Origin of the sequence: Thermococcus sp. CX2 (assembly GCF_012027555.1) — an archaeon.
GTDB lineage: Archaea > Methanobacteriota_B > Thermococci > Thermococcales > Thermococcaceae > Thermococcus.
Map to the genome: position 1 here is coordinate 106,690 of NZ_SNUQ01000003.1, position 56,284 is coordinate 162,973.

The following is a 56,284-nucleotide window of genomic DNA, read 5'->3' on the forward strand; positions in this document are numbered from 1 at the left end:
AATAACGTTGGGTCAAGTCCTACTTCCTCGATTGAGACCATCTGGAGATCACCGCTGATGAGTTTCCGCAGATCCATTAAAAAAGTTACTCACCTAAGTATGACGCTGACCTCCTCGACGTTGCCTTCCCTCAGCACCCACGCTCCGTATCTTCCCCTCTCATCAACTATCAGCCACACAACCTGCCAGAGCCTCATCCCCGCCAAATCCCTCCCGCTCGGCCTTGGCGGACAATCAACGTGAGAGTGGAATATCCCAACGACCTCAAGGCCCCTCTCTTCGGCCTCGTCGATGGCTCTCACCATCTCCAAGGGCTCCAGCTCGAAGGCTGTCGGGGAGTTCAAGCGGTTGGTGATGAAACGAACCTCCTCTACAAGGATTTTATCCCCAGCCCGTTTTCCAAACAGAAGGCCGCAGACCTCAACTTCCGAACCCTTTGCCGCTTTGATAATTTGCTTTAAGTCTTCTTGTCGTATCGTTAGCATCATGTTCAAAAATAGGCCCGTTAAGCTTATAAAAGTTGAACCAGTGACAGTTCTTTGCGGTGGTAGTATGAAGTGGGCCCTCACCCTTCACGGTGGGAAGAACTCGGGTGAAAGGATCGTTTTCCACGCCGAGACCGCCGACGAGGCCAGAATGGTGGCCGTCAGGGAAATGAAAAAGAAGGACGCAAGGGTTTTTGAGCTTGAGAAACTTGAGTGATTTCTCTGGGTCTCTTTCTTCTCCATTACACCATAACTTGGCGATGACAATCGTGTTAGCCACCTCCTGGCCACCCCTTCGGGCAGGCGCGCTATAAGGGCGACGTCGTCTTCGTAATGCTCGCCCCTCGCTATGCCATAGCCTATGGCCTTCCTCGCCTCATCCTCATATTTGGAGACCGGCTTTTGGGCATGCTCAACAGCACGCTACCATGCAACTACTTCCTTGGCATTTTCTAAACCGAACAGGATGAGCACCAGTCCAGTTAGCGTCGCGGCAAAGTAGACGTTGGTGCTGACGAAGTGCATCGGGATTGCGAGTATCAAAATCAGTCCGGCGGTTCTCAGTATCGTCTGTTCAGTCATCTCGGCAAGCACATCGAGGGTCTTGTAGAGGTAGTAGAGCGAGAGCGCCTGCAGGAACAGGAAGACCACGTGAACGCCGTTGTAAACGAGCGGGCTCGTTTCAATCGGAGTTATTCCAAGCACTTTCGCCCAGCCAGATATGCCGAGGAATATCTTTGCCACGTAGAGCGGCACCGAGAGGAGGAAGGCAGCTATCGAAAGCCTAACCGCGCGGCCGAGCTCTTCCCTGCCGAGCTTTTCGAGCGCTCCCCTAAGAAGGAGCAGGCCCACTATAGTGAGGGGGTAGAGGTACATCATGAGAACCAGCGTTAGCCCATAGGCTCCCTGGAGCTTTCTTACTACTTCCATAGCATCCCCAGAAAAGATGCGCTCAAAAGGTTAAAAGGTTAGAGGCTGGGGCATCAGCCCCTCGCCTGCTTGAACTGCTCCTGGATTCTCTTGTAGTACTCTATGGTCTCCTTGCTCACGCTCGGGCCTATCTTCTCCAGTGCCTCCTCGAAGTCGGCCATTGTAACCTTGACCTTCTGCCTTATCTCGTCGGCCTTCATTCCAGGCTTGATGATGCCCTCCTGGAGCGCCTTCCTCATGGCGAGCATGGCAGCCTCCCTGACCACGGCCGCGATGTCGGCTCCAGTGTAGCCCTCCGTCCTCTTGGCGAGCTCCTCGAGGCTGACGTCCTCAGCGAGCGGCACGTTCCTGGTGTGCACCTTGAGTATCTCCAGCCTGGCCTTCTCGTCTGGCGCTGGCACGAGTATCAGCCTGTCGAACCTTCCTGGCCTGAGCAGGGCTGGGTCTATGATGTCCGGCCTGTTGGTGGCCGCTATAACCACTACGCCGCTGTTCTCGCCTATGCCGTCCATCTCAGTGAGCAGCTGGTTGATGAGCCTGTCGGTAACCCTGTTCACGTCAGTGCCGCGGCGTGGGGCTATTGCGTCGATCTCATCGATGAATATCACCGTTGGAGCTGCCTGCCTGGCCTTCCTGAATATCTCGCGGATGTTCTTCTCGCTCTCGCCGACCCACTTGCTGAGCACCTCTGGGCCCCTGATGGCGATGAAGTTGGCCTCGCTCTCAGTAGCGACGGCCTTGGCGAGGAGCGTCTTACCGGTTCCCGGCGGACCGTAGAGGAGTATTCCCTTCGGTGGGGTTATGCCCAGTCCGAGGAAGGCCTCCGGGTACTTGAGCGGCCACTCGACGGCCTCTCTGAGCTCCTGCTTGACATCTTCAAGGCCACCGATGTCGTCCCAGCGAACGTTCGGAACCTCGAGGAGCACCTCCCTAAGCGCTGACGGCTCGACCATCTTGAGGGCCTCGTAGAAGTCCCTCTTTGTGACCTTGAGCTCCTCAAGGACCTCCTTGGGTATGTGCTCTGCCTCGAAGTCTATCTTGCCCTCCTTGATGAGCCTCCTCAGCGCTGCCATAGCAGCCTCTCTCGCCAGCGCTGCCAGATCAGCTCCGACGAAGCCGTGGGTCTTCTCGGCCAGCTCCTCCAGCAGGTCGTCGATGAGCTTGACCTTGACCTCATCGTAGAGCCTCTCATCGAGCTCCCTGAGTATCTCCTTGACTTCTTCCTCGGTCTTGGCCTTCTCGACCCTCTCTATGGCCCTGTCAATTACGTCCCTGAAGCGCTCGTCGCCGCGCAGACCCTCCAGTATTTTCTTGACCTTGCTGACCCTGAACTCTGGCTCGATTGGCATTCCCCTGGTGTGTATCTGGAGTATCTCCTTCCTGCCCTGCTTGTCTGGCACACCTACCTCAAGCTCGCGGTCGAACCTTCCCGGCCTCCTCAGGGCTGGGTCAAGGGCGTCTGGCCTGTTGGTTGCACCGATGACTATGACCTTGCCGCGGCTCTTGAGGCCATCCATCAGAGTCAGGAGCTGGCTGACAACTCTCTTCTCGACTTCGCCGTGGGTCTCTTCCCTCTTAGGAGCAATTGCGTCAATCTCGTCTATGAAGATTATCGCTGGAGCGTTCTCCTCTGCCTCCTTGAATACCTCTCTGAGCCTCTCCTCGCTCTCGCCGTAGTACTTGCTCATTATCTCTGGCCCGTTGATGGCTATGAAGTGAGCGTTAGCCTCGTTGGCGACGGCCTTAGCGAGGAGCGTCTTTCCAGTTCCAGGCGGACCGTAGAGGAGCACACCCTTCGGCGGCTCGATGCCGAGCTTCTCGAATATCTCAGGGTGCTTGAGCGGGAGCTCTATCATCTCCCTGACCTTCTGGATGACGTCCTTGAGGCCACCTATGTCCTCGTAGGTGACGCCGAGTGCTGCCGTCTTGCTGACCTCCTTGACGGGCTTCTCGCTGACGGTGAAGTCGGTGAACTCGGTTATCTGGACTATACCAGCTGGAGTGGTCGCGGTGACGACAAAGGTGAGCTCCTGGCCGAGTATGCCTACCTTGATGTAGTCTCCCCTGACGACTGGCCTACCGACGAGCCTGCTGTGGAGCCACTCGACGAAGTCGTGTCCAAAGCGTATCGGCTCGGTCGGGGCAACTATGACCTTCTTGGCTTCCTTGACCTCTGCCTTTCTGACAGTAACCTCGTCGCCAAGTCCAACCCCGGCGTTCTTCCTGATGGTTCCATCCATTCTGATGATGGAAAGTCCTTCGTCCTCTGGGTAAGCTGGCCAAACGACCGCGGCGGTGTTCTTGGTTCCGATGATCTCGATGATATCACCCGGCTGGACGCCAATCTCGCGCATGGCTTTCCTGTCTATCCTAACTATCCCTCTTCCAACGTCACGCTGATATGCAGACGCGACCTTCAGCTTAACTTCTCTCTTTTCGGTCATTTTTCACCACCTCCAAACTTTTCATGACCGATGATCTTGATTTTTGCAGCTTGATTTCATCTGGGGTTGCAGGGGGCGGAGCCCCCTCAGGAGTTTAAGGAAAGGCGGGGTTGTGGGGCGAAGCCCCACTACGGGGGTTTGATGGTAGAGGAAGATAAGGGGGTGTCCCCCTTGTCTTCCCTTAAAACGAAAGCGTCACTCAATCTTAACCTCGAAGCCCTCTCCTTCCTTCTTGGTCGGGTGCTTCTTCGGAATCCTGATTTCAAGGACGCCGTTGTTGTACTTGGCCTTGGTCTTCTCTGGGATGACCTCCTCTGGGAGCCTGATGACCCTCCTGTAGCCGCTGTAGTAGCGCTCGATCTTTATGGCTCCCTCGCGCTCAAGCTCCTTCTCGCGCCTGACCTGGGCCTCGATGTAAACCGTGTCGTCAGTAACCCTGACCTTGATGTCCTCCTTTCTGACTCCTGGAAGCTCAGCGGTGATGACGAACTCGTCGCCCCTGTCGAAGATGTCAACGAAGGGCTCTCTCCAGACCTCGCTGGTAAGCTCTTCGTACGCTGGCCCCTCGCGGTGGCTCCAGAGCCTCGGCCCGCGCATGAAGTCCCTGAATATTGCGTCAATCTCCTCCTGGATTTCTCTCATTATGTCGAACGGGTCCCAGTAGGGGCGGTCCCTCCTCCAGACCACCGGCACCACCCCCTTCACCTTTTGGTTACCAGTAGTAACTAAAAAAGAGGAGTTTATAAAGTTTTGTGTCTTTTAGTGTGCATTGGTGATTAAAACTTGGCTCACCCATCTCCCTTTTCCTTGAACCTCACAATAGGCGCGTTCCAGACGAGCTTGGTTGGGATGGTGACGGTCTCTCCGTCGTCCCCGATTAGAACAATGTTCGTGGCGTTTATCTCCTTAACGACGCCCTTGTAGCCCTTCAGGTTCACATAGTCACCTATCTCGAAAGGTCTGACCGCCGAGATCCACGCCCCAGCTGCTATGTTGTTCAGCATGTCGTGCAGCCCGAAGCCCATAAGGATGCCGATGAAGGCGGTCACGCTTATCGTCAGCCCTTCGATCCGATAGCCGAGGTAGCTTAGGGCGGAGAAGATTGAGAACATGACTCCCACAACGACGACAAAGTCCTCGAGAAAGTCGAGGATGATGTCGTGCAGGTTAAACTTGGTCATCGATTTTCTTATGCCGAGCCCTACAAGCTTTGAGATCAACGATCCGGCCGCGATTATGAGGAGTGCATAAATTAGCCTCCCAAGATCCATACGACGTCCCTCTCCTTTTATTCGTCGCATACCTTTTAAGGTTAAAGTTCTAGGACGGCGTTTGGCTCAACAGCCTTCGCTGGGTAACCCAGTCCCCGCAGAATCCTCGAGAACTCCTCCGCAAATCCATAAACCGTGAAGACCTTCTCGGGCTTTACCCTCTCCACTATCCGAATCAGCTCCCAGAAATCCGCGTGGTTGCTAAGCTTTAGCCTTCCGAAGCCAGAAACCGTCAGCTCCCAGGGCGAGAGGGAGTTCTCCACTTTGGGAGAGCGGTAGGAGCGCAGAACTACATCGCCGTTGGCGTCAACGTTTCCAAACTCCACTCCAAACTTCTTGTAGACCCTCGCCACCTTTAACATCTCCCGCGACGGCCTGACCGTGTAGCCGTGGACGTCGAGTATCTTCATGACCTCTTGGGCCTTTCCCATCTGATTGACGTAGAGCGTTGGCCTTTTTCCCCTGTCCAAGGCCTCCTCCACGAAGGCGATCAGCTTTTTCTCGGCCTCCCTCGGCGAGGGAAAAGTGAACGCTGGAACGCCAAAAGTTGCCTCGATTATCAAAAAGTCAGCCCTTGGGAAGCGGCTCTTCTCAGCGGTTCTCAGCTTGAACCACTTGGTGTCGCCGGTGTAGAAAACCGTCCCCGTGTCCAGCCACAGCTTTATCCCGGCGGAGCCGAGCATGTGACCGGCTGGATAGAGCTTGGCTCTGTACTCGCCGAGGTAGAAGGTCTCTCCAAACCCTATCTCGCGGTAGAAGCCGCCCTTACGGAGGTGGCTGAGGAACTTCGTGGCTCTGGTCGCGTAAATAACCTCACCGCTAACGAAGTGGTCGGTGTGGGCGTGGCTCTGAAAGGCTATCTTGGCGGAACTGTCGAGGCCAAGGTTTCGGAGTATCATCAATTAGTTCTTCACCAAAACTCTTTTAGGAACTTCGTTTCGATGTATCTCTTGGTGTTGAGATGAGCGACGAATATGTCATTGTAACCGACAAACTCACCAAGTTCTTCGGCAAGCAGAACGTAGTCTACCATCTCGACCTGAGAGTTCCTAGGGGAGTGGTGTACGGCTTCCTCGGACCTAACGGTGCTGGAAAGACCACCACCATAAAGATGCTGACCGGTGCGCTCAAGCCGACCTACGGCGAGATAAGGATTTTCGGCCTTGAGATGCCGCGCGAGAGAGTCGAGATAATGAAGCGGGTCGGCTACATGCCCGAGGTGCCGATAGCCTACGAGGACATGACGATCTTTGAGTTCCTCATCTACATGGGGCGCCTCTCGGGGATGAAAAAAGAGGACGCCAGGGAGCAGGCAAGGGAGCTGATGCAGTACACGGGCGTGGGGAAGCTCGCCCTCAACAGAATCAGGGAGCTCTCTTCCGGCCAGAAGCAGAGGGTCAGCTTTGCCGCGGCCCTGATGGGTAGTCCGGAGCTCCTCATACTCGACGAGCCGACTGCTAACCTCGACCCGCTTGGAAGGATAGAGTTCATAGGAAAAATCCTGAATCTTGCCAGGCATGGCAAGACGATTTTCGTAAGCTCCCACATAGTCAGTGAGGTCGAGAAGATGTGCAACTACGTCGGAATCATCAACAGAGGGATGATGATAGCGCAGGGGAGGATAAGCGAGCTCGTCAGCATAGAGGAGGACGACTACGACATCGTGACATCGGACAACGAAAAGGCGATGGCTTTCCTGACCGAGAAGCCCTACATCCGCGAGGTCTGGGAAGAGGAGGGAATGATACGGGTAAAGGTCGGGCCCCGCTTTTTGGAGGAATTCTTCCTGGCCTTCCCGAAGTACCTGGTGGCGAACGGAATAAGACTCAAGCTGTTCAGGCCGCACACCAGCCCGCTTGAGAGGATACTCATGGAGAAGTTCGGCATGGGTGAGGAGGAATGACTAAGGCCATGATAGGCGTCCTGTACTCAAACGAGGTCCTTAGGCTCATCCGCTCAAGGAAGCTGAAGGTCATGCTTGCCCTCATGTTCCTGCCGGTTCTTGTGTACTTCTTCAGCCACGAGTCAATAACGGAGTACAGCACCAAGGCATTCCAGATTTCCCTGCAGGTCACCTTCTCAAACTACATGGTCAGCTTCTGGGCGAGCGTCATCGGGCAGCTCATGGTGATAATCCTGATGAGCGAGCTCCTCGCGAGCGAGATCGACAGGGGCACTATGAGGCTCCTCCTGACGAAGCCGATAAGGAAGAGTGAAATCCTGTTTGGCAAGTTCTTCGCAGGAATGACGGGACTGGCGGTGATATTCGGGGTCCCCTATCTCATCCTGCACGTCTACATGGTGCTCCTGTACAAGAGGGGGTTCGGCGGCTTTACTGCAACAATTGGCGATGTCCTCTTCGCCCTAGGCGTTACGCTGCTCGTCCTCGGCACGCTCGGGGCTTTTTCGATGTTCCTTTCGGTGATGCTCTCGCGTCCGCTGTATGCCTCGCTGGCAAGCTTTGGAGTCATCTTCGTCGCCCAGTTCATACTGCCGCAGCTGCCCTTCTTTGACGACCCGGAGAGGTTCACCCTCAACTACCAGCTCGGCGTCCTGCTGAAGAAGGGCTTCACGCTCCACACGGGCCTCGATGCCTACAAGGGCGACCCCACTACCAGCGCCTTGTTCTTCGGTGCGGTCATGCTCCTGAGCCTGATATTCGCGCTGATAGGCCTTTACAGAAGGGAGTATGGGGGATGAAAATGAGAGCTCTGAAACTGCTTATGCTCACCTTCCTGCTCACGGCGTTTGCTGGGAGTGTCCTTGCCGAGTCCGTGGAGCTGGGTTTGGATGAGGTTCTGCTCGTCGATGGGCAGGTGGTTACCTTTGACACGGTGAATCAGGGGAGTCTGGTTTTCCTCAGAATCGAGGCCGGAAATCGGACCTACTCGCCCGTTCTTAAATTCGGGGAGAACATCACGGTGGACGGGGTAACGTACACCGTCGGCAGCTTTGACAGTTATACCGGGAAGCTCAGGCTCCACATTTCGGGGAACTACTCCCGTGTTAGGGTTCTCAAAAAGCACGACTTCGATGTGGAGCTCGTTGAGGCCTTCAACACCTATGTGAAGCTGAGAATCATAAACACCGGCTTTTATAGGCTCAACGGGACGCTGCAGTTCTATTCCCAGGGAGTCCTCCTGAAGGAAGTCCCGGTTGACCTTGAAAAGGACGGCTCGACGGTTCTGAAGGTCCGCCCCCTCGGCTCCTCTTTGACCCTGAGCGTGAAGGAACTGGGGATCTCAAAGACGCTCTTTCTGGGAGAGCTTAAAGAGCAGGTCTCCATCGAGGGGATATGGAACAACGGCACAATCGTCGTCGGCCTGCTCAACCGAGGAGACCCCGTCAATGCGACGGTAAAGCTCCTCTACAGCGGGCTGACGCTGGAGTCCAAAAAGGTTGAGCTGAAGCACGGTGAGAACGAGGTTTCCTTCTCCTCGGAGGTCAATCAGGGAACCCTCGTCGTCGACTATGGTGCGATTGCACAGGAGAGCTTCTACTTCAGGCCGGCTGAGTTAGTCCTTGAGGACATCGAGAAGAACGGGAGCACGCTGAAGGTAACGCTGAAGAACACGGGTGAGGTGACCTTCAGGGGCCATGTCAGCGTCCTTCAGAACTCCGTCATAGTGGGACGGCCCCTCTCGGTGGAGGTCACGATTGAACCTGGGGAATCCGAAGAGGTGACCTTTGAAGTTCCGGAGGATTCCGCTTATCTGACCATCATGGCCACCTCCGGGGCCGGAACGTTCTCGTTCCCGGTGGAGGTAGAAGAGAAGACCGTCAGGGGGGAAGCCGTTTCGGAAAGCATCAGGGTCCCCCTGGGCGGGCATGGCACCTACATCCTGATCCTGAAGGGCTCCGGCAGGGTGGAGCTGGGCCTTGAAGGACTTCCGGAGGCAATCGGCTACGCCTTCTATAGCGGCGAGAGCGAGGTCAACACCATCAACGTCGATGGAACCTCCCAAGTAACCCTGCTCCTCACGATCCCTTCGATACCAAGGGGTTTCTCCGTAGGGGAGCCGCTCAGGTTCAACGTCACCATCTCAAGGGGTGAGGGGCAGGTTCAGAAGATACCGCTGGAGCTTGAGGTTTACGGACTTGGAGTCCTGCCGGTTTACGGGGACAACTGGCTGGCCAAGATGAACTACACCGCAAAAACCCACTTCGTTGGCATGCCCTACAGCTTCTTCGGCAGGGGGCTGACCCCGCCGATGGCCTTCGAGGAGTGGCCCGGAGAAAAGATAGCGATAGCTTACGGCCGGTACGTCCGCGAGGGGGCCGACCTGACTATCCACGTCCTCTCACCGTCGGGGGAGATCCTCCACTCGTCGGAGCAGCAGAAGGGGCGGCCGGATTACGTGGTGTTCAACGAGTCGAAGTTCATGCTGATGCTCGAGGGGGACCAGTTCAGCGGGGTTCTCCTCGTCGCCGACTACCTGCCCGGGCCCGAGAACCTTACGTTTGAGCTGGGGCAGAAGGACTTTGGAACCGGGATAAGGACGTTCATCATCAACGCAACGGGGATGAGGGGGCAGAAGCTCAGGCTCAACGTGCGCTCTGACAGAGCCGTCGAGGTGAGGGTCTATTACTTCACCCTTAACAAGGAAAAAGAGGACTTCGACCCGCTCTCATCTGACTTCAGGGGTGTCTTCAGGGGCAGGGGAACTTCAGTCGAGGGAAGCGTGAACGTGAGGTCTTACGAGGACTTCATAGCGGTCTCGATAATCGGAACCGGCAACGTCTCCGTTGGCATGGAGACCGAGAAGGTCGCCCTTCAGGTCGGCGGGCTGAGCAAGTACACGGGCTACCTTATCATCGCGGGACTGCTGGCCCTGTTGGGGGCGGTTATCTATCTGGAGGGGCGGCTTGAGTGATGGACATTTTATCCATTATCAAGCCCCACCTTTCACTATGTAAAAGCTTTTTATAGTCGCCTGTCAAAATAAGGGCAGGTGGTACGGATGACGTTCGATAAGGAGAAGCTCAAGGCCATAAAGCAGGCCGAGGGGGAGTGGGAGGAAAACGTTGTTAAGCCCCTCATCGCGAAGAGGCCTGAAAGAAAAGAGAAGTTTATGACGGACGACGGCTTTGAAATAAAGCGCGTTTACACCCCCGCTGACCTCGGCGAGGACTGGGACTACCTCGAGAAGCTCGGTTTCCCTGGTGAATACCCCTTCACGAGGGGCGTTTATGCAACCATGTATCGCGGCCGTTTCTGGACCATGAGACAGTACGCAGGTTTTGGAACGGCTGAGGAGAGCAACAAGCGCTATAAGTATCTCCTCAGCCAGGGACAGACGGGTTTGAGCGTCGCCTTTGACCTGCCGACTCAGATAGGCTACGACTCCGACCACCCGATGAGCGAGGGTGAGGTCGGAAAGGTCGGTGTTGCCATAGACTCCCTCTGGGACATGCGCATACTCTTCGATGGAATCCCTCTCGATAAGGTCTCGACCTCGATGACGATTAACTCAACCGCCGCTAACCTTCTTGCCATGTACATTCTGGTTGCAGAGGAGCAGGGCGTTAAGCCTGAACAGCTCCGCGGAACTGTTCAGAACGATATTCTGAAGGAGTACATCGCTCGCGGTACCTACATCTTCCCGCCGCAGCCGAGCATGAGGCTCACCACCGATATCATCATGTACTGCGCTGAGCACGTGCCGAAGTGGAACCCGATAAGCATAAGCGGCTACCACATAAGGGAAGCCGGAGCGAACGCCGTCCAGGAGGTCGCCTTCACCCTCGCCGACGGTATTGAGTACGTTAAGGCTGTCATCGAGCGTGGAATGGACGTCGATAAGTTCGCTGGAAGGCTGAGCTTCTTCTTCAACGCCCACAACAACTTCCTTGAGGAGATAGCCAAATTCAGAGCGGCCAGAAGGCTCTGGGCCTACATAATGAAGGAGTGGTTCAACGCCAAGAACCCGAAGTCAATGCTCCTGCGCTTCCACACCCAGACGGCCGGTTCAACCCTAACCGCCCAGCAGCCCGAGAACAACATCGTTAGGGTCGCGATTCAGGCCCTGGCAGCGGTTCTCGGAGGAACTCAGTCCCTGCACACCAACTCCTACGATGAGGCTCTGAGCCTTCCGACGGAGAAGAGCGTTAGGATAGCCCTCAGAACCCAGCAGATTATTGCCTACGAGAGCGGCGTCGTTGATACTATAGACCCGCTCGGTGGAGCCTACTACATCGAGTGGCTCACCGACCACATCTACGAGGAGGCCCTCAAGTACATCGAGAAGATTGAGAAGATGGGCGGCATGATGCGCGCCATCGAGCGCGGCTACATCCAGAAGGAGATAGCGGAGAGCGCCTACAAGTTCCAGAAGGAGGTCGAGGAGAAGAAGCGCATCATCGTTGGTGTCAACGAGTTCATCGTGGACGAGCCGCTTGACGTCGAGATACTCAAAGTCGATCCGGGCATCAGGGAGAAGCAGATAGAGCGCCTTAAGAAGCTCAGGAGCGAGCGCGACAACAAGAAGGTCGAGGAGACTCTCGACAAGCTCAGGAAAGCGGCAGAAACCGAGGACGAGAACCTCATGCCGTACATCATCGAGGCCCACAGGCACCTCGCGACCCTTGGAGAGGTTACCGACGTCCTGAGAGAGGTCTGGGGCGAGTACAGGGCCCCGCTGATATTCTGATTTCTCAACTTTTCCAAAACTTTTTTAACTCCTCAACGTTGTTAAAACTGGGGAGTGTGATGAAAAGCTCACGTGCCCTTTTGCTGGTGGTCATCATAGGCGCGCTTCTATTCCCCCCAGCTCATGCGGATCCGGCCTCTTCTGGGTACCCTATTCCTGATTACCCAGTCATGATGAGGATAAGCGTTGCCAGCAACGGAAGTCTCGCCCTGTTGGCAATCACGTTCTCCGTCTACGGCAATCCCCCGGAAGGCATGTGTCCCATAGACTCGCCGGATACGTACCTTGCCTGCCGCGAGCTCTCGTTCAGGGGCTACCTCCTCTTCGAGGTAGATGATGGCGTGAAATACATAAACGTAACCTCCGTTCTGTTGCCTCAAAACTTCACTGCATTCTCACCTGCTCCGATAGGAAGGAAGTGGTTCCTCGCGGGAATTCGGTCGGAGTATTACCCGTGCCACTTCGGGGACTGTTTCAATGCAAGCTACACCGTGATGGAGTACTTTCCTTCTGAGGGAAGGATAGGAGAGCCTGTTGCCGTCCCAAACCTGACAGCCGAGACCCTCTTTAATTTTCCACGCCTCCTTTCTTCACGGGCCACCCTTTCAAACGGCTCCCTGCTCTTCTACTTTCCCTACGCTAACGAAACCTACACCGTACCGCTCGACACCTTTAGTCCATACCTTGAACTCCTGAACTTCAGCGACTCAAAGGGCCTCGATGTGGAGGGCTTTCTGAAACTCCTCAGGGCGGTTCCGCTAAGGGACGGCTTCTTGGTTTACCTTCCAACCTATGGGCTGGTGCCGTACGCAGATGCACCACACATGGAGAGGGAATACCTCCTAATTCGGAATGAGTCCAGCCTTTACATATCCTACCTCTGGGTTGGCCACACTGGTTTTGTGACGTTCCCAAGCAACATGACCAACGTTCCCCTCACGGAAGAACTCTTTCCCCCGGTTTTCTACTACCACGACGGCGAGCTGAAGCCAATTCTGGAATTTTCGCTTGAGCATTACAACTGGTCTCCATATGGGTCAGTGGGAAAGTTCATCCGTACACACATTGCCCTAAAACTGCCCCCAGAAACAAGGGCAAAAGCCGGCGGAAAGTCCTCAATGCCTGGAGTGAATATACCTACGGAAGGAAGGGCCTATCTCTCCGTTCTCCAGTCCATGCCCCATTATTCCCCTGAAAACCTGACGTTCATTGACTTCTGCGTGAACCTCAGGGACTGCCTCCATGCTGAGCTGAGGGGTGATTCTCTCACGTACCTAAAGCTTCCGTTTCCGGGTCTCTTCCAGTATTCGAACGGCTCCTGGTTCTACCGTTCCATGTCCCGAAGAGAGTGCCTGAACCTCTGCGCCCGCTGGTGGTCCCCCCGGTACAACGGCACCTACATCTACAATCCCATCAAGAGGGAGCTGAGCTCAATGATCCCCGTGAACTCCCCAGGCTCATCGAAAGAGCGGGGATGGTACCACATTTATAGTGCAAACAAGGCAGGGGTAAGATTTCTGGATTACAATTTCACCTTCCACGACGTTCCTCTGGAAAAGCTGTCGGAATGTGTTCCAAGTGCCGAAGCGGCGAGGATGTTGAAGGGAATAGAAGTAGGAAACGGAGTTCTCCTTTACTATCCTGTTTACACCACAGGTGTAGCACTTGAGGGAAGCGAAAGCGCCGGGCTGTGGGGTGCGTACGATAGATACGTCAGAGTTTCGCTCAACGAAACCTGCATCCTCTTCTACTACTCAGAAGATACCGTAAAATTCGCCTTAAAACCCAGTACCGCCATAGTCGAAGTTCCCGTTGGGGAGTGGGAGATGAAGCTGAGCCTTCCCTATCTCGACCTGAGTAAGAGCGCCAGCGTCTCCGTAAAATATCCCGGCAACGAAAAGAGGGAAGAGAGCAAGATATGCGGGCCGGGTCTTCTGGTGGGATTGCCGCTCCTTCCACTTCTCACGAGAAAGAGACGTTAGTCAATAAGCCACTTCAGAAAACCTTAAAACCCCACGAAAAAGCTTAAAAAAGGATAGGTTAAGCAACGTTAGACATCACGATAACCTCAGGAGGGATTATGAATGGCGAGAAACAAGCCGCTTGCAAAGAAGCTCCGTCTTGCTAAGGCCGCCAAGCAGAACAGGCGTGTTCCGGTCTGGGTCATCGTTAAGACCAACAGGAAGGTCATGACACACCCGAAGAGAAGGATGTGGAGAAGGACCAAGCTTAAGGAGTGAGGTGGTGTAAATGCCGATTAAGCCGGGAGACGAGGTCATATTCACCGTTCCGATCAGGAAGGTTAAGAAGAGGGTCCCGCGCTGGAAGAGGGCCCCAAGGGCAGCTAAGTTCGTTAGGGAGTGGGTAGCGAGGCACGCCAAGGCCGAGGAGGTCATCATCGCCCCCGAGGTCAACGAGAAGATCTGGGAGCGCGGAGCGGAGAAGCCACCCAACAAGCTCCGCATCAAGGTCAAGGTCGAGGAGAAGGACGGCGTTAGGGTCGCCTTCGTGAACCTCGCCCAGTGAGTCCCTTTCCCTTTTAATTCATAAAAGAGGTGACGAGATGCACATCGAAAAGCTCGATTTTGAGAACTCTCCGTATCTCGGCGTCTACGGTGTTGCGACCGATAGGGTAGTCCTGATTAGGGAGGGCCTCGGAGAGAAGAAGCTCGAAGTGCTTAGAGAGGTCCTCAAGGTTCCGCTCATCGAGACCAGCATAATGAAGTCAAGGATTATCGGAATATTTGCCGTTGGCAACTCCAACGCCATAGTGGTTCCCTACTACGTCTGGGATTCGGAGCTTGAGCACATCCAGAACGAGCTCAAGGAGCACGGCATAGACATGATTATAGAACCCTTCCAGAGCACTCTGACTGCCTTTGGAAACCTCATCCTGGTCAACGACAGGGCCGCGTTGGTCAGTGCGAAGTTTACCAGGGAAGATGCCAAGAAGCTGGAGGACATCCTCGGCGTCGAGGTCGAGAGGGGAATTATAGGTGACTACCACGCGGTTGGCAGTGTTGGTGTCGTCACCAACAGGGGCGGCCTCGTCCATCCAGAGGCAACCGATGAAGAGCTTGAGTGGCTCCGCGACCTGTTCAAGGTTGATATATACGTCGGAACCGCCAACATGGGCGTTCCATTCGTCGGTTCATGCATGCTGGCGAACTCTCACGGTGTCGTGGTTGGACACCTCACCACTGGACCCGAGATAGTTAAGATTGAAGAGGCTTTGGGATTCCTCGACTAAGGGAGGTGTGATGAATGGACGTTAAGGTCTTCCGCGTTAAGGGTGTGTTCGAGAGGCTCGGAAAGAAGCAGCCGTTCACCAAGGAGTACAGGGCTTTAAAGCCGGAGCACGTTGCCGAGCTCGTCTACTCGGAGATAGGCAGCAAGCACAGGGTTCCCAGGTCCAAGATATGGATCGAAAGCATCGAGGAAATAAAGCCAGAAGAGGCCGAGGACCCAGTCGTCAGGAAGCTCAGCCTCGAGCTCTGATTTCCTTTTATCTCGTTTCTTCGGTCTTCCAGCCCAGAACCCTTGACTGATAGTGCCTCTTGGGAAAAATCTCCAGAGGATCTATTCCCTTCTCCCTGAGCAAATACCTGAGCTCGACTTCGTAGTCGGCCTTTTGGAGTTCCTCGCTCTCCCTGATTTCAACGATGAACAGCATCTCGGTGAGCTCTCTTATCGTCTTGTAGCCCAGACCGAGAAGCGGGCGGATGTAGGCGACGTTAAACCGATCCTCCAGCGAGCGGGTCTTGGGCAGGTCGAGGAATGGAACCCTGTCGTCCCTCCTGGTGCCGTCACTAACCCGGTCGGCAATCTCTGCCACAGCCTCCAGGGCCTTCTCATGGATGAACTGGATGGCGTTGTTTGGATGGCCGTCCCTTATACACATCTCCGCGGCCTTTTCCAGCGTATCCCTTGGCAAGTAGAGCACCTGATGCTCAAAGCCAAGCCTTTCGGCGGTTTCCTTGGCATGGCGCCAGTTGTCGAGCAGACCGAAGCTAATCGTTACAAGCTTTACGTCGTAACCCATTCTCTCCAAAATCCACGCGGCCAAGCTTGAGTCTTTTCCGCCGGAGTAGAGGTGGTAGACTTCCATGCCATCACCCCTTAGGCAACCTTTAAAAGCCAAACTTTTATAAAGCCTTCAGCCGGAGGGCGAGAGGTTGCGAGAGGTGGGAGAGATGGAGAAACGCTTACCCGGAAAAGTGAGGCGAGCCATTCGCGCTAAATATTACGATATCGAGCCCAAAGCTTGGATAGGCAAGAGAGGGTTGGATGAAGGTGTCATCAGCGAGATAAACACCCAGCTCGAGAAGGACGGTATACTCAAGGTCGAGATCCGGAAGGGCGCACTTATCAGTACCGGTATGGAGAGGAGAGAGCTTGCAGAGAAGGTGGCCGAACTCACCGACAGCGAGCTCATCGAAGTCAGGGGCAAAAGGTTTATATTGTTCAAGCCGAGAGAGGGGTGGGAAAAGTATTTAAGGAAGCTCCAGAGAAAGGAGCTTTCGAAGGAAAAGCGGGAAGAGAAGCCCGTTAAGAAAGTCAAGCTCGACATCGCTCAATTCAGGAGGAAATTCAAGAAGGGGAGGGATTGAAGGATGGCTACGGTTTATGACGTTCCCGGTGATTTGCTCGTTGAGAGGGTTGCCCAGAAGCTCAAGGAGATAGAGGCCATAAAGCCGCCCGAGTGGGCCCCGTTCGTCAAGACCGGCAGACACAAGGAGCGCCTTCCGGAGCAGGATGACTGGTGGTACTACAGGGTTGCTTCAGTCTTCAGGAAGGTATACATCGACGGGCCGGTCGGAATCGAGAGGCTCAGGACCTGGTACGGCGGCAGGAAGAACCGCGGCCACGCCCCGGAGCACTTCTACAAGGCCAGTGGAAGCATCATCAGGAAGGCCCTCCAGCAGCTCGAGCAGGCTGGCTTCATCCAGAAGGTTCCGGGCGAGGGAAGGGTCGTTACCCCACAGGGACAGAGCTTCCTCGACAAGATCGCTACCGAGCTCAAGAAGGAGCTTGAGGAGCAGATTCCGGAGCTCAAGAAGTACTGAGCTCGCCTCTTCTACTTTCCTTCCAATAGAGAACCTTTTTAACCTTCCCGCGCAGTTTGAACTGGAGGTGAGAGAATGGCCGAGGACATAGAGGAGATTAGAAAGAGGAAGCTCCTCGAACTGCAGAAGAGGTACCTTGAACAGCAGAAGGCCCAGGAGGAGGCTATAAGGCAGGAGATGGAGCTTGAGGCTCAGCTTAATGCCATAATGAGGCACATACTTACCCCCGAGGCGAGGGAGAGGCTTGGAAGGGTCAAGCTGGTAAGGCCCGAGCTGGCCCGCCAAGTGGAGCTCGTTCTCGTCCAGCTGTATCAGGCTGGACAGATACGCGAGCCAATAGACGACGCCAAGCTGAAGAGAATCCTTGCCCAGGTGGATGCAAGAACAAGAAAAGACTACAGGATTAAGTGGTGAGCTTGGAAGGTGCCCCCATGGACGTTAAGGAGATAATCAGGATACTCGACGAAAAGGGAGAGGTCAGTCTGGAAACCTGGAAGGCCGTTTCCGTTAAGAAGAATGGGGATGGGACAGTTGATATTCTTTACAAGAATCTCCATGTGGGCACTGATGACGATCCAGTCTTTCTATGGATTTATGCGAACGTTGTGGAGGATGACTGGGACGTCAGGGTCTTGGAGAGGATTACGTTCAAGCGGGAAGACTTGGCATGGCTTCTCCGCTATGTTGCCAAGAAAAAAGGCGAAGGTTTATAAACACTTTATAAAAAAGCCGCCCCAGTGGGGGTGTTGGAGTGAGCAAGCGTAGGGTCTGCCCGGTCTGCGGTTCGATGGAGTTCATCTACGACCCGGGTAGGGGCGAGGTCATTTGTAAGGTTTGCGGTTACGTTATTGAGGAAAACGTCATCGATATGGGTCCAGAGTGGCGCGCTTTTGATGCATCTCAGAGGGAGAAGAGGGCTCGCGTCGGTGCTCCCGAGAGCATTCTCCTCCACGATAAAGGCCTTTCCACTGACATAGGTGTCGACAGGAACCTCTCGGGTCTTATGCGTGAGAAGATGTACCGCCTGAGGAAGTGGCAGTCCAGGCTGAGGGTTAGCGACGCTGCCGAGCGTAACTTGGCTTTTGCCCTGAGTGAGCTCGACAGGATAGCCTCCCAGCTTAAACTTCCAAGACATGTCGAGGAGGAGGCCGCAAGACTCTACCGTGAGGCAGTGAGAAAGGGTCTCATAAGGGGCCGCTCGATTGAGAGCGTTATAGCAGCGTGTGTTTACGCCGCCTGCAGGTTGCTTAAGGTCCCCAGGACGCTCGACGAGATAGCGGACATCTCCCGCGTCGACAAGAAGGAGATAGGCAGGAGCTTCCGTTTTATAGCGAGGAACCTCAACTTGACACCTAAAAAGCTCTTTGTCAAGCCCACTGACTACGTTAACAAGTTCGCCGATGAACTGGGTCTGAGCGAGAGGGTCAGGAGGAGGGCCATAGCCATACTCGAGGAGGCCTATGATAGGGGCCTCACGAGCGGAAAGAGCCCTGCTGGACTGGTCGCGGCGGCGCTATATATCGCTGGCCTGCTAGAGGATGAGAAGAGAACCCAGAGGGAAGTGGCCGAAGTAGCCCGCGTTACGGAGGTCACCGTTAGGAACCGCTACAAGGAGCTCGTCGAGAAGCTGAACCTGAAGATTCCGGTTTGATTTATGGTAATTAAATTGGGAGGAGTCACCTCCTCCCGAACCAGCTCTCGAGCGTGGACTGCTTCCCCGCTTTTATTGCCTTTTTCAGTCTCTCTAAGCCGTTCTTAACGCGCTCCTCGCTGAAGTCGTGCTCGTCGCAGAGGAACTTTAAGATGCCCTCCTCGTCGGGCATCCTCCACTCTAACTTGAACTCGTCGGTAACAGGCGGATTGAGGAAGAACTCCTTTATTGCGTAGAGGTCAATCTCGCTTTCCTTCTGGTACGTCTTGAGCGGATCTTTGGTGCGTTTGACTATAGTCAGGGCTTTTTTGGGTCCTATGCCCTTGATTCCGCCCGGATTGTAGTCGGTTCCGACTAGGATTGCCATCTCAATCAGCTTTTCCCTGTCGATGCCAAGCTCCTTCAAGACCTCCTCAAGAACGATGAGTTCGGGCGTGACCTCCACGTAAACGTTTTTCCCGGGGAGCTTTCTCCTTCCTGTTATTGTGAGGTTCCTCACGAGCTTGGGCGCACCGAAGAGGAGAGAATCGTAGTCCTGACTAGCGGAGGCGTAGACCTTCTTCTTCGCCGCCATGTAGGCCGCTTGAGCTTCGCCTTCGCTTGGGGCCTGAACTACTGGGATGCCCATCAGTTCGAGAAGCTTCTTGGCGTCGTTTATCAACCCCTCATTGACGCGCGTTGCCCTCTGGGCGTACTTCTTGGCCTCTTCAAGGTCGCCCCTCTCAAGGGCCTCGTGCCACTTCTCCTCTGCCTCTTCTCTCGCTTCCCTTCTCTTCTCGAGCTCCTTCCTTTTGAAGTCCGGTGGCTTTCCGTCGAAGACGTAGGCAGGCTTTATCCCCGCTTCCATGAGGTTTATCGTGCGGTAGAAGAGTCCCGACAGGTGGGAGGTTATTCTGCCCTGGGAATCCATCAGCGGGGTCCCATCCCTCTGGCGAATGGTTGAGAGGAACTGGTAAATCGCGTTGAGGGCATCGATGGCTACCTTTCTCCCGTAGAGGTTCTCCAGCTCGATTTCTTTCCTTGGAAGGAGCTCACCGATCTGTACTCCCATTAGTCCTCACCTACCTTGGTGTAGAGATAGCCCAAAACGAACAGCAGGGCTGCTATGGATAATAGCTTAAACGAATCCATGTGCTCGAAATCTGACGCCACGATGAGCTTCTGAATCAGGGCCACTATACCGACCTCGAGGATGTGGGTTAGACTCACACGGTGCTGTCTGAGGTAGATTATGAGGATGCGGTAGGTCTCTATCAGGATTATGGTGACCAGAACGTTGGCTATCAGAAGCTTCGGTTCGGTCGCCCTATAGGTCAGCTTGAAGTTGAGGTATATGGAGTACACGGTGAGGTACAGTATGAAAAAGAGGAACATCATCACCACGAAGTCGAAGCTAATCTCCAGCACCTTTCTGAAGAGCTTGTGCACCTGTGTGTACTGGGCCGTCTTCTCGTTTTCAATCCTCGTCATCTTCATCAGCCTACCGTAGGTTCATCACCGCTCAGGTGAGGGGAAGGATCATCATCACTCGGAAGTTTGGGTGGCAGATTTTAAATGCTTTTTTTCTAAAGGTTGGAAACCAAGGGTTCCTTTGACGGATGCCGATTCGGTTATCGTCAAAACGTGAAGAGAAAAGTTATAACTTGTTTTACTGACGTGAAAACTGTAAATATCACCAGGGGTGAAGGAGATGAGTTTGGAGGCACTTTTCAGACCAAAAAGCATCGCCGTCATTGGGGCCTCGGAGAAGCCGGGCAAGATAGGATACGCAATTATGAAGAACCTCGTTGAGTACGGCTACGAGGGCAAAATCTACCCGGTTAACGTCAAGGGCGTTGAAATCGAGATAAATGGCAGGAAGTTCAAGTCATACAAGAGCATCCTCGATATTCCTGATGACGTCGATATGGCTGTCGTAGTTGTTCCCGCCAAGTTTGTCCCGCAGGTCGTCGAGGAGTGCGGCAAGAAGGGCGTTAAAGTTCTCCCCATCATAAGCTCTGGCTTCGGCGAGCTCGGCGAGGAGGGCAAGAAGATCGAGAGGCAGCTCGTGGAGATCGCCAACAAGTACGGCATGAGAATCCTTGGCCCGAACATCTTCGGCGTCGTCTACACTCCAGCCAAGATGAACGCCACCTTTGGCCCAACCGACGTCATGCCAGGTAACCTCGCCCTCATCAGCCAGAGCGGTGCCCTTGGAATAGCCCTCATGGGCTGGACCATCCTCGAGAAGGTCGGCCTTTCAGCGGTTGTCAGCGTTGGAAACAAGAGCGACATCGACGACGCCGACCTGCTTGAGTTCTTCAAGACCGACGACAACACCAAGGCTATACTCATCTACATGGAGGGCGTCAAGGACGGAAGGCGCTTCATGGAGGTTGCCAAGGAGGTCAGCATGGAGAAGCCGATTATCATCATCAAGGCCGGAAGGAGCGAGCGCGGTGCTAAAGCTGCAGCTTCCCACACTGGCTCGCTCGCCGGTGCCGACAAGATATACGAGGCCGCCTTCAAGCAGAGCGGTGTTCTGAGGGCCTTAACCATCGGCGAGGCCTTCGACTGGGCGAGAACGCTGAGCAACCTGCCCGAGCCAGAGGGCGAGAACCTCGTCATACTCACCAACGGCGGTGGAATTGGAGTTATGGCCACCGACGCCGCTGAGGAAGAGGGTCTGCACCTCTACGACAACCTGGAAGACCTGAAGGTCTTCGCCAACCACATGCCGCCCTTCGGTTCCTACAAGAACCCGGTTGACCTCACCGGTATGGCCGGCGCGGAGGCCTACGAGGGTGCCATAAGGGACGCCCTGGCGAACCCGAACATGCACAGCATTGCTGTGCTCTACTGCCAGACGGCCGTGCTTGACCCGAGGGATCTCGCCAAGATAGTCATCCGCGAGTACAACGAGAGCGGCAGGAAGAAGCCACTCGTCGTTGCCATCGTCGGCGGCATAGAGGCCAAGGAAGCCATAGACATGCTCAACGAGGAGGGCATTCCAGCCTACCCAGAGCCGGAGAGGGCGATAAAGGCCCTCGCTGCCCTCTACCGCTGGAGCCGCTGGAAGAAGATACAGAAGGAGGAGTGAGCCCCTTCTACCTTATATTTTTGGGTTTTGCCATCATGGCTTTCTCTGGGCCTTTTATGGATTTTAGCTTTGTCATAATGGTTCTTTGACTTAATGTTCTTGGCTTCAGGCGTGTGCCTAGGTTTTTAATATCCTTCTGTGAACATTGGATGGGGAACGCTATGCTCATCGCCTTAATAAGCGACGTTCACTCCAACTGGGAGGCTCTCCAGGCGGTGTGGGATGAGGTTAAAGATGCCGACGTAATCCTCTGCATGGGCGACCTGGTCGGCTACGGGGCCTCACCAAACGAGGTGGTGGAGTTCTTCAGGGAGCAGATGGAGCGGAGAAAAATCCTCTGCGTCCGTGGAAACCACGACAACGCGATAGCCTTTGGCACCGAGTGGGGCTTCAACCCCTACGCGAGACAGGCCGTCAGGTGGCACCAGCGCGTCATGAGCACCGAGAACCTCGAGTTCTTGAGGAAACTGCCCGTAAGGCAACTGTTCATCGACGAGGTCGGGAGGAGCTGCCTCTTAATCCACGGCTCGCCGAGGGCACCGCTTGATGAGTACCTCTTTCCCTGGCTTCCCGATAGCGAGTTTAGGGCCGTTCTGAGCTACGTTAAGCAGGACGACCTTCTCGTCGGCCACACGCACGTTCCAATGCTCAAGGAGATGGCCGGCAGGAGGATAATCAATCCCGGCAGCGTCGGCCAGCCGAGGGACGGCGACTGGAGGGCGAGCTACGCCATCATAGACGCTGATACCCAAAAAATTGAGTTCCATCGTGTAGAATATGACGTTCAGGAAGCGGCCAGGAAGATAATCGAAGCTGATCTTCCGAGGTTTTTGGCGGAAAGGCTCTACGATGGGTATTAAAAGGGAGGAGAATCACTCCTCGGTTGCTTCGGTCTCATTTACTGGGCCGATCCTCCTGAGCTTGGACTTGACGGCGAGCTTGCTGGAGTCTATGATAATAACCTCGCCGATGCTCTTGACGGCGCTTATCGGAATGAGCAGAAGCCCCTCGTGATCCGTAACAAACTCGCTCGTGTCGAGGTCCTCGTCGGGCTCGGCCACGATAACGAGAATATCGCCGGTTTCCTCATCGAAGCTAAGGTCGTAAACCCAGCCGAGCCTTATTCCTGTGTCGGTTATCAGCTCGACGTCCCTAAGCTTGGAAGCCATTATCTTGACCATCTCCTCCACCCCTCGGTTTAATCGTGTAAACGATTGGACACCAACGTATAAAACTTTTTCCAAAATGGAAATGAAAATCAGAAGGTGAAGTAGTCCATCTTCTCCGCTTTTTCCTTCTGGGTCTTCCTGGTCTCCTCGAAGTTTCTGTAGTACTCTATCATGTAGGGCGTTATGCTCGGCCTGACCGTCTTCAGTGCCTCCTCGAAGTCCCTCTTTGACACCTTCAGCTGCTCGAGGAACTCTTCACTCTGCTCCTCCACGACTTCCCTCGGAAGCTTGGACATTATCCTGCGCATCGCTATAAGCGCCGCCTCCCTCACGAGGGCTTCCAGGTCGGCACCGCTGTAGCCTTCGGTCCTCTTTGCCAGCTCTTTGAGGTTGACATCCCCTGCGAGGGGAACACGCCTGGTGTGGACTTTGAGTATCTCCAGTCTGGCCTTCTCGTCCGGCGCTGGGACGAGTATCATCCTGTCGAACCTTCCTGGCCTGAGCAGGGCTGGATCGAGAATGTCCGGCCTGTTGGTAGCCGCTATGACCACTACACCGCTGTTCTTCTCGATTCCGTCCATCTCTGTCAGGAGCTGGTTGATCAGCCTGTCCGTAACGCGGTTCATGTCGCTGCCCCTTGCTGGCGCTATTGCATCAATCTCGTCGATAAATATGACAGTCGGGGCGGCCTGTCTAGCTTTGCGGAAGATTTCCCTTACGCGCTTCTCGCTCTCACCGACCCATTTTGAGAGAACCTCTGGCCCACGGATGCCTATAAAATTGGCTTCACTCTCCGTAGCGACGGCCTTGGCGAGGAGGGTCTTACCCGTTCCGGGCGGACCGTAGAGCAGTATGCCCCTCGGTGGGTCGATTCCGAGCCTCTGGAAGGCTTTTGGGTACTTGAGCGGCCACTCGACGGCTTCACGGAGTTTCTGCTTGACCTCCTCCAAGCCTCCGACATCTTCCCAGCGGACGTTGGGCATCTCGATGAGGACTTCCCTCAGCGCCGAGGGATCCACCATCTTCAGAGCCTCGTAAAAGTCAGCTTTCTTGACGCGCAGCTCCTGAAGAACATCGGGCGGAATCCTTTCCTGCTCGGGGCTTATCTTGCCCTCCTTGATGAGCCTCCTGAGGACGACCATCGCTGCCTCTCTCGCCAGCGCTGCCAGATCGGCTCCAACAAAGCCGTGGGTCTTCTCAGCCAGCTCATCAAGCATCTTGTCGATGAGCCTCAGCCTGACCTCCGCGTAGATCTCTCCGTCGCCCTTTAGGATTTCCTTGACTTCCTCCTCGCTCTTGGCATTTTCAACCTTTTCCATTATCTTCTTGAGCCTCTCCTCCTCGAAAGTCTCCTTCCTCAGGAGCTCTCTCAAGACCTTGAGAACGGTCTGCTTGTCGTAGTCCGGCTCAAGCGGCATTCCTCTGGTGTGTATCTGGAGTATCTCCTTCCTGCCCTTCTTGTCTGGAACCCCCACCTCTATCTCTCTGTCGAACCTTCCCGGCCTCCTCAGGGCTGGATCAAGGGCGTCTGGTCTGTTGGTAGCCGCTATGACGATGACCTTTCCGCGGCCTTTCAAGCCGTCCATAAGGGTAAGCAGCTGCGAGACGACCCTCTTCTCAACTTCTCCAACAACCTCTTCCCTTTTGGGTGCAATAGCATCGATTTCGTCGATGAAAATTATGCTTGGTGCGTTCTCCTCCGCGTCTTTAAATATCTCCCTTAAGCGCTCTTCACTCTCACCGTAGAATTTGCTCATTATCTCTGGCCCGTTGATTGCTATGAAGTGAGCGTTCGCCTCGTTGGCGACGGCTTTAGCGAGGAGCGTCTTTCCAGTTCCAGGCGGACCGTAAAGGAGCACACCCTTCGGGGGGTCTATTCCAAGGCGCTCGAAGAGCTCTGGGTGTTTGAGCGGAAGCTCGACCATCTCACGAATCTTTTGAATCGCATCGCTGAGACCGCCTATGTCCTCGTAGGTTACCTCCGGGATGGTCTCCTCACGGACTTCAACTGCCTGCGGAAGAACCTCAACCTCTGTGTTGTAGGTTATCTGGACTATGCCCTTGGGGTTGGTGTTGACGACGACGAATTTCAGCTCACCGAAGCCGAGGGGCATGGCCTCAAAAAGCCCCCTGAGTAACTCATCGAAGGGCGATCCAGTATAGTAACCCGTCTCGCTCCGCCCGCTGGCGACGATGAGGTCTCCCTTGACGACTGGCCTGCCTAGGAGGTTCTGCTTGACCATATCACCGGGTATCTGGATGAAAACTCCCTTCTGGGCTGGAGCAAGGACGACTTTCTTGGCCTCCTGAACCTCCGCCCTTGCAACGGTGACGTAGTCTCCTATGCTTACCCCGGCGTTCCTCCTTATGTAGCCGTCCATCCTTATGATGTCCAGGTTTCTGTCGTCGGGGTGAGGGTTTGCCACTATCGCAGCCGTTGAGCGTTCTCCAATCAGCTCGACGATGTCGCCCGGCTCAACCCCGAGCTGGCGCTGGTATTTTCTATCAAAGCGTACGATGCCCCTTCCGACGTCCCTCTTGAGAGCTTCCGCCACGCGGAGCTTTATTTTCTCATACCTCTCCTCATCCTTACCGAAGATCATCTTGATCTCCTCCCTTTCTGCTTTTCAATGGCCTCCTCCAAAGTCAGGTTTCCAAGTGCAACTTCACGGGCCAGCTTGGATGAGATGGTTATCGTTCCACTTAACTCGCGGCTCCGCCGTTTTATATCTTCAATCTCACGTTTGGTTGGCTCCTTGACTTCTATGAGCTCACCTATCGGAACCTGTCGGCCATCGCGTAGGCCTATGTTTATGGCTGCCACGATATCTTGCACCTGCGAAACCTCTATTCCGCCCACCTTTGGCGTTGTCCTCGACTCGTTCACCACGATGACTGGATAATCGTAGCCGAGCAGATCTCCAAGCGCCTTCAACATCAGTATCCTCTGCCTCTTTGCGCCGTGCCCGATTTTGATTTTAGCTGCTGGGTACTTCTCGAGCAGATCGAGGATTATCCCGACGTCGCGCGGGCTCTTCAGGTGGTGAACCTCTACCACGCGGTTGTCCGCAACGACACTAAGGCCGGGTCTCTCCCCGGGGTCTATGGCAATGTAGACCTTTTTAAAACGCTCCCTTCCTTCAAGCTTTGCGAGCAGCTCGTCGATGAAGTTCTCGTTCCTGACTATGACTTTAACGGGGAAGTCGATTTTATCGTAATCCTTTTCGCTAGTCAGCACGACCTCAACGTCGAAGGGAATCTTATCTCCCATGCGGAGGCTGTGGAAGGGTATCTTGTACTCCTTCAGCACCTTGGTCGCGGTGTAGTAAACACGAGCATCGCTCGTTATGATGGCCACTCTCATGGTCGTTAGTAGGTCTTCACAATTAAAAACCTTTCTAACCGTCCTAATCAATAATTTTGGCCACGAAAAACCCCAATTTACCAGAAAAAAATTTATAAGCCATTATTAGCAAGTAGGGGCGGGGATGGGTATGCAACCTCCAAAGAAAAAGAAGAAGGTCGAGGAGTTCGAGGAGGAAGAGTTCCTCGAAGAGGATGAGTGGGACCTGGAAGATGAAGAGTGGGAGGACGAGGACTGGGAAGAGGATTGGGAGGAGGACTGGGAAGAGGACGATGAGTGGTGAGTTAAACGCTTTCTTTTACGTAACCCATTTATAGCAACGCCCCCATCTTTTCTTGGTGATAGAATGGCGTTCCTGAAGGTCGTTCCACTGGAGGAAGCACTCGAGGTCATAGAATCCTTCCCATTGGAGAGAAGAGTTGAGAAGGTCCCGCTCGAGGAGGCGCTCGGAAGGGTTCTCGCGGAGGACATTGTGAGCCCCATAGACGTTCCCCCCTTTGACAGGGCGACGGTGGACGGCTACGCGGTCAGGGCGGAAGACACATTCATGGCAAGCGAGAGCGAGCCTGTGAAACTGAGGGTCATCGGCGAGATAAACGCCGGAGATACGCCGACGGTGGAACTCAAGCCAGGCGAGAGCGTCTACATATCCACTGGCGCCCCCCTTCCAAAGAACGCCGACGCTGTGATACAGTTCGAAGACGTGGACAGGGAAGGAGACGAAGTAATCATCTACAAGCCCGCCTATCCAGGTCTTGGGGTCATGAAGAGGGGCACCGACATTCCAAGTGGAAAGCTCCTCCTAAGGACTGGGACGCGGCTTGGCTTCAAGGAGACTGCTCTGCTTTCAGCGATTGGCTTTTCGGAGGTTAGGGTCTTCAGGAAGCCGAGGGTGGCGGTGATAAGCACGGGCAATGAGGTGGTTCTGCCTGGAACTGAGCTTAGATACGGCCAGATATATGATATCAACGGCAGAGCGATAGCCGACGCCGTTAGGGAACTCGGGGGAGAAGCCGTTTTCCTTGGCATAGCAAAGGATGACAAAGACAGCTTAAAGGAGCTCATCCTCAAAGGCGTTGAGTGCTGCGACATCGTAATCCTCAGCGGCGGCGCGAGCGGGGGAATAAGGGACCTAACGTCATCGATAATCGATGAGCTCGGTAAGGTTTACATCCACGGCATAGCGATACAGCCGGGGAAGCCGACGATAATCGGCCTCATTGACGGAAAGCCGATATTCGGTCTGCCAGGTTATCCGACGTCTTGCCTCACGAACTTCACCCTGCTGGTCGCTCCACTCCTGAGGAAACTCCTGGGAAGGGAAAGCGAAGTTAGAAAGGTCAAGAAGAGGCTCGCCCACAAGGTCTTCTCGGTAAAGGGCAGGAGGCAGTTCCTGCCCGTAAAAGTCGAGGGAGAAAAGGCCGTTCCGATACTCAAAGGCAGTGGAGCGGTGACGAGCTTCATTGATGCTGACGGCTTTATAGAGGTGCCTGAGAACGTTGAGATACTGGATGAGGGCGAGGAAGTCGAGGTTACGTTTTTTGGGTGAGTTCTTTTTCTCCTTTCCTTGCCCATCCGGAACCGCGGCCGTTGGTCGTTAACTTGACACGACCCGGGTTCTTGCCAGAACGTCAAAATCCCCATCAAATCCTTTTTAAACTCCCGCGCCGTTCATTTCCCAGGTGAAGGCTATGCTCGACATAAAGCTCATCCGTGAAAACCCCGATCTGGTCAAGGGGGACCTAATCAAGCGCGGGGAAATTGAGAAGCTCAAGTGGATAGACGAGATCCTCGAGCTTGACGCCAAGTGGCGCGAAAACCTCAGGAAGATAAACCAGCTCAGGCGCGACAGGAACAGGATAGCCGTCGAGATAGGCAAGAGGAAGAAGGCTGGCGAGCCCGTTGATGACCTCTTAGCCAAGAGCAAGGATATAGTCAACCAGATAGAGGCCCTCGAGAAGGAAATCGAGGAGATAAGGGCGAAGATTGACTACTACCTCTGGAGGCTTCCGAACATCACCCACGAGAGCGTTCCGATTGGTAAAGACGACACTGAGAACGTCCCCATAAGGTTCTGGGGGAAGGCTAAAGTTTGGGAAGGCTTCCTCGAGTCCTTCAAGGAGCAGAGCCTCGGAAAGATGGACTATGAGGTTCTGAGCTGGAGGCCTAAGCTCCACGTGGATATGCTGGAGCTCCTTCGTGGCGCTGACCTGGAGAGGGCCGCGAAGGTAAGCGGCTCGCGCTTCTACTACCTCCTCAACGAGCTCGTCATACTTGACCTTGCCTTAATCCGCTTCACCCTCGACAAGCTCATCGAGAAGGGCTTTACCCCTGTGATTCCGCCCTATATGGTCAGACGCTACGTCGAGGAGGGCGTCACGAGCTTCGATGACTTCGAGGACGTTATCTACAAGGTCGAGGATGAGGATTTATACCTCATTCCAACAGCTGAGCACCCACTCGCTGGAATGCACGCCAACGAGATACTCGAGGGCAAGGATTTACCGCTCCTCTACGTTGGTGTGAGTCCGTGCTTCAGAAAGGAGGCCGGAACCGCTGGAAAGGACACGAAGGGAATCTTCCGCGTTCACCAGTTCCACAAGGTCGAGCAGTTCGTCTATGCAAAGCCGGAGGAGAGCTGGGAGTGGCACGAGAAGCTCATCCAGAACGCCGAGGAGATATTCCAAGAGCTTGAGATTCCCTACAGGGTTGTGAACATCTGTACTGGAGATTTGGGCTACGTTGCCGCTAAGAAGTACGACATAGAGGCCTGGATGGCCGGCCAGGGCAAGTTCAGGGAAGTTGTCAGCGCTTCAAACTGCACCGAGTGGCAGGCGAGGCGTTTGAACATCCGCTACCGCGACAAGACCCACGAAAAGCCGCGCTTCGTCCACACTCTCAACTCCACCGCTATAGCTACATCGAGGGCCATAGTTGCCATCCTGGAGAACCACCAGACGGAAGAGGGTGTTGTGAAGCTTCCCAAGGTCCTCTGGAAGTACACTGGCTTCAAGGAGATTCTGCCGGCCAGCATGAAGGAGAAGTGCTGCCAGGGGCTTGAGTGATTCCTTTTCTTTTAAATCCCGCCTGCTTCCCTCACTTTTCTCCTAACGTTCGGGTCGCGGTCCGCTATGAGCTTCAGCGCCTCCTCAAAGCTCATCCAGTCTGGCACTTCCTCGTTGATGTATATTCCGGTCCTCCCTATAGCGTCCCTCCTCGTCAGGACGTGAACGCGCTCGGTTACGATGTCGATGCTCACCCCTAGAATTTTCGCCACCTCGCTTTCCCTTCCGACCACTTCACTCTCGATGTGGCCTTTCTCGGTTGGAATTATGAGGATGAGCTTTTTGTTCACCCCTGAAACTCTCTGCTTCGTCTTCACACCCCACAAATCTATGGCCCCGCCCCAGCGGTAGAACTCCAGCTCCCTGTCGGTCGGTTCTATCAGCGGAAAGGTGACGGTGGTTTCCTCGTCTATCTCGATGACGCCCTTTATGAGGTGCCACGGCGTTGCCATGACTATTTTTCTCCTGCTCACGAGTCCCTCAAGGGCGAGTTCGATTAGGTAGCTCGGAACCTTGTAGGGGATGAATATGTCTATGTCGCTGTCCTTCCTTACGTCTCCCCTCGCGACACTTCCATAGAGAAGTGGGTCAAACTGCTCAAGGCGCTCCATTATGCTCAACGCCTTCTCGCGCTTCTCCCATAGGTAGCGCCAGCGTTTGGGGGGGTAGACAACTTCCCTCTCGTCCCAGACTCTAACAACTTTTTCCCTCGGCATCGTTCTTTTTAGAACCCAAACGTTTAAAGGTCTACCGATAGCGTTTTATATATAGTCGAAACGACTTCGGGGTGGTGAAAAAAATGCCAGTGCTCGGATTTAACATAACTAAGATTGAAATGGAGAAGAAGACCATTGTAGTGCCCTCCGGCCGGATTGAGGTCAGGCTCTCACCGAAGGTTAAGGAGATGCGCCTCGGGGAGATACGCACTCCAACTGGGAAGATGAACGGTATTGAGATTCTCTTCAGGTACGAGATCGATTACAACCCCAAGGTCGCCCAGGGGGCCATTGAGGGTATTATCCTGTACGTCCCGCCCCAGAAGGACAAGATGGACGAGATACTGAACCTCTGGGAAGATGAAAAGAAGATTGACCCCGTCACCTTCGCCGAGGTAGTCAACTTCATAACCAAGGAAGTTTCCCCGATGATAATGCTCCTCGCCAAGGAGATGCGTCTTCCATACCACGTACCGCTTCCGAGGGTCGAGGTTAAGTCCTGACCGTTCACTTTTTTCCTGTTTTTACTGATAAATGCCCTCCGCTTCGTAGAGCATGTTCCGGATTTCCTCGAGCTCGGGCCTCTTTTGAAGGGTGTTCCCCGCTAACTCAAGAGCCCTCATATAGTTTTTCTTGCTGGCATAGTATTCCACTTTTTCGACCTCCTCGAGGATATCCTCGTCTCCCTTTGAAGCTGCGAACTGTTTGAGGATGGCCAGACGGATCTTGACCCTGAAGCTCAGATCGCTTTTGGTTTCTAGGGCGCTCTTGTAAGCCTGCATGGCTTCCTCAATTTTGCTGACACCAATAAGAGCCTCCGCAAGCTCTACAAGCTTCTCGGCGGCTTTTTCATCATCTCCGCGCGATCGGTGGGAGCTTATTATCTGGTAGAGCATCCTTACGGTGTTTATGCCTATCAGCTTAGACCTGTTGTAGTTCTTGGCAAGGAGGTAGGCATACTGAGCCTTTACGAGGCAAGTAGTCGTTTCATCAAGGTCGCCATTGGAGTATGCCACCTTGCTCGCCTTCTCGAAGTTCTTGCCAGCGGTGTCCATCATCTCAATGAAGTGAATGTCGTAGCCGAATATTGCCCTGATGGAGCTCGCGAGCCTATAGAAAGCTTCCGCCGCGCCCCTCGAGTCGCCCTTCTCGAGCCGCTCCTCTGCAGCCTGTCCGTACAGGGTTATCAACGTTTCCGCGATCCTCCTGTATGATTCAATGTTGTCAGTTATCTTGTAGTACCTGTACGCGGATTCATACGCCCGAATTGCCATTGGTATGTCGTCGTTGTCCTGGTACGACTTGCCGAGATCCTCGTATATAGCCGCGAATTCCTCCGCGTATTTCCGGAGGTTTCTCTCGTCCTTTAGGGTCAAGAAAATCTCTAAAACGTTGGAGCAGTACCCGTCGAGGGCATCTATATCTACCTCAAGGCGGGTTATTTCCTCCTCGATGAGGTCGATGTAGAGGTAAGCGCTCTTCAGAAGGGAGGGGCGGGCTTTCTCTATTAAACCTGCCTTTTCAAGCAGAACAAAGCCGAGGTACTTATAGAGCCTTGCGGCGTCTTCTTTCTTTCTCTCCTCTTCATAACCTCTCGCAGCGCGAAGAATTAATTTAAGTCCGTCCTTAATCTTTCCCTCGTTGATCTTCTTGAAGGCAAGCTGTTCCAGCTCTTCTGGCCCCTCAAGTCCAATGGTGGTTGCCAAATCCCTCACCTCACATGATTTAAGTCAGAAAGTTGTTGGTTATATTTAAAGTTTTAAATATTTAAGTATTGTCTATGCCCATATTATCCTGTATCCAGCCGCTTTTCTGAGCCTGTTCATCACGGCGAACCCAAGTCCCCTCTCCTCGATCCCTTCGGCGATTATTATATCCACCCCCCTCTTATCAAGCTCCCTCAGGGCTTTGAAGAGGTTTCTGGCGACTTCTTCCTCAGTGCCCCCGAGGTGGAAGAACTCATCGCACTCGTAGGGCTCCGTCGCCATCACTCCCACGCAGAGCCCCTGCCCCTGATATTCCTTAACGAGCTCTTTTATCTTCTCCCTGACACGCTCCCTCGGACCTTCCACTACGATGACCTGGGCCTCGGGAGAGTAGTGCTTGTACTTCATCCCCGGCGAGCGGGCAACATCGACGAGCTTGCCCCTGACCGCGGGATGTATCTCAACCTCGCCGATGACCCTCTCAATCTCCTCGAGTGGCAGTCCGCCGGGTCTTAGCAGGGTTGGTTTTTCACCGCTCAGGTCAATGACGGTGGACTCCACACCGATTTTAGTCTCCCCGCCGTCGATTACACACTCTATCTTCCCGTAGAAGTCGTCTATGACGTGCTCGGCCATGGTGGGACTTGGTCTGCCGCTTACGTTGGCTGATGGGGCCGCTATCGGGGTGCTGGCCCTTATGAGCGCGAGGGCTATTGGGTGAGAAGGCATCCTGACCGCGACGGTATCGAGGCCGCCAGTGGTAACCTTCGGGACCTCGTCCTTCTTAGGGAGAACCATCGTTAGGGGGCCCGGCCAGAACCTCTCAGCTAGCAGCTTTGCCTCCTCTGGGATTTCCCTTGCGAGCTTATTCAAGTCCTTGAAGTCGGCTATGTGGACGATGAGCGGGTTGTCAGCTGGCCTTCCTTTGGCCTTGAAGATTCTCTTAACGGCTTTCTCATTGAGGGCATCGGCGCCAAGACCGTAAACCGTCTCAGTTGGGAAGGCAACCAGCTTTCCCTCCAATATGAACCTCGCGGCTATCCTAACCTTTCTCTCATCCAGACCTTCTCGCATGTTGATTACTACCGTCATCTTCTCACCCAACGTTCACCGAAAAAAGCTTGTTAAAAACGTTGCCCAAGGACTTTGAGGTAAACCCCCTCGACCTCCTCGGCAACAACGCTCCAGGAATAGAGCGCCGCTATCCTTCTTCCGATTCCTCCGGCTTTTCTGTTCGTCTTGGGCTTCAATAGGGATTTTACGGCATTCACGAGACCGTCGAAGTCGTTGAAGAGCAGACCGTTCTTTCCGTTCCTTATAAGCTCGGCTATTCCCCCCACGTTCCTCCCAACGGCGGGAACACCGAGGCTGTTCGCCTCAAGAATTACCAGCCCAAAGCCTTCCCTCTTGGAAGGAAGCACGAGCATAAGGCTCTTGGAGAGGACTCTATCGATGTCCTGCCTGTATCCGAGGAACCTGACGTTCTCCGGTGCTTCCATCTCAAGCTTCCGCCTAAGCGGGCCGTCGCCAACTACGAGGAACTCAAGCTCTGGGAAGACTCTCGCCAGTTCAATGAACGTCTCGGGGCTTTTGTAGTCCCTCAGTGCCCCTATAAACGTGATGTATTTGCCCTTCCATGGTTTCTCTTCCAGGGGCCTGACACCGTTTGGGATTACGTGGACACCCTCTGCTCCCAGGGAGAGCGCCTTCTTGGCGAGGCTGTGGCTCACGGTGATAATTGCATCGGCCGAAGAGAGCGTTTTTTTGACGTAGAACCTCCCGAGGGTCAGCTTCGCCGTGTGCTCGAGGTCGCTGCCGTGGGCGGTGACGACCAGTGGGAGTCCCAACCTCTCCTTCGCTAGGACACCCGCATAGCTCGTCGTCCCGACGAAGTGGGCGTGTATCAGGTCGAATCCAAACTCCCTATGGAGGTGGACAATCTTCCTAGCACCGAGGAGCGCGAAGCTCGTCCCTCTGAGGCCATAGATTGGGGGCACCCTCACCTGGTGCACAAACTCCCTCTCGTGCTCCCTCGGCTTAACGGGCCCGTAAGTTAGAACATGAACCTCATGGCGGTTTCTCAACTCCCTGACGAGGTTATCAAGGTGGCTTGCAACGCCTCCCCCGTGCGGCGGATAGTGCCCGACCATTAGAATCCTCATCTTGACCAGGAAAGAATGGAGAAAAGGCGTTAAAAAGCCTTATGGTCTTCCCCTGTCCTTTCCACCCGGCACTCTCGGAATGGGCCGCCCGAGGGTCAGCTGGGCTATCTCCGTCTTTATCCTTGGAATGAGCTCGTTCAGGAGGGTAGTGTAATCTCCCTTGTTGAGGGCTTCCTTGGCCTGCTCTATGAGCGCTTTGATTTCAGTCACATCGTAGCCCTTCTTCTGGAGGACGTTTACCATAATCTCAAGCTGGAGTATCTCCCCAGTCATCTGCAGTTTGGCAGAACCCTGATAGATGGTGTTAATCTCGCTGTACGACCGGGATATAACGAAGTCGGCGTCGAAATTGGCCTTCATCGCCAGCTCGTAGGCCATTGCGTAATTGCCCTCGTTGTATTGAGCCCATGCCAGTGTCATAAACTTCCTCGCCTCGTCCAACTTCTTCCTAGCGTCGGGAATCTGGAGGCCGTCGAGGAGCTTCTCAGCGCGGTTGGTCTTGTTCTGGACGTCGACCAGCAGCTGATATACTGCTGTTGAGTGAGGAGCGAGCATGCTCATAGGGGGGTAATAATCACTGCCAAAGCGCTTTTTCAGGTATGAATCTATGAGGTCGTCGTTAAGGGGGAACATCGGCTTCGAATTAATTGTTTTCGAATACGTGGCGGCGTATTTCACTTCTACGAGAGAGTTGAGCTCGTCCAGGGCCTGAATTGTCTCATCGGCCTTTCCAACATCGGTTAGAATTAGTATGCTCTTTCCGTCACTCCAATCGCTGAAGAACTTGCTGAGAAGCCCTGTGGAGTAGGCCTCTATGGCAATTGCATCCCTGCCGTTTACTATGATGGCGTACTTTATCTCCCCGAAAGCCTCGCGGAACTCCTCCTTCAGCATCTTTATGACTGCTAGGTTGGTTTCGTACCTCGTCTCACCGTACCATCTTTCGTAAGGTATCCCAAAGCTCTCAAGGTCTTTGGGGTACTCCTCTGGGATTGCCACTGGGCCGCCGATTATTATCACTCTGTCTGGGTTTATTGTCAGGATCTCGGCGCTTGCCGCGGGGTCGTAGGTTCCCCAGGGGCTTACTACCACTTGGGCACCGAGGATCTCCGCTACGTTCTTGGCCACGGCCATGTCCGCCTCGTTGTCGCTAACGAGGATGACTAGGTTCATGCTGACTTGAGCGGCATGAACTGTGAGCGTGGAACTTAATACGATCAGTACACCCATAAGCAATGCAAGGCCTTTTCTTAGGATCACGGCTTTTCACCTACTTTCTAATTGTGAAGGGGCCTATTTAAGCGTTTTTCCGGAAACCGTTCGGCCCCGTTTGCGAGGAAGGTTTAAAAAAGCTCCATGATGCTTGAAAGATTAAAAAACGTTTAAAAACGTTTATTCTCGTTTAAAAACCTCGTTAAATGCTTTTTGGGCGTATTCCCTGAGGGTCATGCTCTCCATCCTGGCCAGCTTTTCTAGCAGCTTCTGAGCCCTGCTCCCATACTGGGCGGCTTTCTTATCTCTGTTCGCTATCCGGAGGGGTAAGCCGAGTTCGGTGGCGACTTCTCTCAAAATGGCCTTTCGGACTCCGTTCTGTATCTTATATTCAAGCGGCGTTCTCAGCGATGTAGACACTACTGCCAGGTCGAGGAAGGGCACTCTTCCCTCGACGGAGTTGAGCATCGCTATCTTGTCATCCCTCGCGAGGTTTTTCTCCCCCATATCGAGCAGATCGCTCTCCATGAGTTCCGGCCTCTCAAGGTACTTCGCGTAGCCGCCGAAGAGCTCGTCCGCTCCCTGGCCGCTCAGAAGAAGCTTGCAGCCATCTTCGCGGGCGAGCTTTGTGGCAAAGTAGAGGGGAATTCCTATGGCCAGGTTCATTGGGTTCGGATCCTCTATCGCGAATGCTACCCTCGGAACGGCCTCCCTAACATCATCAAAATCGAAGACGTACTCCTTGAGTGGAAGGCCCAGCTCGTCGCTGACCTTTCTTGCCCATTCTAGATCGGGGCTTCCTTCGGCTCCCGCAGTGTAGAGCGTAACTTTCGAGTAGTTAGACGCTATGAGAGCTATAAGTGAACTGTCCAGTCCGCCCGAGAAGAGCACCCCCGTCCTCTTTCCAACTCTGACCCTGACAGCATGGACGAGTGTTTTCATGAGGGCGAGCTTTGCCCTCTTCAGCGGGAGCGGCTCTCCTCTGAGTTCGAGAACGTTGAAGACCCTTCTTCTGTAAACCCCTTCGCGCGAGAGAACTACCAGCTCGCCAGGCTGAACGGGCGTGGCTTCCTCCCCTATCGCCCAGAGCACCTTCTTCTCGGAGGCAAAGAAGCCGTTCGGTGAGTAGTAGAGCGGCCTTACTCCAATCGGGTCGCGGAACAGGTATATCCTCTCGCCGTCGCTGAAGGCAACGGCGTAGTCACCCTCAAGCATCAGCATGGCCTTCCTAATGGCTTCTTCCACCCCCATGCCCTTCCTCATCAGGAAGTATTCGAGGAGCCTCAGGATGGCCTCGCTGTCCACATCGCTCTCAAAAGAAACGCCCTTTCCTTCCAAATAGGCCCTGAGGTGGCGATGGTTGTATATCTCCCCATTGTGAACGAGGGAGAAGTCGTTGTAGAAGGGCTGGTTGTGGTCAAGCGAGCCGGTCATGGCCAGCCTGCACTGGATGAGGCCTATCCTTCCATCGGGAATCACACTAACTTCCGAGAAGTCGTGGCTCTTCAGCACTCCACCGTCGGTCCACACACCGAAAGAATCCTCTCCCCTGTGCTTTCCAGCGATTATCATGCTGATAAAGCGCTCTCTTATGTTCTCACCAATCCCACCCGCTATGAGACACATGCTCCCACCCAACGCCATTCAAAGCGCAGTCCCAAAAGGCTTCCCCCTTATCCCTTGGAGGAGTTTTCAAAATGGTCTCCCCATGCTGAAACGATGGCCATAAACCCAGGCGAAGACTGAACTAGGTCAAATCTCCGCAGGTGCAGTAATGCTCGTATGCCAGTGTTTCCAGCTCGTCGAATCCCTCACGGGTTTTGGCCGAGACATAGACAACCCTTGTCGGAGGGGTGAGTTCCGAGAGCATCGAGCACAGCTTGTATGCCAAGAGGCCCTGCGTGGACGGGTCGAGCTTCAGCCTCGCGGTCAGGTAGTCTGTGTCCTCGAGGTATTTCCTGTACCTTTCGATGTCCCTGACGGTGTCCACCTTGCTCAGGACGGGAACGGTTGTTGTTCCGAGGCGCAGATCTATCATCAGGCTGAAGAACTTGACGAAGCAGAAGTCGTGGGGCTTCTTGAGAATGTCTGGGCTGAAGAGATACGCCGCGAGTGGCTCTGGGAGGTTTTCCATCAGCCGTACTCCAAACTCATGGAACAGGAAGGTCTCCATCTGGCCGGGAGTGTCGAGCAGAACGTAGTCGTTTTCCTCGTTGAGCCGGAGAATGGCATCTATATAGAACTCCACGTGGGGCAAAAGCCTATCATAGCTCTCAACTATGGCCCCGTTCGGTCCATAGCCCTCTTCCATAATTTCCCAGGCTGTGACCTTTTCCCTAACGTCGAGACTTGGATTATAGGGAATGTGTCTAACCCCCGTGTCCAGATTCACATAGGCAACTCTGTAGCCGTTTTCTTCGAGATACCGCCCAAATTCTCTGGTTAGGGTCGTCTTTCCGCTTCCTGCCGTCCCCACAAAAGTCAATATCACGATCCCATCACCCTCGCCTTAAAACCGGCTATTTTTGCTATCCTCTGTGCGAGCTCCATGTAGGCCCTGGCACCTTCGGAGTCTGGTTTGTATTCGACAACCGGAACACCCTCCAGGGTGGCTTCCCTCACCGCTGGATCCTCCGGAATAACCGCGAGCAGGGGTACCTCCATAACTTCTTCAGCAACATCGGGGGGAATATCGTTCTCGCTTCTTCCGTACCGATTGAGCACGAACCCGAGGATCGCCAGACCGGCCTTCTTAAGAACTATGCCAACCTTCATCGTGTCGGTGATGCACGAAATCTCGGGGTTGGTTACGAGAAGTACCTCCTCGCCGCTCAGCATGGCGTTCATGGCGTCCATCTGGAGTCCCGCTGGGGAGTCGATGATGACGTAATCAAACTGGCTCTTCAGTTCCCTTATGGTGTCGGGAAGCTTTCTGGGGTCGGCCCTTATAACGTGCTCCCAATCTATCGCCGCGGGGATGAGATGAACGTTTTCATAAGCAGTGGCATAGATCGAATCGGTTATGCTTGCCTTTCCGGCGAGAACATCGTGGATAGTTGTATACGCATCGTCGATACCCATGACTAGGCTTAGGTTTGCCATAGTTAAGTCGGCATCGACCGCACAGACCTTGTAACCCATCTTACCGAGGGCTATTGATAAATTGGCAGCCGTTGTGGTCTTCCCTGTCCCTCCTTTGCCGGAAGCGATAGATATGAGTCTGCCCATTGTCCCACCCATCGTATTTTTGGCTAAACCTTTATGAACCTTTAGTCAGAACACCAAGTTAGGAAGTCTTATAAACAGACGGGAGTCTTTTGGACTTCTGAGGTGAGAGAAATGAGAGTGTTCGTTGCTGATACGAGTGTTATAGTTGATGGCCGCCTTACGCAGTTCCTGTCAACACTTGAGGACAAAGTTAAGGTCGTCATCCCTGAAGCAGTCATTGCCGAGATAGAGCATCAGGCCAATGAAGGGAAGGCTATAGGTCATGTGGGACTTGAGGAGCTCAAGAAGCTCCGTGAGATGTCCACCCAAGGAAAGATACTCCTCGAGTTCTACGGCGAGCGGCCCGAGCTCTGGCAGATAAGTAGAGCGAAGGCTGGAGAGATAGACCACATGGTTAGGGAGGTCGCTCAAACGCTGGGCGCAACGCTCATAACTGGTGACCAGGTGCAGAGAGACATAGCCCTCGCCAAGGGTATAGACGTGATTTACCTGACGGCCAAGAAAGAAGTCAGGCACCGCTTGGAGGACTTCTTTGACGAGACCACGATGAGCGTTCACCTGAAAGCTGGCTTAAGGCCGATGGCAAAGAAGGGAAAGCCAGGTGAGTGGATGCTCATTCCAGTTCGCGACGAGGTTCTGACCGATGAAGAGCTCGAAGAGATCGCCGATGACATAGTCGAGCGCGCGAGGCGTGACCCAGAATCCTTTATAGAACTCGACGAGCCTGGAGCGACCGTCGTCCAGCTAAGGAACTACCGTATAGTTATCGCCAAGCCGCCCTTTGCCGACAGGATTGAGATAACCGCCGTTAGACCAGTCACGAAGCTGAGTATAGAGGACTACGATCTGAGCGAGAAGCTCTTGGAGAGGCTCACGGACAAGGCGGAGGGTATCCTGATAGCCGGCGCCCCTGGAGAAGGCAAGACCACCTTTGCCCAGGCTTTGGCTGAGTACTACGCCTCTATGGGCAAGATAGTGAAAACCATGGAGAAGCCGAGGGACCTGCAGGTGAGCGACGAGATAACCCAGTACACGGCTTTGGCCGGTAGAATGGAAAAGACTGGAGACATACTCCTCCTCGTCAGGCCGGACTACACGATATTCGACGAGATGAGAAAGACCAGCGACTTCAAGATATACGCTGATCTGAGACTGGCCGGCGTCGGAATGGTCGGTGTCGTGCATGCCACAAAGCCGATAGATGCAATTCAGAGGTTCATCGGAAGGGTCGAGCTGGGAATGATACCCCAGATAGTCGACACGGTAATCTTCATTAAGGCCGGAAGGGTCGCCAAGGTTCTGACCCTTGAATACCTCGTTAAGGTGCCAACCGGCATGAAGGAGGAGGACTTGGCCAGGCCCGTCATAGAAGTCAGGGACTTTGATACCGGCGAGCTGGAGTACGAGATTTACACTTACGGCGAGGAGATAAGTGTTGTCCCAGTGAAGAAGGAGGAGAAGGCTCCAGCTTTACGGCTCGCGGAGAAGAGGCTCAAGCAGGAGATAAAGAAGTTCCTGCCAGATGTTTACGCCGAGGTCGAGATAGTCAGCCCGCACAAGGCGGTAATCTACGCCGACGAGTTCGACATTCCGGCGATAATAGGCAAGAAGGGCAAGCGCATCACTGAGCTTGAGAAGCGCATAGGAATAAGCATAGACGTCAAGAGCTTCGCCGAGAGGGAAGCGGCAAAGCCGAAGGAGAAGATACCCGTAGATGTGGAGGAAAAGAAGAAGACGATAGTGCTCAGGGTTTCCCCAGACTACGCCAAGAAGCCGCTCAAGTTCTACGGCGGCGAGCAGTACGTCTTCACCGCAACGCCAAGCAAGAAGGGCCTCGTCAAGGTAAGCAAGAGCACACCGATAGGGAAGGAGCTGAAGAGGCTCCTTGATGCGGGCATTCCGATATGGGCCTCGGCCTGATTTTGAAAACTTTTTATAATTTGATTTCTTCTTTTCTTTATTGGTACTGGCCGCTGGGAGTGTGTCACAAGGTATGGAAGGATAAGGTGTTCTGGATCCTTGCCGTTGGAGGCTTCCTCGTGGCACTAGCGGGGATATTCGTGGAGAGCAGCCTAACGGTTATAGTCGTTGGAAACACGATGATGTTCTTTGCTCTGGTCTATCTGGCCATCAAAACTTTCGAAAAGCGTTGTGGTGGCCAAAAAGAGAAATCTTGATGGCTCAGCTGCGAGGGTACTCATCACACCTCAGCTAGCGAAATTGTCGTCATCGCCGGATTTAGTTCTCGGAAGCTTTTTTAACCCTTTTCCGAAGGCCCAATCATGTTAGTGCTGGCCTCCGCAAGTCCGAGGAGAAGGGAAATACTTGGCAGGTTCATAAAGGAGTTCAAGGTTGTCCCGAGCAATGCGAGCGAGGAGTGCTCTCTGACTGAGCCGAAGGCTTACGTCGTTGAGCTTGCGAGGAGGAAGGCGAGGGAGGTCTATGGGCGAACGGGTGGCACAGTCATCGGCGCCGACACCGTAGTATCAATAGACGGCCACATACTTGGCAAGCCAAGGGATGAGGAAGAGGCCTACAAAATGCTCAGGCTCCTCAGCGGCAGGGTTCACCGCGTTACAACCGGCTACTGCATAATCCACGAGGGGAAAGAGCACTGCGGGGCGGTCGTTACCGAGGTGAAGTTCCGCGAGCTTAGCGACGAGCTCATATGGGCCTACATAAGGACGGGCGAGCCCATGGACAAGGCCGGGGCGTATGGAATTCAGGGGAAGGGCGGGCTTTTGGTCGAATGGATTAAGGGTGACTACTACAACGTGGTCGGCTTTCCTATCGAGATAATACTGAAGTTGAGGGAGCTTGGCTTTGAGGTTTTATAACAGCTCCGAGAAGAGGAGGTCCTCCTTTTTCCCTCCCGCCTTTTTGAAGACCTTCTCACTCCAGGAAACGTTTCCAACACCCTTCGGCCAGTGGGCGTCGCTGGCAAACGTCAGCTTTATCCCCCTCTTTATGCACTCTCTCACGAAGTCCAGCTCGGGAACCCTATACCTTGAGCTTATCTCGAAGGCCTTCCCGTTCGCCTCGGCCAGCTCAAGGATTTCCATCAGCTCATCTCTGCTCGGGTAGCCTATGTAGGGGAAGTTTGCGCCGAAGTGGCCGATTACGTCCACATTATCGTCCATCAGGGCGGTTTTGACAAGCTCGATGTATTCCCGGGGGGTTTCCACCCACTTGTGGACGCTTGCTATGACGTAATCAAGCCGCTCTGCGAAATATTCAACGATATCTGGCCCGTTCGGCTCAATGTTGGCTTCGATTCCCGATAAGAGGACAACTTCAGAGTCCTCCCCTGCAGTGTTGATATCCCGCAGATACGCGTTGAAGCTCTTTGGGGTAAAGTAGTGAATGTGGTCACTTATCCCCAGCAGCCTGAGCCCTTTCCGCTCCGCCTCGGCAAGGTTTTCTAGTATCGTCCCCACCCCGTCGGAGTAGCTGGTGTGGGTGTGCATGTCCATCATGGTTTTGACTGCTCGGGAGAGATTAAAAAGGATTATGGACAAAATATCCAACGTAAAGTTCAACCTTGAGCTTTGACAACCTTTAAATACCACTCGAAACAAAATCCCGACGGTGGTGAAAGTGGTCGAGCGCTCAAAAGTTAGGGTTCTCGTCGCAAAGCCTGGCCTTGACGGTCACGACAGGGGAGCAAAGGTCGTTGCGAGGGCCTTGCGCGATGCTGGTTTTGAAGTCATATACACTGGAATAAGGCAGACTCCTGAGCAGATAGTGGAGAGCGTTATCCAGGAGGATGTGGACGTTCTTGGCATAAGCATCCTCTCGGGAGCCCACATGGTCCTCATACCGAAGATACTCAAGCTCTTGGAGGAAAAGGGACTAAAGCCCAACGAAGACGTCCTCGTCATTGCCGGCGGAATAATACCTCCTGACGACGCCGAAGAACTTGAAAAAATGGGCGTTGCTGAAGTCTTTGGCCCCGGCAGTCCAATCGGCGACATCATAAAGTTCATAGACGACAACGTTCCAAAGCTCAAGAAGTTCTCATCTGAGAACTGAGCCCAACGTTTATAATTTCTTTCTGGATAATTTGTCCGAGTGGTGACGATGATAGACGAACTAATTGAGCGCATGCTTAATGGTGACAAGAGGGCCACCGCGCGTTTGATAACCCTCGTCGAGAACGACGAGGAAAAAGCCCGGGAGATAATCAAGCGTATCTATCCCTACACGGGCAACGCTTACATAGTCGGCATCACCGGTCCTCCTGGCGCGGGGAAATCGACCCTCCTCGACAAGCTTATCCGCGTTGCGAGGGAGGAAGGTAAACTCGTCGGTGTTATCGCCATAGATCCAACTTCTCCGTTCACCGGTGGTGCCCTTCTCGGCGACAGGATAAGGATGCAGCGCCATTCGACAGATCCGGGCGTTTTCATAAGGAGCATGGCCACACGCGGTTCCCTTGGCGGTTTGGCTAAGGCCACGAGCGACGCCATAAAGGTTCTCGACGCCTACGGCTGCGATGTCATCTTCGTAGAGACTGTTGGCGTTGGCCAAATCGAGATTGACATAGTGAAAACCGCCGACACTGTAGTTCTCGTAACCGTTCCTGGCCTCGGGGACGACATTCAGGCCATAAAGGCCGGGCTGATGGAGATAGCGGACATATTCGTCATAAACAAGGCCGACAAAGAGGGGGCTGACGCTACCTACTTCGAGCTCAACCTCATGCTCGACCTCGAGAAGGAGCGCTGGGAAAAGAGAGGCTGGAGACCGCCCATAATCGAGACCGTTGCGACGACGATGAAGGGGATACGGGATCTCTGGAAGGCAATAAACGACTACATGGAGTTTCTTGAGGAGAGCGGCGAGATAGAACGCAAGAGAAAGTTCCGCGCCGAGGAGGAGATAAAGACCATAATCTCCGGTACTATAGTGAGAAAGATAAGCGAGAGGCTCAACGAGGATGAGGTCACTGCCCTAATAGATAGAATCGTGCGGCGTGAGATGGATCCGTATTCTGCCGCGGATTTGGTTCTCGAAAAAGCCCTGGGGGTGAAAGTGTGATAAAGAAGATCGACCACGTTGGAATTGCTGTGAAAAACCTTGAGGATGCTATAAAGGTCTGGGAGGGTCTTGGCCTTAGCGTTGAAGAGATTGAAGAAGTGCCGGATCAGAAAGTTAGAACCGCCATAATACACGTTGGAGAGAGCAGGATTGAGCTTCTTGAGCCGACTGCGGAGGATTCTCCAATAGCTAAGTTCATTGCTAAGCGCGGAGAGGGAATACACCACATTGCACTTGGAGTTGATAACATTGAGGAACACCTTGCAAAACTCAAGGATGCTGGGTATAGGCTGATAGACGAACAGCCCAGAATAGGGGCCGGTGGTGCGAAAATAGCATTCGTCCACCCCAAGGCAGTAACCGGAGTTCTGCTCGAATTATGTGAAAGGAATGAAGAGTAATCGATTATAACTTTCAAGAGTTTTTAATTATTTGCTGTTTTTCCACCTTTTGATTGAACTTGGGGATTTATTACAGAATTTTTTAATAACGAACAGTAATACTTATAAGTTCCTTACCGGACATATGCCGACGATAGTTTGGAAAGGAGACTCTAATACTGTTTAGTAAAAACGTGCGAAGTGATAAGTATGCCCCTCAAGGAAAAGACCATACAGACTGGGCCCCGAATAATAAACTACCGGTATCTCAATGAGGTACTCAAGAGGGACCCGGACCGGATAAAGATCCTCATAACTCGAAAGCCTCCCTTTGATATCATGGGAAACAACATCTATCAGATATGGCTCACCAAGGTGCCCCATTCAAACGCAGTTCATCCCTCAAGGTTGCATGTGATAGAGCAGATGGTCTGGGAGCATCTCCAAAATGGGAAGGTGGATGTCATTCTTGATGCTGTTGAATATCTCATGATTGAACACGGTGTTGAACCAACCCTTCGTTTTGTTAGCAAGCTCCGCGACATGGCTCTTCTCATGGACTCGAACTTCTACGTGACCGTCAGTGATGGGCTCGATAATAAGGTTCTCATCCTTCTCAAGAGAATCGTTGAGTAGCTGACTTCCTCCCTAAAGGGCGAGGCTTTCAAGCAGTAAAGTTATATAACCCTCTCCACCAATCCCTAACTTAGGTGTAGGGCATGCCATACATCGAGAAAATTGAAATGAAAGGTTTCAAATCCTACGGTAACCGAAAGGTCGTCGTTCCGCTTTCTAAGGGCTTTACAGCGATAGTTGGCGCCAACGGTTCTGGAAAGAGCAACATCGGTGACGCTGTTCTCTTCGTTCTCGGTGGTCTCTCTGCCAAGGCCATGCGCGCGACGAGGATAAGCGATTTAATCTTCGCCGGCACGAAGACTGAGCCCCCAGCTAAGTACGCCGAAGTTGCCATGTACTTCAACAACGAGGACAGGGGCTTCCCCATAGACGAGGATGAAGTCGTCATCAAGCGCCGCGTTTACCCCGATGGCAGGAGCACCTACTGGCTCAACGGGAAGAGAACTAGCAGGAGCGATATTCTCGACGTCCTCAGCGCTGCGATGATATCCCCTGAAGGATACAACCTTGTTCTCCAGGGAGACATAACCAAGTTCATCAAGATGAGCCCTACCGAGAGAAGGATGATCATCGACGAGATCTCTGGAATAGCCGAGTACGACGCCAAGAAGGAGAAGGCTTTGAAGGAGCTCAAGCAGGCCGAGGAAAACTTGGCGAGGGTCGATCTGCTCATAAGGGAAGTAAAGGCCCAGCTGGATAAGCTCGAGAAGGAGCGCAACGATGCTTTGAGGTACCTCGACCTAAAGGAGCGCGTTGAGAGGGCGAAGGTTACCCTTCTCCTAGGAGAGATTAGAAAACTCGAAAACCTTATCGAGGAAAGCCACGTTCGCGACAAGGGCATAGAAGCGGAAATAGCCGCCATAGAGGAGCGCCTTAAGGATGTTGCCAGAGAAATAATCGCCAAAGAGAGGGAGCTGAACGCGGTCGAGAAGGAGCTCGAAGAGAAGAGCGAGGACGGCATCCTTGAAGTAACGAGAAAGATAAGCGAGGTTAAGTCGAAGATAGAGATGGCCAAGAAGAACATCGAACTCGCCCAGAAGGAGATAGAAGACAGCCAGCGCCGCCTTGCCAAGGCCAAGGAGGAACTCAAGAAAGTTTCAGAGGAGATAGAGAAGAGCAAAAGCGCGATCCAGCGCTGGAGCAAGAGAAGGGAGAAGCTCAAGGCCGAGATAAAGGAGAAGGAAGTCGTCAATAACGAGCTGGTCATTAAACTGGGGGAGATAGACAAAAATTTCGCCATAGCCAAGCAGGACTTTGACCGGGTCGTTGACGAGCTTGAGAATGCTAAGAAGGAACTTTACATGAAGGAGGGCGACGTTAAGAAGTTCGAGGAGGAAATAGAGCGCCTTAAGACTAAGATCGCCCAGGACAATACAAAGAGGGTTGCCCTTAAATCCAAGATCGAGGAAGCGAAGAACTCCCTGGAAAACAAACGCTCCGAACTTGGTGAGATAGATGGCAAAATGGCAAAGGCCGAGGCTCGCCTGAGGAAAGCCGAGAAAGAACTCGAGGAGAAGACGAAGAAGCTGAGCAAGGTGACGAGTGAACTGAGCAAGGCCAGGGAGGAGCTGATAAAGGCCGAGGCCCAGAAGGAGGTAAGGGGCAACCGGGCGATAGAGTTCCTCAAGGCCCAGAACATTCCGGGCCTCTACGGTTCTCTGGGAGAGCTTATCAAGGTGGCAGATGAGGATTATGCTTTAGCCGTTGAAGTCGCTCTCGGCGGCAACTACGACAACGTTGTGGTAGAAGACGATAGGGTGGCCGAGAAGGCGATCAAGCTTCTTAAGGAGAAAAAGCTCGGAAGGCTAACCTTCCTCCCGCTCAACAAGATAAAGCCGCGCTCGATGAAGGAAAAACCAAGCCTTGGAGTTCCAGCGATGGACGTCGTCCAGTACGACCCGAGGTTCAAAAACGCAGTGGCATACGCCCTTGGCGACACGCTGATAGTCAACGACATGGATGAGGCCAGAACTGTTGGTATTGGCAGGGTCAGGATGGTGACCCTCGGCGGCGAGCTCCTCGAGAGGAGCGGAGCGATTACCGGCGGCCACTACAGGCCGAGGGGCAAGCTCTCAATCAACACCGACGAGCTTAGGAGAAAGGTCGAAGCCCTCGATAGGGAAAGGGAAGCCCTCGAGTCTGCAATCAACGCTCTCAAGCTCGAGATTAAGGGCCTTCAGAACGAGCTCTTTGAGATGCGCATGAGGAGAAGCGACCTCAGTAAGGATCTGCAGGTTATTCAGCGCGAGCTCGACAGGCTCCTCGCGGAAGACAAAGCTTTGAAGGAGGAAATCGAGGAGAGCGAGAGGCTCATCGAGGTTCTCGAGAAGAAGATAAGCGACACCAAGGGCGAGATGGCCAAGCTGAGGGGCAGGGTAGAGAGGCTTGAGAAGAAGAAGGATAAGCTCAAGAAGGCCCTGGAAAATCCTGAGGCGAGGGAGCTCAACCAGAAGATACGCGAGGTCGAGCACGAGATAAGCTCTCTCAGGGAGGAGCTGAGCAAGGTCGAGTCAAAGCTTGAGGGCCTTGAAGTAAGAATTAATGAGGAGCTCCTTCCAAGGAAGGCTGACCTTGAGGAGGAGATAGAGGGCCTCATCAACAGAATAAATGCCCTCAGGAGCAACATAGCGGAGAACGAGAAAGCCATAGCGGAGTTCGAGAAGGAGCTTGAGGAGCTCAGGAAAGCTGAGGAGAACGTTAAGGATGAACTCAAAGAGCTCCGCGAGAGGCGCGAGAGGCTTAGGAACGAGATAGTTGAGCTCCGCGCTGAGAAGGAAGAGCTCACGAACAAGCTCCAGAACCTCAGGATAGAGGCCAACACGCTGAAGATACGCCTCGCCCAGTACGAAGCCACGCTGAAGGAGAAGCAGACCGAGCTTAAGCACTTCGATGCGAAGCTCATCAAGTCTATAAAGGAGATACCGCTCGAGCTCGAGGCTCTGAAAGAGGAAATAGAGCGCATGGAGGAGGAGATACGCTCGCTCGAGCCAGTCAACATGAAAGCCATTGAGGACTTTGAGGTAGTTGAGCGCAGATACCTCGAGCTCAAGAGCAAGCGCGAGCAGGTCGTTGCAGAGAAGGAGAGCATAGAGGAGTTCATCGAGGAGATAGAGGGCCAGAAGAGGAACGTCTTCATGCAGACACTCAACGAGATCGCCAAGAACTTCTCCGAGCTCTTCGCCAAGCTCTCGCCGGGTGGAAGCGCGAGGCTCATCCTCGAAAATCCCGATGACCCCTTCGCAGGTGGACTGGAGATAGAAGCCAAGCCAGCCGGCAAGGACGTCAAGAGGATTGAAGCCATGAGCGGTGGCGAGAAGGCCTTAACCGCTTTAGCGTTCGTCTTCGCCATACAGCGCTACAAACCCGCCCCGTTCTACCTCTTCGATGAGATAGACGCCCACCTGGACGATGCAAACGTCAAGCGCGTTGCTGACCTGATAAAAGAGGCCTCAGAGAACAGCCAGTTCATCGTCATAACGCTCAGGGATGTCATGATGGCCAACGCAGAGAAGATAATAGGTGTCTCCATGAGGAACGGTGTTTCCAGGGTCGTCGCGCTCAGCCTTGAGAAGGCCATGAAGATACTCGAGGAGGCAAGGAAGAAGAGCGAGGCCGAGCACGCCGAGATGTTCGGCCATCTAAGCGGGTGAGAACCATGGAATCCCGCAGGGAAGAGGAAATCACTCCCGTTGATATACTCCTTCAGCTCGTCCAGATGGGAAAGGTGGATCCGTGGAACATTGACATAGTCGATCTTACAGAAAAGTACATCGAAAGGCTCAGGGAGATGAAGGAGCTCGACCTCCGTGTTTCCGCGAGGGCCATCTTAGCTGCTTCAATCCTCGTCAGGATGAAGAGCGAAGCTTTGCTGTACGCGGACGAGAAAGAGGAGGAAGAGAAGCACGAGGAGCACATCCGCGTCGAGGTCGAGCCTCTGGCACCTCCGCTCAGGAGGGTGGAGCGCTACTACACCTTCGATGACCTGCTGGATGCCCTCATGGACGCGCTGGAGGAGGCGGAAAAGCGGAAGCCGAGGAAAAAGAAGAAGGTCGAGATAGAGGAGGAGATATTCGTCGTCGATGACTTCAGAGTTGACATTGAGAAGCACGTCAACAGGCTCCACGAGATAGTCAGGAAACTCTACAGCGAGACCAGGGAGCCGATAAGGTTCTGGGACCTGGTCTTTGACCCCAGTCCGAAAATAGTTGCCAGGACCTTCCTCTACCTTCTCTTTCTCTCCAACATGGGCAAGGTCGAGCTGATTCAAGAGGAGCCCTTCGGGGAGATACTGGTGGTGCCGGTGGAGGAGAGCGCTTAGCCTTGTCCCTAGGAACAGAGCACTGAACAAGCTCGACGTAGTGAAGGCGTTGAGAAGTTAAGTTTTTGGTCTTTGGTTTTTCTCTCTACACTATCAAAAATCAAAAAGATAAGTGGGGATATTAGAGGTTGGGACTTTTGATAGGTTCCTTCAGGAAAGAAGTATTTACCGGAACTTTATCCCATAATATTCACTTAGCTCTTTAATTTCAAACTCGTTCTCTTTGGCCCAAGCGAGAGCTTTTGACAGCTCATAAGCCAGGTTTGCATCTAAAACAATTGGGACGTTTAAGTCTACTGCAGTTCTCCTTACCTTGTAATCCCTGTCTTTTGCATAGCCAGAGGTCATCACCAAGTCGATCTTACTGTTTTTCATTAACGCTACTGCCTTCTCTTTGCTTATGGGGTTTCCGATGCTTAGGCTGTTCTCCAGCGTAAATACTTCGTAGCCGAGAGATTCAAGAATCTTAGCTGTTTCGCTTAGCTTATCTTTTTCTCTTCCATAGCCGTAGACTAATATGCTCTTTTCGGGCATTCTGTTCGGCTTCACTGAGAGCCAGCTCTTAAGCAGTGCATCCTCGAATTCGCTACCGAGAGCTGCTACCTCTCCCGTGGAACGCATTTCTGGGCCTAAGAATGGATAAGCGTTTTGGAGCTGAGACCACGAGAACTGTGGACTTTTCACAGCGAAAGCCTTTGGAGGTATCTCATAGTATTTGTACTTCTCACCAATTGAGAGCTTCCCATCAAATACCGCCTGAGCCGCTAACTCCATTAAATTTACGCCTCTTGCTTTGCTTGAGAATGGCATTGATCTGCTCGTTCTTAAGTTTAGTTCAAGGACATAGACGTCATCGTTTACCAAGAACTGTATGTTGAACGGCCCTCTAATTCCTAAAGCCAAAGCAAGTTCTAAAGCGATTTCCTGCATCTTTTTAACTTGCTTGGGTTTTAGATAGCGGTAAGGCGTCACCATCGTAGCGTCTCCACTGTGAACACCGGCTTTTTCTATGTGCTCCAGAGTAACGCCGACAACCCTCTTTCCATCTGACACAGCATCTATCTCAGCTTCCATGGCATCTAAGAATTTTGAAACCACCACTGGGTGTTCTGGAGACACATTTGCCGCTAAGGAGAGGTATTCTCTCAGCTCTTTCTCATTGTAGGCAACTTTCATTGCAGTTCCGCTCAAAACGTAGCTTGGCCTTATCATAACTGGATACCCAACTTCCTCGGCGAACTTTAAGACCTCTTTGACGCTCCTCGCAGTTGTCCAAGGCGGCTGCTTTATTCCCAAATCTTCGAGGAGTTTGGAGAACTTCGCTCTGTTTTCAGCTACATCAACACTCGTTCCTCTCGTTCCCAAAAGCCTAACTCCATTCTGCTCAAGCTTTTTAGCCAAGGAATTAGCTAACTGTCCGCCAGCAAAGGCAACGACACCTTTGGGCTTCTCAAACTTGTAGATGTCCAAAACTCTCTCAAGGGTTATCTCCTCGAAATAGAGCTTATCATTAATGTCCCAGTCTGTTGAAACTGTTTCGGGGTTATAATTAAGCACGATAACCTCATACCCCATCTTCTTTGCTGAATTTGCAAAATTCACAACTGCCCAATCAAACTCAACGCTGACACCTATCCTAAAGACTCCAGCACCCAAAACCAAAACTTTTGGCTTTTCCGTGTGAGGAATGTCGTTTTCTTGGGCATCATAGGTCATGTACAGATAATTTGTCTTTGCAGGAAATTCTCCAGCCAAAGTGTCAATCTGCTTCACGAAGATTTTTGGCTTCGTGAATTCCTTCAACTTCTTACCCACTAACCTCTCTATTTGCTTATCGCTGAAGCCGAGCTTCTTCGCTTCACTTATAAGCTCTTCAGTTGGGTTCCTCTTTAGCTCTTCCGCCACTCTAACAAGGTCTTCGATTATGTAGAGATAAAAGCGGTCTATTCCAGTGACTTCATAAATCTCATCAATGCTTGCCCCCAGCTTTAATGCTTTAGCTATGTGCATTGGCATGTAAGGTTCATAGTTCTTTATTCTCTTCATAACTTCTTCCAAGGGTTCTTCCTTTTCGTAATATTCACCAATCAGCTCATCTCCAATATCAACCATTCTAATTGCCTTTTGGAATGCCTCGTGCAAGTTTCGTCCTATTGCCATAACTTCTCCAATGCTCTTCATCTCCGAATTTATCCTCTTGTTTGCGTTCTCAAACTTCTCTAGGTCCCATCTCGGAACTTTAACGACAACATAATCTAAGCTCGGCTCAAAGGCCGCTGTAGTAACTCCAGTTACACCATTCAAGAGCTCATCTAAGGTGTAGCCCAAAGCAAGCTTTGCCGCTATATAGGCTAAAGGATAACCCGTTACCTTGCTCGCTAACGCAGATGAGCGGCTCATCCTTGGATTTGTCTCGATTATGTAAAACTCCTCAGATTTCGGGTTTAAAGCCAACTGGACGTTGCACTCGCCAACTAAACCTATTGCTTCAGCAACCTTTATTGCCGCGCTCCTTAGGAGTTGATACTCCCTGTTAGTAAGGGTTTGAGAGGGAGCGACAACTATGGAATCTCCAGTATGAACTCCCATCGGGTCAAAGTTCTCTAAGCATGCAACGGCAACGGCATTTCCGTTTTTATCCCTCACAACTTCAAACTCTATCTCTTTCCAGTGATAGAGGTATTTCTCGACCAAAACCTCGCCAATCTCACTCTGAGCGAAAGCCCTAATTATATAGTTTTCAAACTCTTTCCTATTCCAAGCAACGAAAGAGCCTCTACCGCCGAGGTTGAAGCTCACCCTAACGATGACAGGGAAGCCAATCTTCTCCGCTATTTCAATTGCTTCTTCAACGCTTTTAGCCGCTCCGCTTGGTGGTATTGGGAGACCAGCTTTTATCATTGTCTCCCTAAACCTTTCTCTATCCAAGGCTTTCTTTATGCCTTCTATGGGTGTGCCAAGGACTTTAACACCGTATTTATCCAAAATTCCGCTTTCATAGAGTGCTACACCCAAAGATAAGGCACTTTGCCCACCAAAGCCTAACAAAATTCCATCCGGCCTCTCTTTCTTTATAACTTCCTCAACAAATTTGACATCCAGAGGAAGGAGGTAAACTTTGTCCGCCATCTCATGGCTAGTCTGGATTGTAGCAACGTTTGGGTTTACTAAGATGGTTTCAATGCCTTCTTCTTTTAGGGCTTTTAACGCCTGACTCCCGCTGTAATCGAATTCAGCAGCCTCACCAATCTTTATTGCACCGGAACCCAAAACTAAGACTTTAGAAACCATGGGCATCACCTTTGATTAGTTTTGCAAAAAGGTCAAAGACCCAAGTTGAATCTAAAGGCCCGGGAGAAGCCTCGGGGTGGAATTGGGTCGCTATAATCGGTTTATTTGGATGATAAATTCCCTCAACGCTCTTATCGTCGAGATTAATCATCCAGACTTTAAATTCGTTCAAGCTTTCGGGCTTTACCGCGTAGCCGTGGTTTTGCGTCGTTACAAAGACCTTTCCTGTTTTTAGGTCTTTGACTGGCTTGTTAATTCCTCTGTGGCCGTATTTAAGCTTGTAAATCTCCGCACCGTCAGCTAAAGCCAATATTTGACTGCCTAAGCATATCCCCATTGTAGGGACGTTGTACTCAATTACAGCTTTAGCCTTCTCCACCAACGTCTCTAGCAGAGCTGGATTTCCTGGTCCATTGCTTAGGAATATCCCATCGGCGTTAAATTCCTCGAAGGCCTTTATTGGGTCGTAGGTGTAAGGTATCCTTATGACCTTAAAGCCTCTCTTTAAGAATTCTCGCAGGATACCATACTTAATCCCACAATCAACCACAACAACGGTCTTATCTGCTTTTTTGGGTTCATGAATTATTATTTCTTTTGGAGTCACCTTATCAACGAAATTTGCTTCATCATAACTTAGCTTTCTGACCTTCTCCATGATCTTTTCAAGCTCTTCCTTCTCATAATCACCAACGGCTAAAGCTCCCATCATAACTCCTTTTTCCCTTATCTTCTTAACTAACGCCCTTGTATCAACGCCCTCTATCCCTGGAATTCTTTCTTTTTTGAGCCACTCGTCTAAGCTCATTTCGCTTGCCCAGTGGCTTGGTCGCATGAGTTTTGAAATCACGTAACCTTCAACTTGAATTTTATCTGACTCATAGTGGAGGGGAATGCCATTTTCCCTGATTTCTTTACTTGGCACGCCGTAGTTTCCAATTAGTGGATAGGTCATGACCAGAATTTGTCCCTTGTATGATGGATCCGTTAATGACTCTGGATAACCGACCATTGCTGTTGTAAAGACCACCTCTCCGAACTTGACTCCCTCGGCCCCGAATCCCTTTCCCTCTACAATGGTCCCATCTTCTAATAAGAGATAAGCTTTCACTTAGACCACCTACTAATTTTTGCTCTCATAATTATAGACGTAAATCCGTCCAATTATTCATTTTTGCAATGCTAATATCAACAGGTTAATGTTAAAAGTTTAAGCTTGTTGAAGTCTTCTTCGAGCGTTTTTTCTACCATTTCAATGTATTCTATGACTTTCTCTGGATTTGGGAGCCTATAACGGGCTTTTAATTCCCTCCTCTAGACTAACTTCAATTCCATATTTCTCCCTAACCTTAGGTTGGGAATCCTCTTCCCGCCGCGTTCAACGTAGTCCTTTATCAGCTCCCGGCGGTTGTAGCCTTTCGTAATGGTCTTGAGAATAGTGACGTTTGGCTCAGAACACGAAGTATAGGTTATGGCACCGTTACTAAGTTACGCCCCAGTTACCTAAGTGCTTTTCGCTCCTCTCTCTTCCCTCTTCGCCGGTCTCAGTGTTATCACCAGCAAGGGCTCCTCGCTGCCAACGTACAGCGAGCGCTTCTCTCTGTTGAGGTAGAAGCAGTATTCGCCCTCCGGAATTAGCTCAAGGAACTTTCTCGGGAGTGTTTCCCTCACGAGCTTGTCATCGAGAAAGACGCACTCGTAGGGCCTGCTTATCCCATCCACGCGCTCCTTTATCTCTTCTAGCGTGAGCCTCTCGCAGTCCAGCCTCGAGCAGACGAGGGACTTCCTCCCATCTGTGAAGATCACTATCCGCTCGTTCACCTCTATCCTCCTGGAGCGGTCGAGGAAGTCCCAGAGCTTTTCATAAATCCGTTCGAGCCTTCTCCTCTTGGCGAGCCTCTTGGCTAACCTCTCCTTCGCGTGATGGGTGAGGAGCATGCCTGGAGTTCGTCCGAGAGTTTATAAACTTCGCCGGGGAGGTAGGAATATGTATCTCCGCAGGGACCTCATCCAGCCCAGGGTTTATCAGGAGGTCATCTACGCGCGGTGTAAGGAAAAGAACTGTCTCGTTGTCCTGCCGACAGGGTTAGGAAAGACTCTCATCGCCATGCTCATAGCAGACTACCGCCTCTCCAAATACGGTGGCAAAGTCCTCATGCTCGCTCCGACGAAGCCGCTTGCGGTTCAGCACGCTGAGAGCTTCAGAAAGCTCTTCAACCTCCCAGCAGATAAGATAAACGTTCTCACGGGCGAGCTTTCCCCGAAGGAGAGGGCCGAAATCTGGGAGAAGAGCGTTGTAATCACGGCAACCCCGCAAACGATAGAGAACGACGTTTTAACGGGGCGGATTTCTCTTGAGGACGTTGTCCTGCTCGTCTTCGATGAGGCCCACCGGGCAGTGGGCAACTATGCCTACGTTTTCATAGCTAAGGAATACCTCAAAACTGCCAGAAATCCCCTCGTCCTTGGCTTAACGGCCTCCCCTGGAAGCGACGAGGGGAGGATAAGGGAGATAATTGAAAACCTCGGCATCGAGCACGTCGAGGTTAGAACCGAGAGCTCACCCGACGTGAAGCCCTACGTCCAGAGGGTGGCCTTCGAGTGGGTTAAGGTAGAGCTCCCTGGCATCTACAAGGAGGTTCGCTCCCTGCTCAGGGAGATGCTCAAGGAAAGCCTCAAGCCCCTCGCCCAGTTCGGGCTGGTCAGTTCTTATTCGCCGGACATCTCGAAGAGAGAAGTTCTTCAGGCGGGCTCGAAGATAAACGCGGAGGTAGCAAAGGGCAACTATGAAGTTGGAAGGCTGAGGATGTACCAGGCTAAAGCAGTCAAGCTCCAGCACGCGATTGAGCTCTTGGAAACGCAGGGTTTGACGGCTCTGCAGGCCTACCTCAAAAAGCTCCGCGAGGACAAGAGGACGAAATCGAGCAAAGAGCTCATGGATGACCCCCGCATGAGGAAGATTATCTACCTCCTCGTCCAGGCGAAGGAGCTTGGCGTAGACCACCCAAAGATGGAGAAACTGAAGGGGCTCGTCAAGGAGCAGCTGAGCAAAAAGCCGAACTCTAAGATAATCGTCTTCACGAACTACAGGGACACTGGTAAGAAGATAGTGGAAGAGCTGAGGAGCATGGGAATCAGCGCCGAGCGCTTCATAGGCCAGGCAAGCAGGAGCAACGACAAAGGAATGAGCCAGAGGCAGCAGAAAGAGGTTCTCGAGAGGTTCTCACGCGGGGAGTTCAGCGTTCTGGTCGCCACGAGCGTCGGTGAGGAAGGCCTGGACGTTCCCGAAGTGGATTTGGTCGTATTCTATGAACCAGTGCCTTCCGCTATAAGGAGCATCCAGAGGCGCGGGAGGACAGGCAGACACAGGCCCGGAAGGGTAGTAATCCTCATGGCCAAAGGAACGCGCGACGAGGCCTACTACTGGAGCTCCAGGCGGAAGGAGAAGGGCATGTTTGAGGCGATTAGGAAGATCGCCCGTGAGCTTGAGGCCGAGATGAAGGAGAGGGAGGATATGAAGAGGGGTAAGATTACTTCCCTCGATGCTTTTCTAAAGCCCAAGAAGAAGCCGGCTGAAGAAAAAGCCGAGGGAATTGAGGAGGCTGAGAAGCCCTCTGAGGAGAAAGTGGAGAAACACGAAAAGGCCGAGCCCTCGAAGGAGGGAATCTACGAGAAGCTCCCGATAAAGCCCGTTTTCGTTAGAAAGCCGAAGGGGATAGTCGTTTACGTTGACAGCAGGGAGCTAAGAAGCGGCGTGCCAAAGCATCTCAGGGAGCTCGGCGCCGAGGTTGAGGTGAAAACGCTTGACGTTGCCGATTACGTGGTGAGCGAGGAGGTCGGAATAGAGCGCAAGAGCGCCAACGACTTCATCCAGTCCATAATAGACGGCCGCCTCTTCGACCAGGTGGAGAGGTTGAAGAGGGCCTACGAGAAGCCCGTGATAATCATCGAGGGGCAGCTCTACGGCATAAGAAACGTCCATCCCAATGCGATTAGAGGCGCTATAGCGGCTGTTACGCTCGACTGGGGAGTTCCGATACTCTTCTCCTCGGGTCCGGAAGAAACTGCCCAGTTTATCTATCTCCTAGCCAAGCGCGAGCAGGAGGAGAGGAAGAAGGAGGTAAGGCTCAGGAGCGAGAAGAAGGCCCTAACTCTCGCCGAGAGGCAGCGGTTGATAGTCGAGGGACTGCCCAACGTCTCGGCCACCCTGGCGAAGAGACTCCTTAAGCACTTCGGCAACGTCGAGAGGGTTTTCACCGCCACGGAGGAGGAGCTCCAGGAAGTTGAGGGCATCGGGCCGAAGAAGGCGAGGGAGATAAGGAAGGTGATAACGGCACCTTATGTGGAGGAAGATTAAAGCAGACAGAGTCCGTGGGTTTCGCCGCCGACGCTTACTGCAACCTTTGGCCCATCATCCATTG

General features: G+C 53.1%; 57 protein-coding genes (2 of these 57 running past the window's edge). 31 read left to right on the plus strand and 26 right to left on the minus strand.

Annotated features, from left to right (window positions below; all coding sequences use genetic code 11):
- Together E3E23_RS07610 and E3E23_RS07615 are read right to left on the minus strand one after the other, a co-directional pair.
- Nucleotides 1-77, minus strand: partial view of a hypothetical protein gene (locus tag E3E23_RS07610; protein ID WP_167907696.1) — the beginning only. It extends 691 nt beyond the left edge of the window; 77 of the gene's 768 nt are visible here — the first part of the coding sequence; it begins with the start codon at nt 75-77; the stop codon falls past the left edge of the window.
- Nucleotides 78-89: 12 nt separating this feature from the next.
- The gene (locus E3E23_RS07615) at nt 90-488 is read right to left on the minus strand and encodes a M67 family metallopeptidase (protein ID WP_167907698.1); all 399 of its coding nucleotides are present in this window, start codon (nt 486-488) and stop codon (nt 90-92) included.
- A gap of 64 nt (nt 489-552) precedes the next feature.
- Between E3E23_RS07615 and E3E23_RS07620 the strand changes: the two genes are divergently transcribed.
- The gene (locus E3E23_RS07620; RefSeq protein WP_167907700.1) at nt 553-702 is read left to right on the plus strand and encodes a hypothetical protein; all 150 of its coding nucleotides are present in this window, start codon (nt 553-555) and stop codon (nt 700-702) included.
- Between the two features lie 206 nt (nt 703-908).
- Here the strand turns inward: E3E23_RS07620 and E3E23_RS07625 are convergent, their stop codons facing one another.
- From E3E23_RS07625 to E3E23_RS07645, 5 genes are all read right to left on the minus strand, one after another.
- Complete coding sequence (locus tag E3E23_RS07625) at nt 909-1,415, minus strand: transposase (protein WP_167907702.1); 507 nt, start codon at nt 1,413-1,415, stop codon at nt 909-911.
- 53 nt (nt 1,416-1,468) lie between these two features.
- Nucleotides 1,469-3,859 (minus strand): CDC48 family AAA ATPase, encoded by a 2,391-nt coding sequence (locus tag E3E23_RS07630; protein ID WP_167907704.1) that lies wholly within the window; start codon nt 3,857-3,859, stop codon nt 1,469-1,471.
- Between the two features lie 195 nt (nt 3,860-4,054).
- A complete protein-coding gene (locus E3E23_RS07635) occupies nt 4,055-4,546 on the minus strand; it encodes an Hsp20/alpha crystallin family protein (protein WP_167907706.1) in 492 nt (163 codons plus the stop codon).
- 101 nt (nt 4,547-4,647) lie between these two features.
- Nucleotides 4,648-5,130 (minus strand): mechanosensitive ion channel family protein, encoded by a 483-nt coding sequence (locus E3E23_RS07640; protein WP_167907708.1) that lies wholly within the window; start codon nt 5,128-5,130, stop codon nt 4,648-4,650.
- 41 nt (nt 5,131-5,171) lie between these two features.
- Nucleotides 5,172-6,029: an MBL fold metallo-hydrolase gene (locus E3E23_RS07645; protein WP_167907710.1), complete on the minus strand. Its 858-nt coding sequence runs from the start codon at nt 6,027-6,029 to the stop codon at nt 5,172-5,174.
- A gap of 62 nt (nt 6,030-6,091) precedes the next feature.
- Between E3E23_RS07645 and E3E23_RS07650 the strand changes: the two genes are divergently transcribed.
- The 9 genes from E3E23_RS07650 (at nt 6,092) to rpl18a (ending at nt 15,278) form a co-directional block, all read left to right on the plus strand.
- A complete protein-coding gene (locus E3E23_RS07650) occupies nt 6,092-7,033 on the plus strand; it encodes an ABC transporter ATP-binding protein (protein ID WP_167907712.1) in 942 nt (313 codons plus the stop codon).
- Nucleotides 7,030-7,830 carry an ABC transporter permease gene (locus E3E23_RS07655; protein WP_240920772.1) on the plus strand — a complete coding sequence of 267 codons (801 nt, stop codon included), beginning with the start codon at nt 7,030-7,032 and terminating at the stop codon, nt 7,828-7,830. Before E3E23_RS07650 ends, E3E23_RS07655 begins: the two co-directional genes overlap by 4 nt.
- Before the next feature lie 2 nt (nt 7,831-7,832).
- The gene (locus E3E23_RS07660) at nt 7,833-10,004 is read left to right on the plus strand and encodes a hypothetical protein (RefSeq protein WP_240920773.1); all 2,172 of its coding nucleotides are present in this window, start codon (nt 7,833-7,835) and stop codon (nt 10,002-10,004) included.
- 87 nt (nt 10,005-10,091) lie between these two features.
- Entirely contained in the window at nt 10,092-11,780 is a 1,689-nt protein-coding gene (locus E3E23_RS07665) for a methylmalonyl-CoA mutase (protein WP_167907893.1), read from the plus strand.
- A gap of 59 nt (nt 11,781-11,839) precedes the next feature.
- Nucleotides 11,840-13,762: a CGP-CTERM sorting domain-containing protein gene (locus E3E23_RS07670; protein WP_240920775.1), complete on the plus strand. Its 1,923-nt coding sequence runs from the start codon at nt 11,840-11,842 to the stop codon at nt 13,760-13,762.
- 102 nt (nt 13,763-13,864) lie between these two features.
- Entirely contained in the window at nt 13,865-14,020 is a 156-nt protein-coding gene (locus tag E3E23_RS07675) for a 50S ribosomal protein L39e (RefSeq protein ID WP_012572069.1), read from the plus strand.
- 10 nt (nt 14,021-14,030) lie between these two features.
- Entirely contained in the window at nt 14,031-14,306 is a 276-nt protein-coding gene (locus E3E23_RS07680) for a 50S ribosomal protein L31e (RefSeq protein WP_167907716.1), read from the plus strand.
- Nucleotides 14,307-14,343: 37 nt separating this feature from the next.
- Entirely contained in the window at nt 14,344-15,030 is a 687-nt protein-coding gene (locus E3E23_RS07685; RefSeq protein WP_167907718.1) for a translation initiation factor IF-6, read from the plus strand.
- 14 nt (nt 15,031-15,044) lie between these two features.
- Entirely contained in the window at nt 15,045-15,278 is a 234-nt protein-coding gene (gene rpl18a, locus E3E23_RS07690) for a 50S ribosomal protein L18Ae (RefSeq protein ID WP_167907720.1), read from the plus strand.
- A 7-nt stretch (nt 15,279-15,285) separates the two neighbouring features.
- On the opposite strand, the gene E3E23_RS07695 is transcribed toward rpl18a, so the two are convergent.
- Nucleotides 15,286-15,888 (minus strand): asparagine synthase-related protein, encoded by a 603-nt coding sequence (locus E3E23_RS07695; protein ID WP_167907722.1) that lies wholly within the window; start codon nt 15,886-15,888, stop codon nt 15,286-15,288.
- A gap of 85 nt (nt 15,889-15,973) precedes the next feature.
- Between E3E23_RS07695 and E3E23_RS07700 the strand changes: the two genes are divergently transcribed.
- The 5 genes from E3E23_RS07700 to E3E23_RS07720 all read left to right on the plus strand — a co-directional run bounded on the left by E3E23_RS07700 (nt 15,974) and on the right by E3E23_RS07720 (nt 18,497).
- A complete protein-coding gene (locus E3E23_RS07700) occupies nt 15,974-16,390 on the plus strand; it encodes a YhbY family RNA-binding protein (RefSeq protein WP_167907724.1) in 417 nt (138 codons plus the stop codon).
- A gap of 3 nt (nt 16,391-16,393) precedes the next feature.
- Entirely contained in the window at nt 16,394-16,846 is a 453-nt protein-coding gene (locus E3E23_RS07705) for a 30S ribosomal protein S19e (RefSeq protein ID WP_167907726.1), read from the plus strand.
- A 75-nt stretch (nt 16,847-16,921) separates the two neighbouring features.
- On the plus strand, nt 16,922-17,260 hold the full coding sequence (locus tag E3E23_RS07710; RefSeq protein WP_167907728.1) for a DNA-binding protein: 339 nt from the start codon (nt 16,922-16,924) through the stop codon (nt 17,258-17,260).
- Nucleotides 17,261-17,277: 17 nt separating this feature from the next.
- Nucleotides 17,278-17,559 (plus strand): hypothetical protein, encoded by a 282-nt coding sequence (locus E3E23_RS07715; protein ID WP_167907730.1) that lies wholly within the window; start codon nt 17,278-17,280, stop codon nt 17,557-17,559.
- Between the two features lie 38 nt (nt 17,560-17,597).
- Nucleotides 17,598-18,497, plus strand: a complete 900-nt coding sequence (locus E3E23_RS07720; protein WP_167907732.1) for a transcription initiation factor IIB — start codon at nt 17,598-17,600, stop codon at nt 18,495-18,497.
- A 25-nt stretch (nt 18,498-18,522) separates the two neighbouring features.
- Here the strand turns inward: E3E23_RS07720 and fen are convergent, their stop codons facing one another.
- Together fen and E3E23_RS07730 are read right to left on the minus strand one after the other, a co-directional pair.
- Nucleotides 18,523-19,548, minus strand: coding sequence for a flap endonuclease-1 (gene fen / locus E3E23_RS07725; protein WP_167907733.1), 1,026 nt, complete (start codon nt 19,546-19,548; stop codon nt 18,523-18,525).
- The gene (locus E3E23_RS07730; protein ID WP_240920774.1) at nt 19,548-19,973 is read right to left on the minus strand and encodes a phosphate-starvation-inducible PsiE family protein; all 426 of its coding nucleotides are present in this window, start codon (nt 19,971-19,973) and stop codon (nt 19,548-19,550) included. The genes fen and E3E23_RS07730 overlap by 1 nt, the downstream gene beginning before the upstream one ends.
- Nucleotides 19,974-20,187: 214 nt before the next feature.
- Between E3E23_RS07730 and acs the strand changes: the two genes are divergently transcribed.
- Nucleotides 20,188-21,576 (plus strand): acetate--CoA ligase alpha subunit, encoded by a 1,389-nt coding sequence (acs, locus tag E3E23_RS07735; protein ID WP_167907734.1) that lies wholly within the window; start codon nt 20,188-20,190, stop codon nt 21,574-21,576.
- Between the two features lie 161 nt (nt 21,577-21,737).
- Entirely contained in the window at nt 21,738-22,436 is a 699-nt protein-coding gene (locus tag E3E23_RS07740) for a metallophosphoesterase (RefSeq protein ID WP_167907735.1), read from the plus strand.
- Nucleotides 22,437-22,448: 12 nt separating this feature from the next.
- Here the strand turns inward: E3E23_RS07740 and E3E23_RS07745 are convergent, their stop codons facing one another.
- From E3E23_RS07745 to E3E23_RS07755, 3 genes are all read right to left on the minus strand, one after another.
- Nucleotides 22,449-22,757: a PRC-barrel domain-containing protein gene (locus tag E3E23_RS07745; RefSeq protein ID WP_167907736.1), complete on the minus strand. Its 309-nt coding sequence runs from the start codon at nt 22,755-22,757 to the stop codon at nt 22,449-22,451.
- A 77-nt stretch (nt 22,758-22,834) separates the two neighbouring features.
- A complete protein-coding gene (locus E3E23_RS07750) occupies nt 22,835-25,348 on the minus strand; it encodes a CDC48 family AAA ATPase (protein ID WP_167907737.1) in 2,514 nt (837 codons plus the stop codon).
- Nucleotides 25,345-26,109 carry a hypothetical protein gene (locus E3E23_RS07755; protein WP_167907738.1) on the minus strand — a complete coding sequence of 255 codons (765 nt, stop codon included), beginning with the start codon at nt 26,107-26,109 and terminating at the stop codon, nt 25,345-25,347. Before E3E23_RS07755 ends, E3E23_RS07750 begins: the two co-directional genes overlap by 4 nt.
- Before the next feature lie 124 nt (nt 26,110-26,233).
- Here E3E23_RS07755 and E3E23_RS07760 point away from each other — a divergent pair, with 124 nt between their 5' ends.
- The 3 genes from E3E23_RS07760 to serS all read left to right on the plus strand — a co-directional run bounded on the left by E3E23_RS07760 (nt 26,234) and on the right by serS (nt 29,174).
- On the plus strand, nt 26,234-26,392 hold the full coding sequence (locus E3E23_RS07760) for a hypothetical protein (protein WP_199920059.1): 159 nt from the start codon (nt 26,234-26,236) through the stop codon (nt 26,390-26,392).
- A gap of 63 nt (nt 26,393-26,455) precedes the next feature.
- Complete coding sequence (gene glp, locus E3E23_RS07765) at nt 26,456-27,658, plus strand: gephyrin-like molybdotransferase Glp (RefSeq protein WP_167907740.1); 1,203 nt, start codon at nt 26,456-26,458, stop codon at nt 27,656-27,658.
- Between the two features lie 142 nt (nt 27,659-27,800).
- Nucleotides 27,801-29,174, plus strand: coding sequence for a serine--tRNA ligase (gene serS, locus E3E23_RS07770; RefSeq protein ID WP_167907895.1), 1,374 nt, complete (start codon nt 27,801-27,803; stop codon nt 29,172-29,174).
- An 11-nt stretch (nt 29,175-29,185) separates the two neighbouring features.
- On the opposite strand, the gene E3E23_RS07775 is transcribed toward serS, so the two are convergent.
- Complete coding sequence (locus E3E23_RS07775; RefSeq protein WP_167907742.1) at nt 29,186-29,890, minus strand: nucleotidyltransferase domain-containing protein; 705 nt, start codon at nt 29,888-29,890, stop codon at nt 29,186-29,188.
- Nucleotides 29,891-29,973: 83 nt separating this feature from the next.
- Between E3E23_RS07775 and E3E23_RS07780 the strand changes: the two genes are divergently transcribed.
- Nucleotides 29,974-30,393, plus strand: coding sequence for a hypothetical protein (locus E3E23_RS07780; RefSeq protein WP_167907896.1), 420 nt, complete (start codon nt 29,974-29,976; stop codon nt 30,391-30,393).
- Nucleotides 30,394-30,414: 21 nt separating this feature from the next.
- Here the strand turns inward: E3E23_RS07780 and E3E23_RS07785 are convergent, their stop codons facing one another.
- The 7 genes from E3E23_RS07785 to minD form a co-directional block, all read right to left on the minus strand.
- Complete coding sequence (locus E3E23_RS07785) at nt 30,415-31,605, minus strand: hypothetical protein (RefSeq protein ID WP_371807531.1); 1,191 nt, start codon at nt 31,603-31,605, stop codon at nt 30,415-30,417.
- Between the two features lie 63 nt (nt 31,606-31,668).
- Nucleotides 31,669-32,688 carry an L-threonylcarbamoyladenylate synthase gene (locus E3E23_RS07790; protein WP_167907743.1) on the minus strand — a complete coding sequence of 340 codons (1,020 nt, stop codon included), beginning with the start codon at nt 32,686-32,688 and terminating at the stop codon, nt 31,669-31,671.
- A gap of 32 nt (nt 32,689-32,720) precedes the next feature.
- Nucleotides 32,721-33,758: a glycosyltransferase family 4 protein gene (locus E3E23_RS07795; RefSeq protein WP_167907745.1), complete on the minus strand. Its 1,038-nt coding sequence runs from the start codon at nt 33,756-33,758 to the stop codon at nt 32,721-32,723.
- A gap of 39 nt (nt 33,759-33,797) precedes the next feature.
- Nucleotides 33,798-35,018, minus strand: a complete 1,221-nt coding sequence (locus tag E3E23_RS07800; protein ID WP_167907747.1) for a cell wall-binding repeat-containing protein — start codon at nt 35,016-35,018, stop codon at nt 33,798-33,800.
- A gap of 132 nt (nt 35,019-35,150) precedes the next feature.
- Nucleotides 35,151-36,596 carry an asparagine synthase (glutamine-hydrolyzing) gene (asnB, locus tag E3E23_RS07805; RefSeq protein WP_167907748.1) on the minus strand — a complete coding sequence of 482 codons (1,446 nt, stop codon included), beginning with the start codon at nt 36,594-36,596 and terminating at the stop codon, nt 35,151-35,153.
- A gap of 121 nt (nt 36,597-36,717) precedes the next feature.
- Nucleotides 36,718-37,461 carry an ATP/GTP-binding protein gene (locus E3E23_RS07810; protein ID WP_167907750.1) on the minus strand — a complete coding sequence of 248 codons (744 nt, stop codon included), beginning with the start codon at nt 37,459-37,461 and terminating at the stop codon, nt 36,718-36,720.
- On the minus strand, nt 37,458-38,198 hold the full coding sequence (minD, locus tag E3E23_RS07815; RefSeq protein ID WP_167907752.1) for a cell division ATPase MinD: 741 nt from the start codon (nt 38,196-38,198) through the stop codon (nt 37,458-37,460). The genes E3E23_RS07810 and minD overlap by 4 nt, the downstream gene beginning before the upstream one ends.
- Nucleotides 38,199-38,309: 111 nt before the next feature.
- Here minD and E3E23_RS07820 point away from each other — a divergent pair, with 111 nt between their 5' ends.
- The 3 genes from E3E23_RS07820 to E3E23_RS07830 all read left to right on the plus strand — a co-directional run bounded on the left by E3E23_RS07820 (nt 38,310) and on the right by E3E23_RS07830 (nt 41,035).
- Nucleotides 38,310-40,118, plus strand: a complete 1,809-nt coding sequence (locus tag E3E23_RS07820; protein WP_167907754.1) for a PINc/VapC family ATPase — start codon at nt 38,310-38,312, stop codon at nt 40,116-40,118.
- Nucleotides 40,119-40,177: 59 nt separating this feature from the next.
- Complete coding sequence (locus tag E3E23_RS07825) at nt 40,178-40,375, plus strand: hypothetical protein (protein WP_206205680.1); 198 nt, start codon at nt 40,178-40,180, stop codon at nt 40,373-40,375.
- Nucleotides 40,376-40,480: 105 nt separating this feature from the next.
- Nucleotides 40,481-41,035 carry a Maf-like protein gene (locus E3E23_RS07830; protein ID WP_167907757.1) on the plus strand — a complete coding sequence of 185 codons (555 nt, stop codon included), beginning with the start codon at nt 40,481-40,483 and terminating at the stop codon, nt 41,033-41,035.
- Here E3E23_RS07830 and E3E23_RS07835 read toward each other — a convergent pair.
- Nucleotides 41,030-41,674, minus strand: a complete 645-nt coding sequence (locus E3E23_RS07835) for a PHP domain-containing protein (protein WP_167907759.1) — start codon at nt 41,672-41,674, stop codon at nt 41,030-41,032. The genes E3E23_RS07830 and E3E23_RS07835 overlap by 6 nt on opposite strands.
- Nucleotides 41,675-41,795: 121 nt before the next feature.
- Between E3E23_RS07835 and E3E23_RS07840 the strand changes: the two genes are divergently transcribed.
- The 6 genes from E3E23_RS07840 (at nt 41,796) to E3E23_RS07865 (ending at nt 48,572) form a co-directional block, all read left to right on the plus strand.
- Nucleotides 41,796-42,230, plus strand: a complete 435-nt coding sequence (locus E3E23_RS07840; RefSeq protein ID WP_167907898.1) for a cobalamin B12-binding domain-containing protein — start codon at nt 41,796-41,798, stop codon at nt 42,228-42,230.
- Nucleotides 42,231-42,278: 48 nt separating this feature from the next.
- The gene (meaB, locus tag E3E23_RS07845) at nt 42,279-43,238 is read left to right on the plus strand and encodes a methylmalonyl Co-A mutase-associated GTPase MeaB (protein WP_167907899.1); all 960 of its coding nucleotides are present in this window, start codon (nt 42,279-42,281) and stop codon (nt 43,236-43,238) included.
- Nucleotides 43,235-43,639, plus strand: coding sequence for a methylmalonyl-CoA epimerase (gene mce, locus E3E23_RS07850; protein WP_167907761.1), 405 nt, complete (start codon nt 43,235-43,237; stop codon nt 43,637-43,639). Before meaB ends, mce begins: the two co-directional genes overlap by 4 nt.
- A gap of 189 nt (nt 43,640-43,828) precedes the next feature.
- Nucleotides 43,829-44,254, plus strand: coding sequence for a DUF835 domain-containing protein (locus tag E3E23_RS07855; protein WP_167907763.1), 426 nt, complete (start codon nt 43,829-43,831; stop codon nt 44,252-44,254).
- A gap of 83 nt (nt 44,255-44,337) precedes the next feature.
- Nucleotides 44,338-47,904, plus strand: a complete 3,567-nt coding sequence (gene smc, locus E3E23_RS07860; protein WP_167907765.1) for a chromosome segregation protein SMC — start codon at nt 44,338-44,340, stop codon at nt 47,902-47,904.
- Between the two features lie 5 nt (nt 47,905-47,909).
- Nucleotides 47,910-48,572 carry a ScpA family protein gene (locus E3E23_RS07865; RefSeq protein WP_167907767.1) on the plus strand — a complete coding sequence of 221 codons (663 nt, stop codon included), beginning with the start codon at nt 47,910-47,912 and terminating at the stop codon, nt 48,570-48,572.
- Nucleotides 48,573-48,737: 165 nt separating this feature from the next.
- Here E3E23_RS07865 and carB read toward each other — a convergent pair whose 3' ends face one another.
- The 3 genes from carB to E3E23_RS07880 form a co-directional block, all read right to left on the minus strand.
- Nucleotides 48,738-51,869 (minus strand): carbamoyl-phosphate synthase (glutamine-hydrolyzing) large subunit, encoded by a 3,132-nt coding sequence (gene carB, locus E3E23_RS07870; RefSeq protein ID WP_371807532.1) that lies wholly within the window; start codon nt 51,867-51,869, stop codon nt 48,738-48,740.
- Nucleotides 51,853-52,974: a glutamine-hydrolyzing carbamoyl-phosphate synthase small subunit gene (carA, locus tag E3E23_RS07875; RefSeq protein WP_167907770.1), complete on the minus strand. Its 1,122-nt coding sequence runs from the start codon at nt 52,972-52,974 to the stop codon at nt 51,853-51,855. The genes carB and carA overlap by 17 nt, the downstream gene beginning before the upstream one ends.
- Before the next feature lie 392 nt (nt 52,975-53,366).
- Entirely contained in the window at nt 53,367-53,801 is a 435-nt protein-coding gene (locus E3E23_RS07880) for a hypothetical protein (protein ID WP_167907772.1), read from the minus strand.
- A gap of 49 nt (nt 53,802-53,850) precedes the next feature.
- Here E3E23_RS07880 and E3E23_RS07885 point away from each other — a divergent pair, with 49 nt between their 5' ends.
- Nucleotides 53,851-56,220 (plus strand): DEAD/DEAH box helicase, encoded by a 2,370-nt coding sequence (locus tag E3E23_RS07885; protein ID WP_167907773.1) that lies wholly within the window; start codon nt 53,851-53,853, stop codon nt 56,218-56,220.
- On the opposite strand, the gene E3E23_RS07890 is transcribed toward E3E23_RS07885, so the two are convergent.
- Nucleotides 56,217-56,284, minus strand: partial view of a hypothetical protein gene (locus E3E23_RS07890; protein WP_167907775.1) — the 3' end only. It continues 205 nt past the right edge of the window; the window shows 68 of its 273 coding nt (coding positions 206-273); its start codon lies off the right edge, out of view; its stop codon occupies nt 56,217-56,219. The genes E3E23_RS07885 and E3E23_RS07890 overlap by 4 nt on opposite strands.

Coding starts and splice junctions, on each gene's coding strand:
- E3E23_RS07655 (WP_240920772.1), top strand. CDS start 7,030: ATGACTAAGGCCATGATAGGCGTCCTGTACTCAAACGAGGTCCTTAGG.
- E3E23_RS07695 (WP_167907722.1), bottom strand. CDS start 15,888: ATGGAAGTCTACCACCTCTACTCCGGCGGAAAAGACTCAAGCTTGGCC.
- E3E23_RS07620 (WP_167907700.1), top strand. CDS start 553: ATGAAGTGGGCCCTCACCCTTCACGGTGGGAAGAACTCGGGTGAAAGG.
- carB (WP_371807532.1), bottom strand. CDS start 51,869: ATGCCCATGGTTTCTAAAGTCTTAGTTTTGGGTTCCGGTGCAATAAAG.
- E3E23_RS07650 (WP_167907712.1), top strand. CDS start 6,092: ATGAGCGACGAATATGTCATTGTAACCGACAAACTCACCAAGTTCTTC.
- E3E23_RS07700 (WP_167907724.1), top strand. CDS start 15,974: ATGGAGAAACGCTTACCCGGAAAAGTGAGGCGAGCCATTCGCGCTAAA.
- E3E23_RS07795 (WP_167907745.1), bottom strand. CDS start 33,758: ATGAGGATTCTAATGGTCGGGCACTATCCGCCGCACGGGGGAGGCGTT.
- E3E23_RS07730 (WP_240920774.1), bottom strand. CDS start 19,973: ATGAAGATGACGAGGATTGAAAACGAGAAGACGGCCCAGTACACACAG.
- E3E23_RS07715 (WP_167907730.1), top strand. CDS start 17,278: ATGGACGTTAAGGAGATAATCAGGATACTCGACGAAAAGGGAGAGGTC.
- E3E23_RS07760 (WP_199920059.1), top strand. CDS start 26,234: ATGGGTATGCAACCTCCAAAGAAAAAGAAGAAGGTCGAGGAGTTCGAG.
- E3E23_RS07745 (WP_167907736.1), bottom strand. CDS start 22,757: ATGGTCAAGATAATGGCTTCCAAGCTTAGGGACGTCGAGCTGATAACC.
- E3E23_RS07755 (WP_167907738.1), bottom strand. CDS start 26,109: ATGAGAGTGGCCATCATAACGAGCGATGCTCGTGTTTACTACACCGCG.
- glp (WP_167907740.1), top strand. CDS start 26,456: ATGGCGTTCCTGAAGGTCGTTCCACTGGAGGAAGCACTCGAGGTCATA.
- E3E23_RS07640 (WP_167907708.1), bottom strand. CDS start 5,130: ATGGATCTTGGGAGGCTAATTTATGCACTCCTCATAATCGCGGCCGGA.
- E3E23_RS07740 (WP_167907735.1), top strand. CDS start 21,738: ATGCTCATCGCCTTAATAAGCGACGTTCACTCCAACTGGGAGGCTCTC.
- fen (WP_167907733.1), bottom strand. CDS start 19,548: ATGGGAGTACAGATCGGTGAGCTCCTTCCAAGGAAAGAAATCGAGCTG.
- E3E23_RS07790 (WP_167907743.1), bottom strand. CDS start 32,688: ATGACGGTAGTAATCAACATGCGAGAAGGTCTGGATGAGAGAAAGGTT.
- smc (WP_167907765.1), top strand. CDS start 44,338: ATGCCATACATCGAGAAAATTGAAATGAAAGGTTTCAAATCCTACGGT.
- E3E23_RS07630 (WP_167907704.1), bottom strand. CDS start 3,859: ATGACCGAAAAGAGAGAAGTTAAGCTGAAGGTCGCGTCTGCATATCAG.
- E3E23_RS07685 (WP_167907718.1), top strand. CDS start 14,344: ATGCACATCGAAAAGCTCGATTTTGAGAACTCTCCGTATCTCGGCGTC.
- E3E23_RS07865 (WP_167907767.1), top strand. CDS start 47,910: ATGGAATCCCGCAGGGAAGAGGAAATCACTCCCGTTGATATACTCCTT.
- serS (WP_167907895.1), top strand. CDS start 27,801: ATGCTCGACATAAAGCTCATCCGTGAAAACCCCGATCTGGTCAAGGGG.
- E3E23_RS07705 (WP_167907726.1), top strand. CDS start 16,394: ATGGCTACGGTTTATGACGTTCCCGGTGATTTGCTCGTTGAGAGGGTT.
- E3E23_RS07670 (WP_240920775.1), top strand. CDS start 11,840: ATGAAAAGCTCACGTGCCCTTTTGCTGGTGGTCATCATAGGCGCGCTT.
- E3E23_RS07835 (WP_167907759.1), bottom strand. CDS start 41,674: ATGATGGACATGCACACCCACACCAGCTACTCCGACGGGGTGGGGACG.
- E3E23_RS07775 (WP_167907742.1), bottom strand. CDS start 29,890: ATGCCGAGGGAAAAAGTTGTTAGAGTCTGGGACGAGAGGGAAGTTGTC.
- rpl18a (WP_167907720.1), top strand. CDS start 15,045: ATGGACGTTAAGGTCTTCCGCGTTAAGGGTGTGTTCGAGAGGCTCGGA.
- E3E23_RS07645 (WP_167907710.1), bottom strand. CDS start 6,029: ATGATACTCCGAAACCTTGGCCTCGACAGTTCCGCCAAGATAGCCTTT.
- E3E23_RS07855 (WP_167907763.1), top strand. CDS start 43,829: ATGCCCCTCAAGGAAAAGACCATACAGACTGGGCCCCGAATAATAAAC.
- E3E23_RS07660 (WP_240920773.1), top strand. CDS start 7,833: ATGAGAGCTCTGAAACTGCTTATGCTCACCTTCCTGCTCACGGCGTTT.
- E3E23_RS07820 (WP_167907754.1), top strand. CDS start 38,310: ATGAGAGTGTTCGTTGCTGATACGAGTGTTATAGTTGATGGCCGCCTT.
- E3E23_RS07625 (WP_167907702.1), bottom strand. CDS start 1,415: ATGGAAGTAGTAAGAAAGCTCCAGGGAGCCTATGGGCTAACGCTGGTT.
- E3E23_RS07830 (WP_167907757.1), top strand. CDS start 40,481: ATGTTAGTGCTGGCCTCCGCAAGTCCGAGGAGAAGGGAAATACTTGGC.
- minD (WP_167907752.1), bottom strand. CDS start 38,198: ATGGGCAGACTCATATCTATCGCTTCCGGCAAAGGAGGGACAGGGAAG.
- E3E23_RS07880 (WP_167907772.1), bottom strand. CDS start 53,801: ATGCTCCTCACCCATCACGCGAAGGAGAGGTTAGCCAAGAGGCTCGCC.
- E3E23_RS07780 (WP_167907896.1), top strand. CDS start 29,974: ATGCCAGTGCTCGGATTTAACATAACTAAGATTGAAATGGAGAAGAAG.
- E3E23_RS07665 (WP_167907893.1), top strand. CDS start 10,092: ATGACGTTCGATAAGGAGAAGCTCAAGGCCATAAAGCAGGCCGAGGGG.
- asnB (WP_167907748.1), bottom strand. CDS start 36,596: ATGTGTCTCATAGCGGGTGGGATTGGTGAGAACATAAGAGAGCGCTTT.
- E3E23_RS07710 (WP_167907728.1), top strand. CDS start 16,922: ATGGCCGAGGACATAGAGGAGATTAGAAAGAGGAAGCTCCTCGAACTG.
- acs (WP_167907734.1), top strand. CDS start 20,188: ATGAGTTTGGAGGCACTTTTCAGACCAAAAAGCATCGCCGTCATTGGG.
- meaB (WP_167907899.1), top strand. CDS start 42,279: ATGATAGACGAACTAATTGAGCGCATGCTTAATGGTGACAAGAGGGCC.
- E3E23_RS07615 (WP_167907698.1), bottom strand. CDS start 488: ATGATGCTAACGATACGACAAGAAGACTTAAAGCAAATTATCAAAGCG.
- E3E23_RS07750 (WP_167907737.1), bottom strand. CDS start 25,348: ATGATCTTCGGTAAGGATGAGGAGAGGTATGAGAAAATAAAGCTCCGC.
- E3E23_RS07680 (WP_167907716.1), top strand. CDS start 14,031: ATGCCGATTAAGCCGGGAGACGAGGTCATATTCACCGTTCCGATCAGG.
- E3E23_RS07675 (WP_012572069.1), top strand. CDS start 13,865: ATGGCGAGAAACAAGCCGCTTGCAAAGAAGCTCCGTCTTGCTAAGGCC.
- E3E23_RS07885 (WP_167907773.1), top strand. CDS start 53,851: ATGTATCTCCGCAGGGACCTCATCCAGCCCAGGGTTTATCAGGAGGTC.